Consider the following 57,053-nt stretch of genomic DNA (forward strand, 5'->3'; position numbering starts at 1 on the left):
GCCTCTGCTCCGTTCTCATCAAATTCCGCGTCTTCATTTAAATCATGAACTTTCAGCGTATTCTGACTCATAAGGTGGCTCCTACCCGTGATCCCTGAACGAGACACCCTGGCTGGCATGCCCCGTCAATTTATCGCTGCGGCAAGTACTGCAGCGGGTTTACGGATTTCCCCTTGTAACGAATTTCAAAATGCAAGCGTGTAGAACTGGTTCCGGTGCTACCCATGGTAGCGATTTTTTGCCCCGCCTTAACTTCTTGTTGTTCCCGGACCAGCATTGTGTCGTTATGGGCGTAGGCACTCAGGTAATCATCGTTATGTTTGATGATAATCAGATTACCGTAACCGCGCAGCGCGTTACCGGCATACACAACGCGTCCGTCTGCGGTCGCGATGATAGCCTGTCCTTTACTGCCTGCGATATCGATCCCTTTGTTCCCACCCTCAGAGGTTGCGAAGTTCTCGATAATCTTGCCGTCGGTTGGCCAGCGCCATGCGGTGATGGACGAACTGGCATTCTGACTGCTTGCAGTCGGTTCAGTAGAGCTAACCACAGGTGCCGTGGTCGGTGCTGTGACAACAGTCGCAGTCCCTTTATTATTCGGCAACATTTTGTTAGCAGTCTGATCACCTGAATCCTCAGAATACGTAATTACAGGTTGTGAAGCAACCACCGTGGTGGATTTTTGTGCAGGCTTAACGCTGTTATTTTGAGCCGTCACATCGGCCGCTGAAACCGTATTGCCAGGCGTCAGTGGCGTACCCGTTGCGTTGCCCACCTGGAGCGTTTGGCCAACTTCCAGAGCATACGGGGCCTGGACGTTATTGCGCTGCGCGAGGTCACGGAAATCGTTCCCGGTGATCCAGGCAATGTAGAACAGCGTATCGCCGCGCTTCACGGTATAGGTGCTGCCGCCGGTATAGCTGCCTTTCGGAATGTTCCCATACTGGCGGTTATAGACTATGCGGCCATTTTGGGTCTGAACAGGCTGTTCAACTGGCTGAATCTGCGTTGGCTGTGTAACAGGATGTTGCACAGGCTGAATTTGTGGTGTTTGCTGCGGCGCAGCAGTACCCATTTTAGGCGGAGGCGTGATCAACATTCCGCTGGACGTGTTACCGGAGCCGCTGTTTCCCCCGACGGAACTGACGGGCGCAGGCGCGTTGTTGGAACTTGTACAGCCTGCCAGCCAGAGCGAAACCAGTGATAATGCCGCAACACGGCTGATGGTGAATTTAGGGCTTCCCGCGCTCATTTATCCCCCAGGAATGTGTTAACTACCAGTGACTTAAAATTTATGATGACACGAATCTTTCGCGCCACACCATACGCTGAATTTGCCTTAATAACCCTGGATAAATCCGAGTCTCAGGCCAACTCCCCCTTTACCAGAGGCACAAAGCGCACGGCTTCCACGGTGTCGATAATATACTCGCCGCCGCGCCGTCGAACGCGCTTTAATAGCTGCTGCTCGTCCCCGACGGGCAGAACAAGAATGCCCCCCTCATCCAGCTGCGACAAGAGCGCAGCGGGAATTTCAGGCGGAGCCGCCGTCACGATGATAGCGTCAAACGGGGCGCGAGCCTGCCAACCCTGCCATCCATCACCGTGTCGTGTCGAAACATTATGTAAATCAAGTTGTTTCAGGCGACGACGCGCCTGCCATTGCAAACCTTTGATCCGCTCTACGGAACAGACATGGTGTACCAGATGCGCCAGGATGGCGGTCTGATACCCCGACCCGGTGCCAATCTCCAGCACGCGTGAGTCGGGCGTGAGCTCCAGCAGCTCCGTCATCCGCGCCACCATATAAGGCTGCGAAATCGTCTGGCCTTGCCCGATGGGCAGCGCTACGTTTTCCCACGCTTTGTGTTCAAACGCCTCGTCTACAAATTTCTCACGCGGGACCTGAGCGAGCGCTTCAAGCACGTGCTCGTCGCGGATCCCCTGTGCGCGAAGTTGTTCCAGAAGAGTTTGTACACGTTTGCTTACCATTGCGCGTTTACTCCTGCGCGATCCAGCCAGCCCGACACCACATCATGCGCGCTATACGCGGTTAAATCTACGTGCAGCGGAGTGACCGAGACATAGCCATCATCCACGGCGGCAAAGTCGGTGTCCGGACCCGCATCGCACTTATCGCCAGGAGGCCCGATCCAGTAAAGCGTGTTGCCGCGAGGATCCTGCTGCGGGATCACCTGATCGGCCGGATGCCGGCTTCCGCAGCGCGTAACGCGAATGCCCTTAATTTCATTGAGAGGAAGATCCGGCACGTTGATGTTGAGAATGCGCCCGGTACGCAGCGGCTCGCGGCCTAGCGCCCGCAGGATCGAGCAGGTCACCGCGGCGGCGGTATCGTAGTGCGTGTGGCCGTTTAACGAGACCGCCAGCGCCGGGAACCCCAGATGGCGCCCTTCCATTGCCGCCGCTACCGTTCCGGAGTAAATCACGTCATCGCCGAGGTTCGGCCCGGCGTTAATGCCGGAGACGACGATATCCGGACGCGGGCGCATCAGCGCGTTCACGCCCAGAAACACGCAGTCCGTCGGCGTGCCCATCTGCACGGCAATATCGCCATTTTCAAAGGTAAAGGTGCGAAGCGACGACTCCAGCGTCAGTGAGTTAGACGCTCCACTGCGGTTACGATCGGGGGCCACGACCTGCACATCCGCAAATTCACGGAGGTGCTTCGCCAGGGTCTGAATGCCCGGCGCGTGGATCCCGTCATCGTTACTCAGCAATATTCGCATAATCACCCGAGGTGTTGATTAGTTCCCTGACAACACTGGTGGCAAAGCTACCTGCCGGCAGCCAGAAGCGTAACTCGACGGTCACGTCATCCCACCAGTTCCAGCTTAACTGCTGCGGATAGAGCAGCATCGCGCGGCGCGCTGCTTCGACTTTTTCCCGCACCAGCAAGGATTGTAATTCCGGCGCATCCGCCACGGCGGACTGCTCAGCGCTCAACGCGTCTCCCTGGGTGCCCCAGTCGCCTGAGCCCGGCAAAGCTGCGGTAATCATCAGCGCTTTGGCATCCACGCGCGACTGCACATCGGCCATTTCTTCGGCCGTTGCCACAAACCAGCTTCCGCGTCCCGCTAATTGTAGCGCATCGCCAACAACAACTTGATTCGCGTCCGGTTTTTTCAGCCTTTCGCTCACAATCTGATTAAACAACGCGCTGCGGGCCGCCGACAACCAAAAACTGCGTTTATTCCTGTCGCGCACCGGCGCATCGCTTTGCGCCCAGCGCAGCGCTCCCTGGAGGTTGCTGCCGCCAATGCCAAAGCGCTGCGCGCCAAAGTAGTTCGGAACACCGCGTTCATTAATGGCGTTGAGACGTTTTTCAACGTCTTCTCGATCGGTCACTTCGCGCAACACCAGCGTAAACGCGTTGCCTTTCAACGCCCCCAGGCGCAGCTTGCGCTTGTGGCGGGCGTACTCCAGCACCTTACAGCCTTCAAGCTCAAATTTGCTTAAATCAGGCATCGCATTGCCGGGCACGCGGGCGCAGAGCCACTGCTCGGTGACGGCGTGTTTATCTTTCTGCCCGGCAAAGCTCACTTCCCGGGCGTGAATTTTGAGGAATTTTGCCAGCGCGTCGGCCACAAAGCGGGTGTTGCAGCCGTTTTTCAGAATACGCACCAGGATATGTTCGCCTTCGCCATCGGGTTCAAAGCCCAGATCCTCAACCACGAGGAAATCTTCCGGGCTGGCTTTCAGCACCCCGTTCCCCTGCGGCTTACCGTGCAGGTATGTCAGGTTATCGAAGTCCGTCATTTTGCCGCCTTCACCAGCAGCGCCACGGCTTCACAGGCAATCCCTTCGCCACGACCTGTAAAGCCCAGCTTCTCCGTGGTGGTGGCTTTGACGTTGACGTCGTCCATATGGCAGCCCAGATCTTCAGCGATAAATACGCGCATCTGCGGAATGTGCGGCAGCATTTTCGGGGCCTGGGCAATAATCGTCACGTCGACGTTGCCGAGGGTGTAACCTTTCGCCTGAATACGGCGCCACGCTTCGCGCAGCAATTCGCGGCTGTCCGCCCCTTTAAAGGCCGGGTCGGTGTCCGGGAACAGCTTGCCGATATCACCCAGCGCGGCAGCGCCGAGTAGCGCGTCGGTCAGCGCATGCAGCGCCACGTCGCCATCAGAATGCGCCAGCAGCCCTTTTTCGTAAGGAATACGTACGCCGCCAATGATAATTGGGCCTTCTCCGCCAAAGGCGTGTACATCAAAACCGTGTCCAATTCGCATTATGCCTTCTCCTGATGGGTCGAACGGGTAAGATAAAATTCCGCGAGCTGTAAATCTTCCGGGCGCGTCACTTTTATATTATCAGCGCGCCCTTCAACAAGCGTGGGGTGAAAACCGCAATACTCCAGCGCGGAGGCTTCGTCCGTGATGGTCGCGCCTTCATTAAGGGCACGCGTTAAGCAGTCGTGGAGCAGTTCGCGGGGGAAAAATTGCGGCGTCAGCGCGTGCCATAAGTCGACGCGCTCAACGGTGTGGGCGATGGCACGCTTGCCCGGCTCGGCACGCTTCATGGTGTCGCGCACCGGCGCGGCCAGAATGCCGCCCACTTTACTGGTTTCGCTCAGCGCCAGCAGGCGTGCCAGGTCGTCCTGATGCAGGCACGGACGTGCCGCGTCATGGACCAGCACCCACTGGGCGCTTCCGGCAGCCTGAATGCCCGCCAGAACGGAATCGGCGCGCTCGGCGCCGCCATCAACTACGGTAATCTGTGGGTGGTTTGCCAGCGGCAGCTGCGCAAAGCGGGCATCGCCGGGACTGATGGCGATGACCACGTGCGTCACCCGCGGGTGCGCCAGCAGCGCCGCCACGGCGTGCTCAAGGATCGTTTTATCGCCAATTGAGAGGTACTGCTTGGGACATTCTGTCTGCATGCGCCGGCCAAAACCTGCGGCCGGCACCACGGCACATACGTCCGAAAAAGTTGCTGCCATGTCGTAATCCTGGGCCTGATTATCGATTGTTTTGTGCTGAGCCCTGATTGCGTTTAGACGCATCCGGAACCAGACGATAAAAGGTTTCGCCCGGCTTAGTCATACTGAGTTCATTGCGTGCGCGCTCCTCAATCGCCTCCTGGCCGCCATTGAGGTCATCAATTTCAGCAAAGAGTTGATCGTTACGCGCCTTAAGTTTGGCATTTGTTGCCTGCTGAGCCGCGACGTCATCGCTCACCCGGCTGTAGTCGTGCAGCCCGTTCTTACCGAACCACAACGAATATTGCAGCCAGACCAGCAAAGCCAGCAACAGCAGCGTTAGTTTACCCATCCTGCCCCCTGAAAAAACGGCATCATCATCCCATAACTTTCCGTTCGACTCTACTGCGGGGTTTTAATTATGTCGCAAGTTAGCCCATCAGCCATAAAAACAGCAGGCCAAAGATGACGACAACGGTGGCAATCGTGATAACCGTACTGTACAGGAGCTTGCCGTTGAAAAGGGAGTGCAGCGCAACCCCGACAACGACCGCAACGGGCATCAGCGCCAGGAAGAAGGGCCAGGTGTAGAGAAAGAAGAAAAGGGTGTTACCACCGTAGATCAAAAACGGGATACCCAGCGCCAGTAACCACGACGCAAAGCCGACTATCGCCCCAGGGAAGGACCAGGTCGTCTCATTGTCGGTGGTTAACGGTTCCGACCCGGTGGTGATAATGTAGTTTTCACTGTTGCGCATAGCTAATCCTGTGACCGTGACTCATCGTTCGGGAAGACAGCTCCCGAACGATACCGCCTCAGGATCTGATAATATCGTCCCGTCTGAGCAGGTCTAATAATTGGCTTACTAAATTTGTTACCAATTGTTGACCTTCAAGGTGAATCTCAGGCGATTCAGGCGCTTCGTAAACCGAGTCAATTCCGGTGAAGTTTCGCAGCTCGCCGGCACGCGCTTTTTTGTACAGCCCTTTCGGATCGCGCGCTTCGCAGATCTCCAGCGGCGTATCGACAAACACTTCGATAAAGCGATCCTGACCCACGCGCTCGCGCACCATCTGGCGCTCGGCGCGGTGCGGCGAGATAAACGCCGTCAGCACCACCAGCCCGGCGTCAGCCATCAGGCTGGCGACTTCACCTACCCGGCGAATGTTCTCTTTGCGGTCGTCGTCGCTGAACCCCAAATCGCTGCACAGGCCGTGACGCACGTTGTCGCCATCCAGCAGGTAGGTACTTACTCCCTGCTGATGCAGCGCCTCTTCCAGCGCGCCCGCCACCGTGGATTTACCGGAGCCAGACAGCCCGGTAAACCACAGCACCACCCCACGGTGGCCATGAAGCTGTTCGCGCTGGGCGACGGTGACCGGATGAGGATGCCAGACGACGTTCTCATCATGGGCGGCCATTACTTGCCTCCCAGCAGATCGCGGGCGCCCCAGTGCGGGAAGTGCTTACGCACCAGCGCGTTCAGCTCCAGCTCGAAGGCGCTGAACTCAGAGGTCACGCTCGCCTGCGCGTTAGGCTCGCGCACCATGCCCGCGCCGACGGTAACGTTGGTCAGGCGGTCAATAAAGATCAGCCCGCCCGTCACCGGGTTCTGCTGATACGGATCCAGCACCAGCGGCTCGTCGAAGGTCAGATCCACCAGGCCAATACCATTCAGCGGCAGTTCGCTCACATCACGGTGGGTCAGGTTGTTGATGTCCACCTGGAACTGAATGCCGTCCACGCGGGCGCGGGTTTTCTTGCCCGCAATTTTGATGTCGTAGCTCTGGCCTGCGGTCAGCGGCTGTTCGGCCATCCACACCACGTCCACGGACGCGCCCTGCACCGCCGCCAGCGTCTCCTGCGCGTCGACCAGCAGGTCACCGCGGCTGATATCAATTTCGTCTTTCAGCACCAGCGTGACCGCTTCCCCTGCCCCGGCTTCCTGCAGGTCGCCGTCGAACGTCACGATGCGAGCGATTGCTGACTCCACGCCGGATGGCAGCACCTTCACGCGCTGCCCCACCTTCACGGAACCGGAAGCAATAGTGCCGGAGAAGCCGCGGAAATCGAGGTTTGGACGGTTCACGTACTGCACCGGGAAGCGCATTGGCTGAGTGTCGACCACGCGCTGAATTTCAACGGTTTCGAGCACTTCCAGCAGCGTCGGGCCGCTGTACCACGGCATGTTCGCGCTCTGGGAGGCGACGTTATCCCCTTCCAGCGCCGAGAGCGGCACAAAGCGAATATCCAGGTTGCCCGGCAGCTGTTCGGCAAAGGTCAGGTAGCTCTGGCGGATCTCCTCGAATTTTTCTTCGCTGAAGTTCACCAGATCCATCTTGTTGACCGCCACCACCAGGTGTTTGATCCCCAGCAGCGTCGAGATAAAGCTGTGACGACGGGTCTGATCCAGCACGCCTTTACGCGCGTCCATCAGCAGGATCGCCAGGTCGCAGGTAGACGCCCCGGTCGCCATGTTACGGGTGTACTGCTCGTGCCCCGGGGTGTCTGCAATAATAAATTTGCGCTTCTCGGTAGAGAAGTAACGGTAGGCCACATCGATGGTAATGCCCTGCTCGCGCTCCGCCTGCAGGCCGTCCACCAGCAGGGCCAGGTCGAGTTTTTCGCCCTGGGTGCCGTGACGCTTGCTGTCGTTATGCAGGGAAGAGAGCTGATCTTCATAAATCTGGCGCGTGTCGTGCAGCAGGCGGCCAATCAGGGTACTTTTCCCGTCATCCACGCTGCCGCAGGTCAGAAAGCGCAGCAGGCTTTTGTGTTGTTGGGCGTGCAGATACGCTTCCACGCCGCCTTCGTTGGCAATTTGTTGAGCAATAGTGGTGTTCATGGCGGCTCCTTAGAAATAACCCTGACGTTTCTTCAGCTCCATGGAGCCTGCCTGGTCGCGGTCAATCACGCGCCCCTGTCGCTCGCTGGTGGTGGACACCAGCATCTCTTCGATGATCTCCGGCAGCGTCTGCGCGTTCGATTCCACCGCGCCGGTCAGCGGCCAGCAGCCGAGGGTACGGAAACGGACCATCTGTTTTTTGATCACTTCACCCGGCTGCAGGTCGATACGATCGTCGTCGATCATCATCAGCATGCCGTCGCGCTCCAGCACCGGGCGCTCGGCGGCCAGGTACAGCGGAACGATTTCGATGTTTTCCAGGTAGATGTACTGCCAGATATCCAGCTCGGTCCAGTTGGAGAGCGGGAAAACGCGAATGCTTTCGCCTTTGTTGATCTGACCGTTGTAGTTGTGCCACAGCTCAGGGCGCTGGTTTTTTGGGTCCCAGCGATGGAAGCGGTCGCGGAAGGAGTAGATTCGCTCTTTGGCGCGGGATTTTTCTTCGTCACGCCGCGCGCCGCCGAAGGCCGCGTCAAAACCGTACTTGTTCAGCGCCTGCTTCAGCCCTTCGGTTTTCATGATGTCGGTATGCTTGGCGCTGCCGTGGACGAACGGGTTAATGCCCATCGCCACCCCTTCCGGATTTTTGTGCACCAGCAGCTCGCAGCCGTAGGCTTTGGCGGTACGGTCGCGGAATTCGTACATTTCGCGGAATTTCCAGCCGGTATCCACGTGCAGCAGCGGGAACGGCAGCGTGCCCGGATAAAACGCTTTACGCGCCAGGTGCAGCATGACGCTGGAATCTTTACCGATGGAGTACATCATCACCGGGTTAGAGAACTCGGCGGCCACTTCGCGGATAATATGGATACTTTCCGCTTCGAGCTGCCGCAGGTGAGTAAGTCGTTTTTGGTCCATAACCGTTCCTTAAGCCAAATTTACAACAGAAGAACCAAAGCCTTCTGTATCGGTTGTGTGTTGGAACCAGGCGAGGGTGCTGTGCAGCTGCACCACCTCTCCCACCACGATCAGGGCAGGCATCGGGGCGTCTTTCGCCAGGGTTGCAAGGTCTTGTAATGTGCCGATAGCAACATGCTGATCGACGCGCGTACCGCGAGAAATGACGGCAACGGGCGTCGTCGCCTCGCGACCGTGCTGAATAAGCTGTTCGCTGATGTCCGCAGCCTTCATCGTGCCCATGTATATCGCCAGCGTTTGTCGGCTCTGGGCGAGGTGCGACCAGTCGAACGGCGTGCTGTCGGCCTTGTAGTGCCCGGTCACAAAGGTGACGCTCTGGGCATAATCGCGATGGGTGAGCGGGATCCCGGCGTAGGCCGTCACCGCAGAGGCCGCCGTGATGCCGGGCACCACCTGGAACGGTACGCCCGCTTCGGCTGCCGCCTGCAGTTCTTCACCGCCGCGACCGAAAATGAACGGGTCGCCCCCTTTCAGGCGCACCACGGTTTTGCCCGCTTTCGCGGCGTCAATCAGCATTTGGTTGGTATCGTGCTGCGGCACGGAGTGTTCCCCCGCCCGTTTGCCGACGCAGATTTGCTCCGCATCGCGACGGATCAGCTCGCGCACGCCGTCGGTGACCAGGTGGTCGTAGAACACTACGTCCGCATCCTGCAGAACCTGCAGGCCGCGCAGCGTCAGCAAACCGGCATCCCCCGGCCCGGCTCCCACCAGAATAATTTCCCCGCCCGTACTGCCGGGGTTATCCAGTTCGTCTTCGAGAATTTTCTGCGCCGCCGTCTCATTGCCCGCCTGCATCAGGCTGGCAAAGCGGCCGCGAAATACGCGCTCCCAGAAGCGACGGCGTTCCGTCACGCTGGTCAGGCGGTTTTTTAAATGGTTGCGCCAGTAGCTGGCTTTCTCCGCCATGCGCCCGAGGCTGGTCGGCAGCAGCGCTTCGATCTTTTCCCGCAGCACGCGCGCCAGCACCGGCGCGGTGCCGCCGGAGGAGATCGCCACCAGCAGCGGCGAGCGGTCAACGATCGACGGGAAGATAAACGAGCATAAAGGCTGGTCGTCCACCACGTTCACCAGACGGTAACGGGCCTGGGCCGCGTCGGAGACCCGCCGGTTAAGTTCCCGATTTTCAGTCGCCGCAATCACCAGCACCACGCTGTCGATCTGTGACTCGTCGAAATCCGCCTCTTCAACAACCCGCACCTGTGCCCCTGCGCGCTGCAAAAACGCGATTTTGCGATCGGCAATTTCTCCCGTGCCGACAACCAGTACCGGTCGGTCTTTTAAGGCGGCAAAAAGGGGCAGATAGTCCACAGGCAACAACTCACTAACAACGAGGAATAGAGGGACTATAGGGGGCGGCTTAGATCGAATGAAATTACGAATTGGAATGAGTAGTTACTCAATGGAATAACGCCGTGAAAAAGCAAATACCAAAAAATGCTTAACACGCGAAATTTCGGGCATTTAAGAGCAATTCAAATTGTGTATGGACGATCACAGTTTCATACTATGCACGTTATTATTTTGCTCTGTTTTTAAGGACTCACTATGTTTTCCGCAACGCGCCACCGTATTGCTGCCCTGGCGCTCGGCGTTTGCTTTATCCTTCCGGCTCAGGCAAAAAATCAACCTTATGGTGAAATCGCGACTCAGCAGGCGCGACATATTGCGACGGTTTTCCCTGGCCGCATGACCGGTTCACCCGCGGAGATGCTCTCCGCCGACTATATTCGCCAGCAGTTTGCACAGATGGGCTACCAGAGTGACATACGCTCGTTTCACAGCCGCTACATCTATACCTCACGCAATAAAACGCAAAACTGGCATAACGTGACCGGCAGCACGGTGATTGCGGCGCATGAGGGGAAAGCGGCTGAGCAGATTATTATCATGGCGCACCTGGATACCTATGCGCCAATGAGCGACGCCGATATTGATAATAACCTCGGGGGACTGACGCTGCAGGGCATGGACGATAACGCAGCGGGTCTCGGTGTGATGCTTGAACTGGCTGAACGCCTTAAAAATATTCCGACGAAATACGGTATTCGCTTTGTGGCGACCAGCGGCGAAGAAGAAGGAAAACTCGGCGCTGAGAATCTCCTTAAACGGATGAGCGCTGAGGAGAAGAAAAATACGCTGCTGGTGATTAACCTCGATAACCTGATCGTGGGCGATAAGCTCTATTTTAATAGTGGACAGAGCACGCCGAGCAGCGTGCGTAAACTCACCCGCGACCGTGCGCTGGCGCTTGCCCGTACGCATGGCGTCTATGCCGCAACAAACCCAGGCGGTAACCCGGATTATCCAAAAGGCACTGGCTGTTGTAACGACGGGGAAGTGTTTGATAAAGCAGGCATTCCGGTGCTGTACGTCGAGGCGACGAACTGGGCGCTGGGCAAAAAGGATGGCTATCAGCAGCGCGCTAAATCGAAAGCGTTCCCGGACGGGACCAGCTGGCATGACGTGCGGCTGGATAATCAGCAGCACATTGATAAAACGCTGCCGCAGCGGATTGAGCACCGCAGCCGGGACGTGGTGAAAGTGATGCTGCCGCTGGTGAAGGAGCTGGCGAAAGCGGGCAAAGCCTGATGTTTTTAAGTATAGCGGGGCCTGATGCCCTCACCCCAACCCTCTCCCACAGGGAGAGGGAGGATAAAGGATCACCCTTCGTGCAGCCCGCACTCGCGCTTCAGCCCGAAGAATCGCGTCTCTTCTTCCGCCATTCCCGGCTCCCATTTGCGCGTGGTGTGGGTGTCGCCCACGGACAGGTAGCCCTGGTCCCATAGCGGATGGTACTTGAGCCCGTGTTTTTGCAGATACTGATACACCGTGCGGTTATCCCAGTCGATAATCGGCAGCACTTTGAACACGCCGCGCTGTACTGCCAGTACCGGTAAGGTTGCGCGGCTCCCGGACTGCTCGCGGCGCAGGCCGGCAAACCACGTTTGGGCATTCAGCTCTTTCAGCGCCCGGTTCATCGGCTCAACTTTGTTGATCTCATTGTATTTTTCAATGCCCTCAACGCCCTGCTCCCACAGCTTGCCGTAGCGCGCCTCCTGCCAGGCCGCGCTTTCCGTTGCGCGGTAGACTTTAAGGTTCAGCCTGAGCTTGTCCGTCAGCTCGTCGATAAACTGGTAGGTTTCCGGGAACAGGTAGCCGGTATCGGTGAGGATCACCGGTATGTCCGGACGGATCTGATTCACCAGATGCAGGCTCACAGCCGCCTGAATACCAAAGCTCGACGAGAGCACATACTCTCCCGGCAGGTTTTCCAGCGCCCACGCCACGCGCCCTTCGGCGTCCAGCTTTTCAAGGTGAGCGTTAGTTTCTGCCAGGGCCAGAATGCGTTCGACTTTTGGCAGGTCATTAAGGGCGTTTAGATCGAGTACGGACATAATTACCTCTCGTGGTTACTCCCAGAAATCCCTGGCGGGATCGAGCACCGGGCGAATGATGCCTGCACGAACCGTAAAGTCGCCGAAGCCTTCACCCGCTTCGCGCTCTTTCGCCCAGCGCCCGACAAGCTCGTCGATGGAATCAAGAATTTCCGGCTCGGTGATGTTCTCGCGGAACATGCGTGGAATACGCGTGCCGATACGGTTACCGCCCAGGTGCAGGTTATAACGGCCCGGCGCTTTCCCCACCAGCCCCAGCTCGGCCAGCATCGCACGACCGCAGCCGTTCGGGCAGCCCGTCACGCGCATAACAATATGCTCGTCCGGAATACCGTGTTTTTCCAGAATCGCTTCCACTTTGTCAGTAAATGACGGCAGGAAACGCTCGGCTTCGGCCATCGCCAGCGGACAGGTCGGGAACGACACGCAGGCCATCGAGTTTTCACGCTGTGGCTTCACCGCATTCATCAACCCGTGCTCGCGCGCCAGCTCCTCAATTTTCGCCTTTTCGCTTTCCGGCACGCTGGCGACGATCAGGTTCTGGTTAGCGGTGATACGGAACTCGCCTTTGTGGATCTTCGCGATTTCCAGCAGACCGGTTTTCAGCGGGCGGCCCGGATAATCCAGAATACGGCCATTTTCAATGAACAGCGTCAGGTGCCAGTTATTGTCGATACCTTTCACCCAGCCGATGCGATCGCCGCGACCGGTGAATTCGTAAGGGCGGATCGGCTCAAATTTGATCCCCGCACGACGCTCCACTTCCTCTTTGAACGTTTCAACGCCCACGCGCTCCAGAGTGTACTTGGTTTTCGCGTTTTTACGGTCGGTACGGTTGCCCCAGTCGCGCTGGGTGGTCACTACCGCTTCCGCCACGGCCAGCGTGTGCTCCAGCGGCAGGAAGCCGAACTCGCTCGCGGTACGGGCGTAGGTTTTCTTGTTACCGTGCTCAATAGACAGGCCGCCGCCCACCAGCAGGTTAAAGCCCACCAGCTTGCCGTTTTCGGCAATCGCCACGAAGTTCATGTCGTTGGCGTGCAGATCGATGTCGTTCTGCGGCGGGATCACCACCGTGGTTTTGAACTTACGCGGCAGGTAGGTCTGACCGAGGATCGGTTCTTCGTCGGTGGTCGCGACTTTTTCCTGATCGAGCCAGATCTCCGCATAGGCGCGGGTACGCGGCAGCAGGTGCTCGGAAATTTTCTTCGCCCACTCATACGCTTCGGCGTGCAGCTCGGACTCGTACGGGTTCGAGGTGCAGAGCACGTTACGGTTCATGTCGTTGGCGGTCGCCAGCGCGTCCAGACCCACGGAGTGGAGCATCTGGTGCACCGGCTTCACGTTCTTCTTCAGAATCCCGTGGAACTGGAAGGTCTGACGGTTGGTCAGGCGGATGCTGCCATAAATCGTGTTTTCACCCGCAAATTTGTCGATCGCCTGCCACTGTTTGGTGGTGATCACTCCACCCGGCAGGCGGCAGCGCAGCAGCATCGCGTGGCGCGGCTCCAGCTTCTGTTCTGCGCGCTCGGCGCGGATATCGCGGTCGTCCTGCTGATACATGCCGTGGAAACGGATCAGCAGGAAGTTGTCGCCTTTGAAACCGCCGGTCAGGCCGTCATTCAGATCTTCAGCAATGGTGCCGCGCAGATAGTTGCTTTCCAGCTTCATGCGCTCGGCGTCTGTCAGTTTACCTTCGACCACCAGTGGCCCTGGATGTTTTTCGCTCATTAGTAGACATCTCGCTGATAACGGCGCTCAACGCGCAGCTCACTTAAAAATTCATCCGCCGCTTCGGCATCCATACCGCCGAATTCGGCAATCACTTCCAGCAGTGCCTGCTCAACGTCTTTCGCCATGCGATTGGCGTCGCCGCAGACATAAATGTGGGCACCGTCATTGATCCAGCGCCACAGCTCTGCGCCCTGTTCGCGCAGTTTGTCTTGTACGTATACTTTTTCTTTCTGATCGCGGGACCAGGCCAGATCGATGCGGGTCAGTACGCCCTCTTTGACGTAGCGCTGCCACTCAACCTGGTAGAGGAAATCTTCGGTAAAGTGCGGGTTGCCGAAGAACAGCCAGTTTTTACCCGGCGCGTCGTCCGCGGCACGCTGCTGCATAAAGGCGCGGAACGGCGCGATGCCGGTGCCCGGGCCAATCATGATCACCGGAGTTTCCGGGTTCGCCGGCAGGCGGAAGTTGTCGTTGTGCTCGATAAAGACGCGCACCTCGCCCTCTTCTTCCACGCGGTCCGCCAGGAAGCTTGATGCCCCACCCGCGCGGGCGCGGCCTTCGATGTCGTAGCGCACCACGCCGACGGTAACGTGAACTTCGCTTTCCACTTCCGCCTGGGAAGAGGCGATAGAGTACAGGCGTGGGGTCAGCGGACGCAGCAGACCGATCAGCGCATCGGCATCCAGCTGTGCCGGAGAGAAACGCACCATATCGACAATCGGCGTCGTCGCGGCGTAATGCTGCAGCTTCGCTTTGTCGCCCACCAGCGGCAGCAGGGATTCGCTGCGCGTTAGGGTGGCATAATTCTCGACGATATTCGGGGTGTTCACCGTCAGCTCGAAATGCCACTGCAGCGCCTCTGAAAGTGGCTGGGTTTTGCCGTCAACGGTGACGGGCTCGTCACCCTTCAGCCACAGCAGTTCCACCAGCTCTTTCACCAGCGCCGGATCGTTCTGATACCAGACGCCCAGCGCATCGCCAGGCTGATAGCGCAGGCCGGAGTCGCCAAGATCGATTTCAATATGGCGCACGTCTTTTTCCGAGTCGCGGCCCGTAATTTTCTGGTTCACCGACAGGCTCGCCGTCAGCGGCGACTCTTTGGTGTACGGGCTGGTGTGGATCTCATTGACGGTGCCCGCAGCGGTCACCGCGGCCTGTGCTGGCGTCTCTTTCGGGACGCGGGCTTTCAACACCTCAACGATGCGCGCACGCCATTCAGCGGCGGCAGTCTGGTATTCCACATCCGCGTCCACGCGGTCCAGCAGGCGCTCCGCGCCCAGCTCCGCCAGCTTGCTGTCGAAATCTTTACCGGACTGGCAGAAGAATTCATAGGAGGTATCGCCCAGGCCAAATACGGCAAACGCCGTGCCATTCAGCTTAGGGGCTTTTTTTGAGAACAGGAACTTGTGCAGCGCCACCGCTTCTTCAGCGGGTTCACCTTCCCCCTGGGTCGAGGCGACCATCACCAGCAGTTTTTCTGACGCGATTTGTTTGAATTTATAATCCCCGGCGTTGACCAGGTTCACGTTCAGTTTGGCGGCCAGCAGATCATCACGCAGCGCTTCGGCCACGCGGCGGGCGTTGCCCGTCTGCGAGGCGCTAATCAGCGTAATAGCAGGAATTTCCACGGCCGTTGCCGGTGCGCCAGCCACCGCGCCAGGCTGCTGGTTGAGCATTCCCCAGAAATAACCGGAGACCCAGGCAAGCTGAGTGGGAGAAAAATCAGAGGTGGCAGCCTGAAGGCGCGCCAGTTGCTCCGGGTTAAGGGGAAGCAAATTTGAAGGTGGGGCCTGTGTTGTCATGCGTCGTTATGTTCCAGTAGCCAAGCGGACTTTAAGCGAATAAATCCAAACTGAAGATAAGGTTAACGGCGTGGATAATAACAATTAAAGAAGGGATGGAAATAATAAATAACCAAATGGACTAACCTGTTTTAGTTATCGTTCTTAGCGGTAAAAACGATTGAATAACCATTTGAAATAAAACAATAAAAACCAACAATCACCCTGAATACCCGGCGTTCAACGTTCAGAGCCGTTTTAGTTAATGCTAAAAATTGTGCTTTCCGGTACTATGCGGCGGTTTTTTCCGCATTACTGAGAGCGATCATGTCCACCACACTGTTTAAAGATTTCACCTTCGAAGCCGCCCACCACCTTCCGCACGTTCCTGCAGGACATAAATGCGGCCGCCTGCACGGGCATTCGTTTATGGTGCGTCTTGAGATCACCGGTGAAGTTGATCCGCATACCGGTTGGATCATGGACTTTGCCGAGCTGAAGGCCGCGTTTAAGCCGACCTACGATCGTCTGGATCACTACTATCTCAACGATATTCCGGGTCTGGAAAACCCGACCAGCGAAGTGCTGGCAAAATGGATCTGGGATCAGATGAAGCCGCTGGTACCGCTGCTGAGCGCGGTGATGATCAAAGAAACCTGCACGGCAGGCTGCGTGTATCGCGGAGAGTAAAAAAAGCCCGGCAAAACCGGGCTTTTTTCTAGGCAATATTCAGATACTTATGCGTCTGCATCGACAGGCGCCAGTTGCGCGCAATGCAGGTTTCAATGCACAGGCGCGTCGCATCCTCTTTCTGGCTGATCGGCTGCAGGGCGATTACCCGCTGCTTCTCATCCGTCAGCGTCGCCAGCAGTTCATCCAGCGCTTCGATATCACGCACGCGTCCTACCGGATGCTTAATTTCATCCGCGCGCTCCAGCGCCTGAGACAGCACGTCATACCCGCCACGCATATTCACTTTTGGCGATACCGTCACCCAGGTGGTGTGTGAACAGCGCACTTCATGGGTGCCGCTGGTCTCAATCTGGCAGCTGTAGCCGTTCTTTTCGAGCAGCTCGGTCAGCGGCGTCAGATCGTGAATGCAGGGTTCGCCGCCGGTGATGACGACGTGGCGAGCCGTCCAGCCCTGGCGACCAATAATGGCCAGCAGGTCTTCTGCACTGCCAGCGCCCCACTTATCGCTCTCTTTGGTTTTCGCCAGAATGCTAAACAGCGACACTTCCCGATCTGCGAGCTTATCCCACGTATGTTTGGTATCACACCAGGCACAGCCAACCGGGCATCCCTGTAAACGAATAAAGATAGCGGGAACGCCGGTAAAGTAACCCTCGCCTTGCAGGGTCTGGAACATCTCGTTAATCGGGTACTGCATAGTCATCTCAGTAAAGGGGATAAACGATAAGTATCGCAGATCCCCGTCGGATGGTCATGCTCCATCGGTGCTTTGCGCGCTAATCGCCGCCATAAAGCGCGCGGTAATTTGCTGTGGGCGGGTGATCGCCCCGCCGACAACGACCGTATGCGCGCCCAGAGCCAGACACCGGGCCGCGCGCTCGGGCGTATCCACGTTGCCTTCGGCAACCACGGGGACCGTCACGGCCGCCAGAACCGCTTTCAGGAACGCACAGTCATTCTCCGGAAGCGTATGGCCTATCGTTTCCGCCGTATAGCCGTACAGCGTGGTACCGACGCAGTCAAAGCCAAGCGTCTGCGCCGTCACGGCTTCGTCTACGGTGGAAATATCTGCCATCAGCAGTACCGAGGGGTAACGTGAGCGGATGGCCGTGACCAGTGTTTCCAGGGATTCACCGCCAGGACGTTCCCGCGCCGTCGCATCAAGGGCAATGATTTCCGGAGAGACGGCCATGAGCTCATCCACCTCTTTCATCGTAGCGGTGATAAATACTTCGCTCCCTGGATAGTCCCGTTTGATGATGCCGATAACCGGTAAAGACACCTGCTGTTTAATGGCCTCGATATCCACCACGCTGTTGGCGCGAATGGCGAAGGCTCCGCCCTGTGCCGCCGCCAGCGCCATTCGCGACATGATAAACGGGCTGTGCAGCGGTTCGTTTTCCAGCGCCTGACAGGAGACGACCAGTTTTCCCTTCAGGTTATCCAGTACATTTTTCATTACGATAAGATCTCTTCCACTTCGTTTTTGATAATCGTGACGTGCGGGCCATAAATGACCTGTACACCGTTACCGCGCACGATAACGCCGCGCGCGCCGGTGGCTTTCAGCGCCGCGTCATTCACTTTGCTGCCGTCTTTGACCGTCACGCGAAGCCGCGTGGCGCAGCAGTCCACCTCTTCCAGATTGTCTTTTCCGCCCAACCCGGCGATCACCGCCGCAGCGCGCTCGCTTTGCGGCAGGCTGACGTCATCAACCATCGCCTCCTTTTCACGGCCCGGCGTGGCGAAATCAAAGCGGTTAATCAGGTAGCGGAAGGTGAAGTAATAGAGGAAGAACCACGGCACGCCGACCAGCGGAACGAACATCCAGTTGGTTTTGGCCTCCCCCTGCAATATGCCGAACAGCACGAAGTCAATAAAACCGCCGGAGAAGGTCTGCCCGATTGTGATGTGCAGCATGTGCGCGAGCATAAACGCCAGCCCGTCAAACAGCGCGTGAATGACGTAGAGCACCGGGGCAATGAACAGGAAGGAGAACTCGATGGGCTCGGTAATTCCCGTCAGGAATGAAGTTAACGCCGCGGAGAGCAGCAGCCCGGCAACGCGCTTTTTGTTCTCCGGTTTCGCCGTGTGGTACATCGCCAGACACGCGCCGAGCAGGCCAAACATCATCGTGATAAAGCGCCCGGACATGAAGCGTGACGTGCCTTCATAGAAATGCTGCGTGTTCGGGTCGGCGAGCTGAGCGAAGAAGATCCGCTGCGTGCCCTCAACCAGGTGGCCGTTGACGATCTCGCTGCCGCCGAGCGCGGTGGTCCAGAACGGCAGATAGAAGATGTGGTGCAGACCAAACGGGCCAAGCATGCGCAAAATAAAGCCGTACAGCAGCGTGCCAAGATAACCGGTGGCATCCACCAGCCCGCCCAGACCAAAAATAAGCTTCTGGAAATGCGGCCAGACCACGGTCATGATCGCGCCAACGAGTATTGCCGCCAGCGAGCTGATAATCGGGACAAAGCGCGAGCCGCCAAAAAAGCCCAGGAACTGCGGAAGCGCTATCTTGTTAAACCGATGATGCAGCGCGCAGGTCACGAGACCAATCACCACGCCGCCAAACACCCCGGTTTCCAGCGTCTGAATACCCAGCGTCATGCCCTGCCCTACAGCGCCCGGGTTCTCGTGCGCCAGTTTGCCGGTGAGGATCAGCAGCGCGTTGATGGTGGCGTTCATCACCAGAAACGCGAGTAGCGCTGCCAGCCCCGCCGTGCCCTTATCGTTTTTTGCCAGCCCGACGGCCACCCCAACCGCAAACAGCACCGAGAGGTTCGCAAACACAATCGAACCCGCACTGCTCATGATGGTGAAAATGGCCTGCAGCCAGCTCACATCTAAAAACGGATAGGCCGCCAGCGTATTGGGGTTCGATAACGCCCCGCCGATACCGAGCAGCAGACCCGCCGCGGGCAAAACGGCGATAGGCAACATAAAGGATTTGCCAAAGCGCTGCGCTTTTTCAAACCATCCACCCGACGAAGCGCCACTGAATATTTGCATCATTTTTTCATCCCCCCATTAAAAGATGAAAATTTTTACCATATAAATATTTTATAGTGAAAATTATCATCACAAACCAGGAGGCCGATCATACTTTTTTAAAATGACTGGCATCTTTCCCCCGCTTTCCGCCACACTAGTCGCAGTGAAACACATTAAGGACGTGGCATGTCGGACCATGAAAACCTGCTGCTGAAGCTCCGCCAGGAGGCTTCCGGGTACAGCCCAACGCAACAAAAACTCGGTGAGTTTGTCCTCAGCGACCCTGCCCGGGTGCTCTACCTGACCATCACCGAACTGGCGCGAGAGAGCCACACCAGCGAGGCCAGCGTGACGCGTCTTTGCCGGACGCTGGGATGTAAGGGGTATAACGAATTCAAAATGGCGCTGGCGCTGGACATTCAGCAGGGCCAGCCCGCACGTCAGGCGGGGGATGAGATTGACAGCGTGGTGGATGAATCGGTGCAGGCTCTGCAGGATACCGCGAGACTCCTCGACCGCGCGCTGCTTGAAAAAGCCGCACTGGCGCTGCATCAGGCGCAGTCCGTGCAGATTTATGGCGTCGCGGCCAGCGCGATCCTCGGGGAGTATCTGCATTACAAGTTATTAAGGCTGGGTAAATCCGCACAGCTGTTTAGCGATATGCACCGCGCAGCCATGAATGCGACCACGCTTTCGGCAGAGACGCTGGTGGTGGCGATCTCCAGCTCCGGTTCAACGCGAGATTTACTTCACGTGGTGAAACTTGCCCGCAAGCGCGGGGTGAAGGTTCTGGCGCTCAGCAACACTCCCCGCAGCCCGCTGGCGTCTCTTAGCGATATGCTGCTGGTGGCCGCCAAGCCAGAAGGCCCTCTTAGCGCGGGCGCGCTCAATGCCAAAGTTGGGGTGATGCTGCTGGTCGAATTACTTACGACATCCATGATTGCGCTGGATGGTCATTACGCTGACGTCAGCCAGCAAACGGCCAGCGCCACGCTTCCTCTTCTGCTCTGAAAACCCTTCGCAGGCTAAATAAAATAGCCTGCATTTTATTTTGCTCAATTTAACTTAAGCAGAGTTCAATTCATTTATATGATAAATGCTTGGTGTAACAAATTATTTTGTTTATTACAGTTTGAATTATTTCCCTCGCGCCACCCCAGAGACAAAAACAGATTAAAATCATTAAGTTAAAATAAAAACATGAATAAATTGAATTTTTCCGCTTTCTGCAATGTCCAATATTTTCACCTGATTTCCTTTCCTTAAAATAAGCTTAAGACGCTGTCGGTCCCGACGTTTTATTATTTAAACGCCGTTTACTTTTGCGCGCCTACAATCCGCCCCATCAATCATAATGAGACGGTAATAATGAAGATGTTATTAATTACAGGCGTGACCGGGTTTCTGGGCGGTGCAGTACTTGAAAAAATCCTGACCAGCGATCAATCCGTAAAACTCCTTTTGCTTGCCCGTGCCGGCGATCCGCAAAGCGGGCTGGCGCGCGTGCAGGAGAACATGCGTAAGTTCAACATTTCTGAGGAGAAACTGGCCTCCCTGAGCGTGGATAATATCCTCATCGGCGACCTCAGCCAGCCGGAAGCCTTTCTGAACGATCCCCGTCTGGACCAAGTTACGCATGTCGTTAACTGCGCGGCAGTTGCGTCTTTTGGCAATAACCCGCTGATCTGGAAGGTGAACGTAGAGGGTACGCTAGCGCTGGCGCGCCGCATGGAGCAGGTCGCAGGGCTGCAGCGTTTCCTGCATGTAGGCACCGCAATGTCATGCACGCCGGAGCAGGATTCGCTGGTCGCCGAAAGTGCGGAATTCAGAGAAAACGCTGAGCACCTGGTGGAATATACGTATTCGAAGTCAACCATCGAACAGCTGATGCGCCAGGAATGTCCTAACCTGCCGCTGCTCATCGCCCGTCCGTCCATCGTCGTCGGCCATACCCGCCACGGCTGCACGCCGTCGAGCAGTATCTTTTGGGTCTTCAGCATGGGCCTGATGCTGCAGAAGTTTATGTGCTCGATGGAAGACCGGATCGACGTTGTCCCGGTAGATTATTGCGCCGACGCAATGTTAATGCTGCTGAGCAGCAACGCGCGTCCGGGGGAAGTGGTACACATTTCAGCCGGGGAAGAGAACAGCGTTCGCTTTGCGGATATCGATCGGGCAATGGCGCAGGCGCTGGAGAAAGCGCCCGTTGGCGATAAGTACGCGCAGGTCAGCTACGAAACGCTGGTCAAAATGCGCCGTGAACTGAAAACCATTTTTGGTCCGTGCAACGAACGTCTGATGCTGAGAGCGATGCGCTTATACGGTGCCTTTGCCACGCTGAACGTGCGCTTCAGCAACGATAAGCTGCTCAGCATGGGGATGCCGAAGCCACCTCGTTTTACGGATTATATCGCCCGCTGCGTGCAAACCACCCGGGGACTGACCATTCCCGAGCAGATGGCGGTCGATTTTAAATAACCAAAAAAAATGCCAGTCATTCGACTGGCATTTTCATGTTAAGGCTTAAGCAATTATGCCTGGCCTTTGATCTCTTTACGACCGTTGTAAGGTGCTTTTTCACCCAGCGCTTCTTCGATACGAATCAGCTGGTTGTATTTAGCAACACGGTCAGAACGGCTCATAGAACCGGTTTTGATCTGGCCAGCAGCGGTACCAACAGCCAGGTCAGCAATGGTCGCGTCTTCAGTTTCGCCAGAACGGTGAGAGATAACAGCGGTGTAGCCAGCGTCTTTCGCCATTTTGATCGCAGCCAGCGTTTCGGTCAGAGAACCGATCTGGTTGAATTTGATCAGGATGGAGTTAACGATGCCTTTCTCGATGCCTTCTTTCAGGATCTTAGTGTTGGTTACGAACAGATCGTCACCAACCAGCTGGATTTTGTCGCCCAGTACTTTGGTCTGGTATGCGAAACCATCCCAGTCAGACTCGTCCAGACCGTCTTCGATAGAAACGATTGGGTACTGTTTGGTCAGGTCTTCCAGGAAGTGAGTGAACTCTTCGGAGGTGAACGCTTTGTTGCCTTCGCCAGCCAGAACGTATTTACCGTCTTTGTAGAATTCAGATGCTGCACAGTCCATCGCCAGGGTGATGTCTTTGCCCAGCTCGTAGCCTGCTGCTTTAACCGCTTCAGCGATAACAGCCAGTGCTTCTGCGTTAGAACCCAGGTTTGGCGCGTAGCCACCTTCGTCACCAACAGCAGTGTTCATACCTTTAGCTTTCAGAACTTTAGCCAGGTTGTGGAACACTTCAGAACCCATACGAACCGCTTCTTTCAGGGTTTTCGCGCCAACTGGCTGAATCATGAATTCCTGAATATCAACGTTGTTGTCTGCGTGCTCACCACCGTTGATGATGTTCATCATTGGTACAGGCATAGAGTATTTGCCTGGGGTGCCGTTCAGTTCAGCGATGTGCTCGAACAGTGGCATACCTTTAGCAGCGGCTGCTGCTTTGGCGTTCGCCAGGGAAACGGCGAGGATTGCGTTCGCACCGAAGTTAGATTTGTTTTCAGTACCGTCCAGATCGATCATGATCTTGTCGATGCCAGCCTGATCTTTGGCATCTTTGCCAACGATAGCCTGAGCAATAGGACCGTTAACAGCGCCAACCGCTTTCAGTACGCCTTTGCCCATGAAACGGGATTTGTCGCCATCACGCAGTTCCAGCGCTTCACGGGAACCCGTAGAAGCACCTGATGGAGCAGCTGCCATACCGACGAAACCACCTTCCAGATGAACTTCGGCTTCAACGGTCGGGTTACCACGGGAGTCGATGATTTCACGACCGATGACTTTAACGATTTTGGACATTAGATTTTCCTCAGTACAAGTTAAACTAAAACTCCAGACAAACAACGCGTACCGTTGGTACGCGTTGCCGTTCTAACTTTTTTACTTCGCCTGACGCTTCTGGTACTCGCTGGCGGCTTTCACGAAGCCTGCAAACAGCGGATGTCCATCACGCGGCGTTGAAGTAAATTCCGGGTGGAACTGGCAGGCAACAAACCACGGATGGTTTGGCACCTCGATGATCTCGACTAACTGATCGTCCCCGGAGCGACCCGCAACACGCAGGCCCGCGGCTTCAATTTGTTTCAACAACATATTGTTGACTTCATAGCGGTGACGATGGCGCTCGGTGATGACCGGCTCGCCGTACAGCTTGCGAACCACGCTATCGTCGGACAGCTGGCAGGCCTGTGCGCCAAGACGCATAGTGCCACCCAGATCGCTCTTCTCGGTACGGACTTCGACGTTACCGTCTTCGTCGCGCCATTCCGTAATCAGCGCCACGACAGGGTACTTACAGTCTGGCACAAATTCCGTAGAGTTCGCGTTTTCCATTCCCGCTACGTTGCGCGCAAATTCGATCAGCGCAACCTGCATACCCAGGCAGATGCCGAGGTATGGAATATTGTTTTCACGCGCATAGCGTGCAGTGGCGATCTTGCCTTCAACACCACGGTAGCCGAAGCCGCCAGGGATGAGGATAGCATCCAGATCTTTCAGAATTTCAACGCCACGTGTTTCAACATCCTGCGAATCAATCAGCTTGATGTTCACGGAGACGCGGTTCTTCAGACCACCGTGCTTCAGCGCTTCGATAACTGACTTATAGGCGTCCGGCAGTTCGATGTACTTGCCGACCATACCGATAGTCACTTCGCCTGCCGGGTTCGCTTCTTCATAAATAACCTGTTCCCATTCAGACAGGTTAGCTTCCGGACAGTTCAAGCTGAATCGTTTACAAATATAATCGTCCAGACCCTGTGATTTCAACAGGCCCGGGATTTTATAAATGGAATCGACATCTTTCATTGAAATAACGGCTTTTTCAGGCACGTTACAGAACAATGCAATTTTCGCACGTTCGTTCGCTGGAATGGCACGATCGGAACGGCAAACCAGGATGTCAGGCTGAATACCGATAGAGAGCAGTTCTTTAACGGAGTGCTGAGTCGGTTTGGTTTTCACTTCACCTGCCGCCGCCATGTAAGGCACCAGCGTCAGGTGCATGAACAGCGCGTGTTCACGACCAATGTCTACCGCCAGCTGACGAATCGCTTCGAGGAACGGCAGGGATTCGATATCACCCACGGTACCGCCGATTTCAACCAGCACAACGTCATGCCCTTCGCCACCGGCAAGGACACGCTCTTTGATGGCGTTAGTGATGTGTGGGATAACCTGCACGGTCGCGCCCAGGTAGTCACCGCGGCGCTCTTTACGCAGAACGTCAGAGTAGATGCGGCCAGTCGTAAAGTTGTTACGACGGGTCATTTTGGTACGAATGAAACGCTCGTAGTGGCCAAGATCCAGATCGGTTTCAGCGCCGTCTTCAGTAACGAACACTTCCCCGTGTTGGGTTGGGCTCATGGTGCCAGGATCGACGTTGATATACGGATCCAGTTTCATCATGGTCACATTGAGGCCACGGGCTTCAAGAATGGCTGCGAGGGAGGCTGCGGCAATGCCTTTACCCAGAGAGGATACGACCCCGCCGGTCACAAAAATATAGTTCGTTGTCATGCTGAACCTGAGAAGTTAGGGTGAAACGATGGAATAACCAGGACGGGAAAGTAGTATACCCGAACACGGCGAGCGCCACAAACTTTCATTCTCCGTCTCCATTCCAGGCCATGACAAACATAAGGAGTGAGAAAATAGCCCCTTTTGGGTAAATGTTTTTGACGCAAATCAAGCGCTTGTCATTTAAAAAATCACACAAATTGCGCTTGATCGCAAAATTCCGTTAGAGATCAGATTCCTGGCGTTTTACTTCCTGCCAGACTTCTTCCATCGCGTCGAGGTCAATTCCGGTCATTTCCAGGCCCCGCGAGGCCACAATCCGCTCGACTTCGCGAAAGCGTCGTTCGAATTTCAGGTTGGCTTTTTGCAGCGCGGTTTCCGCTTTTACCCCTAAATGGCGAGAAAGGTTGACGGTGGCGAACAGCAGGTCGCCCATCTCTTCCTCCAGCTTTGCTTCATCGACCACCGCCTGCTGCGCTTCGTGCATCACTTCGTCGATCTCTTCATGCACTTTATCCAGCACGGGTCCCAGGGAATCCCAGTCAAATCCTACCGCCGAGCAGCGCTTTTGAATTTTGTGGGCGCGCATCAGCGCGGGCAGGCTCAGCGGGATGTCGTCCAGCGCAGAGTGCTGGGACTTTTCTGCGCGCTCGGCGCTTTTAATCTGCTCCCAGCGGGCCAGCACCTCTGCGCTGTTTCCTGCAGTGGCATCGCCAAAGATATGCGGATGGCGGCGCTCCAGCTTGTCGCTGATAGCGGCACAGATATCGTCAAAGTTAAAGCGCCCTTCCTCCTGCGCCATCTGGGCGTAGAACACTACCTGGAACAGCAGGTCGCCGAGTTCACCGCGCAGGTCATCGAAATCCTCGCGTGAAATGGCGTCCAGCACCTCATAGGTCTCTTCGAGGGTATAAGGTGCGATGGTCGCGAAAGTCTGCTCCTTGTCCCACGGGCAGCCGTTTTCCGGGTCGCGCAGGCGTTTCATGATGCCGAGCAGGCGGTCGATTTGAGTCATAGTTCTGTCCTGATGAAAAAATGCCGGGTGGCGGCGTTGCCTTACCCGGCCTACGGAAGAGGATGTTTAGCCGCCGTGCAGACGACGCGCGTCAATCACATCCGGCACCTGGTTCAGTTTGCCCAGCACGCGGCCGAGCACCTGCAGGTTGTAGATTTCGATGGTCATATCGATGGTGGCAAGCTGCTCGCGGGTATCGCTGCGGCTGGCAACGCCCAGCACGTTGACCTTCTCGTTGGCGAGAATGGTGGTGATGTCGCGCAGCAGCCCGCTGCGATCGTTGGCGGTGACGCGCACCACCAGCGAGTAACCGGCGGAGTAGCTCTCACCCCAGACCGCTTCCACGATACGCTCCGGCGCGTGGGACTGCAGCTCCGCAAGCTGGTCGCAGTCGGAGCGGTGGATCGAGATCCCGCGCCCCTGGGTGATAAAGCCGACGATATCGTCCCCCGGAATCGGCTGGCAGCAGCGGGCAATGTGGTGCATCAGGTTGCCCACGCCCTCGACCACCACGCGGCCGTTGTCTTTGCTGCGCTGCTGCGGGGCATAGGTTTTCTGCTGCAGCTGCTTCAGCGCCGCCGCGTCCTGCTCTTCCGCGCTAGGCTTGTTGAACTGCGCCTGCAGGAAGTTGACCATCTGATTCAGACGGATATCACCGCCGCCAATCGCCGCCAGCAGCTCGTCCAGCTCGTTGAAGTTGTAGCGCGGCAGCAGGAATTTCTCTGCTTCTTTCAGGCTGATCCCGATATGCTCCAGCTCGTCGTCAAGGATCTGGCGACCGGCAAGAATGTTTTTGTCACGATCCTGCTTGCGGAACCAGGCGTGAATTTTGGAGCGCCCGCGGCTGGTGGTGACGTAACCGAGGTTCGGGTTAAGCCAGTCGCGGCTCGGGTTTGGCTGCTTCTGGGTAATGATTTCAATCTGGTCGCCCATCTGCAGCTGATAGGTAAACGGCACGATACGTCCGCCGATCTTCGCCCCGATGCAGCGGTGCCCCACGTCGCTGTGAATGTGGTAGGCAAAATCGAGCGGCGTGGAGCCAGCCGGCAGGTCGACAACGTCCCCTTTCGGGGTAAAGACGTAGACGCGGTCATCAAAGACCTGGCTGCGCACCTCGTCGAGCATTTCGCCGGAGTCGGCCATCTCCTCCTGCCACGCAATCAGCTTGCGCAGCCAGGCGATGCGGTCTTCGTGGCCGGAGCGTGCCCCGCCAGAAGTGCCCTCTTTGTACTTCCAGTGCGCGGCAACGCCCAGCTCGGCGTCTTCATGCATCTGTTTGGTGCGGATTTGAATCTCGACCGTTTTGCCGCCGGGGCCAAGCACCACGGTATGAATGGACTGGTAGCCGTTCGGTTTTGGGTTCGCGACATAGTCGTCAAATTCATCCGGCAGGTGGCGGAAGTGAGTATGTACTATCCCCAGCGCGGCGTAGCAGTCCTGCAGACGCTCCGCCACGATACGCACGGCGCGCACGTCAAACAGCTCGTCAAAGGCGAGGTGTTTCTTCTGCATTTTGCGCCAGATGCTGTAGATGTGCTTAGGCCGACCGTAAACTTCGGCACGGACGTTCTCTTCTTTCATGGCCTGACGCAGGCCGCTGACAAACTCGTCGATGTAGTGCTCACGATCGATACGGCGCTCATGCAGGAGTTTGGCAATGCGCTTGTATTCTGCCGGATGCAGATAGCGGAAGCAGTAATCTTCCAGCTCCCATTTCAGCTGACCAATACCTAAGCGGTTCGCCAGCGGCGCATAGATGTTCGTACACTCTTTGGCGGCCAGCACGCGCTCGTCTTCCGGCGCATCTTTCACTTCACGCAGGTGGGCAATACGCTCGGCCAGCTTGATGACCACGCAGCGAAAATCATCCACCATGGCCAGCAGCATCCGGCGGACGTTATCAACCTGCTCAGAGGAGACGGAATCGGTATGCGCGGCTTTTAGCTGGCGAATGGCCGCCATATCGCGCACGCCGTGGATCAGCGCAACGACGGATTTGCCGACGCTGTCGCGCAGCACATCTTCGCTGACCACATCCGCATCCGCGAGGGGGAACAGCAGCGCGGCCTGCAGCGTTTCGATGTCCATGTTCAGCATGGACAAGATTTCAACCATCTCCACGCCGCGCCATAAGAGCAGATCGGCATCCGGGTGTCCCTGCGTGGTGCGCAGACAGTAGGCCCAGGTTTCGGTTAAGCGTTCACACGACTGCTGGCTGGAAATTCCCAGACTTGCGATCCATTTTTGTGGGTCAAACTCCCCAGCTTTATTGAGATGTGCACTTCTTACCGCAACCATTGTCCTCTCCTTTAGGGACCAGGGCCTGTCGAAGTCGACAAGCCAAACAAATTAGATGTGCTCGAACAACGCCATCGATTCCAGATGTCCAGTGTGCGGGAACATGTCCAGCATTGCCAGACGCCGAATCTGGTAACCCGCGCTGATTAACGCCTCACTGTCACGGGCAAGCGTTGCCGGGTTACAGGAAACATAGACCACGCGCCTGGGCGCGAGTTTAATAATATGCGCCATGACGCCTGGGGCACCTGCACGCGCCGGGTCGAGCAGGATTTTGTCGAAACCCTGCTTTGCCCACGGCTGTTGAGTGACATCTTCCTCGAGATTTTGATGAAAGAATGTCACATTTTGCAAGCCGTTCTGCTCTGCGTTTTCCTGGCCTTTGACCACCAGCGCCTCAACGCCTTCCACCCCGACCACGCTTGCCGCTCTACGCGCCAGCGGCAGGGTAAAGTTACCCATGCCGCAGAACAGATCGAGCACACGGTCAGTGGGCTGTACGTCAAGCCATTCCAGGGTCTTCGCCACCATCTGCTGGTTTATGCCGTCGTTGACCTGGATAAAATCACGCGGACTGAACGTTAAGCGTAGCCCGTCTGACGCATACCAGGGAGCTTCGCCCGATACCTGTTCAAGTATCTCGCTTTGAGGCGCGAGGAAAAGCGCAAGCTCATGAGAATGCGAAAAGCGTTCCAGTTTTTCGCGATCTTTTTTCGACAGCGGCACGGTGTGGCGCAGCACCATCAGCGGGCCGTTGTTCGCCAGCACCAGTTCAACGTGGCCCAATGAACGCACCCCGTCCAGCGATGCAAGACAGCGGTGCACGTCCGGAAGTAACGCCTCAAGATGGGGCACCAAAATGGGGCACCGCTTCACGTCAACAATATCGCTGGAGGCGGCTTTGCGAAAACCCATCTCCAGCCGCTCCGTTTTGGGCTGATAGCTCAGGCTCAGGCGCGCGCGGCGGCGATAGCCCCAGGGCTCATCGGCGATAATCTCGTCAACTTCGTGTTTAAGGAGGCGCGCCAGCGCGCGGCTTTTACTTTTTTGCTGTAATTCTGTGCTCGCATGCTGTTGCTGGCAGCCTCCGCACACGCCAAAATGTGGACAGCGGGGCTCCACGCGCTCCGGGCTCGCGTTGAGGCGACGCTTCACCTGTCCACGCGAGTACTGACGCTTGTCTTCCGTCAGCGTAATTTCTGCTCGTTCTCCTGGCAGCAAACCTGTTATAAACAGAGTCTTACCGTTGTGACGAGCCACTCCCTGACCAAACGGATCAAGGTCCGTGGCTTCAACAGTAATGATTTGACGCGTCGTCACGCGTCGCTTTGCAGAGTAGAATTGCGCCATCGCCGAGATTTTTCTCACATAAACATAATTATCTTAATTGTCCCATAACGGAACGCCATGACCAACTACAGCCTGCGCGCGCGCATGATGATTTTGATCCTCGCCCCCACCGTTCTCATCGGTTTGCTGCTGAGTATCTTCTTTGTGGTGCACCGCTATAACGATTTGCAGCGACAGCTGGAGGACGCGGGCGCCAGCATTATCGAACCGCTCGCCGTCTCAAGCGAGTATGGGATGAACCTGCAAAACCGTGAATCCATTGGGCAGTTAATCAGCGTGCTCCACCGCCGCCACTCGGATATCGTCCGCGCCATTTCCGTCTACGACGAACATAACCGCCTGTTTGTCACCTCAAACTTTCATCTCGATCCGACCACGCTGAAGATCCCTGACGGTACGCCCTTCCCGCGCCATCTCACCGTGTTGCGGCGCGGCGACATCATGATCCTGCGCACGCCGATCGTGTCGGAAAGCTATTCACCCGATGAGTCTGCGCAATCCGATGCCAAATCCAGCAATAACATGCTGGGATATGTAGCGCTTGAGCTCGATCTCAAGTCGGTACGGCTGCAGCAGTACAAAGAAATTTTTATCTCCGGCGTGATGATGCTGTTCTGCATTGGTATTGCGCTGATCTTCGGCTGGCGTCTGATGCGTGACGTCACGGGCCCCATCCGCAACATGGTTAATACCGTTGACCGCATCCGCCGGGGACAGCTCGACAGCCGCGTGGAAGGGTTTATGTTGGGCGAGCTGGATATGCTGAAAAACGGCATTAACTCGATGGCGATGTCGCTGGCGGCCTATCACGAAGAGATGCAGCATAACGTTGACCAGGCCACCTCTGACCTGCGCGAAACGCTGGAGCAGATGGAGATCCAGAACGTTGAGCTGGATCTGGCGAAAAAGCGAGCTCAGGAAGCGGCGCGTATTAAGTCTGAGTTTCTGGCCAATATGTCGCACGAGCTGCGTACGCCGCTCAATGGCGTGATCGGCTTTACCCGCCTGACTCTGAAAAGCGAGCTGAATCCTACTCAGCGGGATCACCTGCACACCATTGAACGTTCGGCCAATAACCTGCTGGCGATCATTAACGACGTGCTGGACTTCTCCAAGCTGGAGGCGGGCAAACTGATTCTGGAAAGTATTCCCTTCCCGCTGCGCAGTACGCTCGATGAAGTGGTGACGCTGCTCGCGCACTCGTCGCACGACAAGGGCCTTGAGCTAACGCTCAATATTAAAAACGACGTGCCGGACAACGTTATTGGCGATCCGCTGCGCCTGCAGCAGGTCATTACCAATCTTGTCGGGAATGCGATTAAATTCACCGAAAGCGGCAACATCGACATCCTGGTAGAAAAACGCGCCATCAGTAATAACAAGGTGCAGATTGAGGTTCAAATCCGCGATACCGGTATCGGCATTCCGGAGCGGGATCAGTCGCGTCTGTTCCAGGCCTTCCGCCAGGCAGACGCCAGCATTTCCCGCCGCCATGGCGGTACCGGACTGGGGCTGGTGATCACGCAGAGGCTGGTAAACGAGATGGGCGGCGATATCTCTTTCCACAGCCAGCCAAACCGCGGCTCAACCTTCTGGTTCCATATTAACCTCGACCTCAATCCGAACGTGCTGACCGACGGCCCGGTGACGGACTGTCTGAAAGGTAAGCGCCTGGCCTACGTCGAGCCTAACGCGGCAGCGGCGCAGTGCGCGCTGGATATTTTAAGCACCACGCCGCTGGAGGTGGTTTACAGTCCAACCTTCTCAGCCCTGGCCGTTGATCATTACGACATTTTGCTGATGGGGATCCCGGTGACCTTCACCGGCGAGCTGACCATGCAGCAGGAGCGGCTGGCGAAAGCCGCGTCGATGACCGACTATCTGCTGCTGGCGCTGCCCTGCCACGCCCAGCTTAATGCGGAAGAGTTGAAAAACGACGGTGCGGCCGCGTGCCTGCTTAAACCACTCACCGCGACCCGCCTGCTGCCCGCCCTCACGGAGTATTGCCGTCTTAGCCAGCACGCACTGCCGTTGATTAACGACGAGCAAAAACTGCCCATGAGCGTGATGGCGGTGGATGATAATCCGGCCAACCTGAAGCTCATTGGGGCATTGCTGGAAGACCAGGTTCAGCATGTTGAGCTGTGCACCAGCGGCGCGCAGGCGGTTGAACAGGCTAAGCAGATGCAGTTCGACTTAATTCTGATGGATATTCAGATGCCGGGCATGGATGGCATTCGTGCCTGCGAGCTGATCCACCAGCTCCCGCATCAGCAGCAAACGCCAGTTATTGCTGTCACCGCGCACGCGATGGCGGGCCAGAAGGAGAAGCTGCTGAGCGCCGGGATGAATGACTATCTGGCAAAGCCCATCGATGAAGAGAAACTTCATAGCCTGCTGTTGCGCTACAAGCCGGGTCATATTGGCGGAACATATACGGTTTTCAGCGAGCCGGTTGAGGTAAGCGTTAATCAAAATGCGACCTTTGACTGGCAGCTGGCGCTGCGCCAGGCGGCAGGGAAACCCGATTTAGCACGAGAGATGCTGCAAATGCTGGTCGCGTTTCTGCCGGAGATCCGTAATAAGGTTGAAGAACAGCTGGTGGGCGAGAACCCGGAAGAGCTGCTGGAAGCGATCCACAAGCTGCACGGCAGCTGCGGCTACAGCGGCGTTCCGCGGCTGAAAAACCTCTGCCAGCTGCTGGAGCAGCAGCTGCGCGCGGGTACGCCGGAATCGGAGCTTGAACCGGAGTTCCTGGAACTGCTGGATGAAATGGATAACGTGACGCGGGAAGCGATGAAGGTGTTGGGTAGCTGAGGTAAAAGCCCGGTGGCGGCTTCGCCTTACCGGGCCTACGATTGCGGGTGCGGCCTGATGCCCTCACCCCGCCCCTCTCCCACGGGGAGAGGGAGAACTACATCCCCTGCCCCACTTTCAGCACCGCCGCGATATTCCTTGCGGCCATCTGTACATTCTCGCTGGCATTTTCCAGCGCGTCCTCCAGCGAGCAGATGGTGTAGATCACGCTAAACACCGCGTCTAAGCCGTGATCGTGTACAACGCCAACATCCGCCGTCAGGCTACCTGCAATACCGATAACGGGCTTATTAAAGCGTTTCGCCACTTTCGCCACTCCTACCGGCACTTTGCCATGGATCGTCTGGCTGTCGATGCGGCCTTCCCCGGTGATCACCAGATCCGCATCGGCCACCTGGTCGGCCAAGTGTAGCGCATCGGTCACAATCTCAATGCCCTGGCGCAACTGCGCGCCACAAAAAGCGTACAGCGCCGCGCCCATGCCACCCGCTGCACCGCCGCCAGCAAGGTTGAGCACATCAATGTCCAGATCCCGGGCAATGACTCTCGCATAGTGCGCAAGCGCGTTGTCCAGGGTGACGATCATCTCGGGTGTAGCGCCCTTTTGCGGGCCAAATACCGCTGACGCGCCATCCTTACCGGTGAGCGGATTCGTCACATCGCAGGCGACTTCTATCCGGCACTCCGCCAGACGCTGGTCGAGGCCGCTCAGGTCGATCCGCGCAAGCTTATCCAGCTCGCCCCCGCCCTGCCCCAGCGGCTGTTCATTGTCGTCCAGCAGCTTAGCCCCCAGCGCCTGCACCATCCCGGCGCCGCCGTCATTGGTGGCGCTGCCACCGATACCGATGATGATATGCTTAACGCCCGCATCCAGCGCGTGGCGGATAAGTTCCCCCGTGCCCCAGGAGGTCGTTTTCAGAGGGTCACGCAGTGAAGGGGCTACCAGTTCCAGACCGCTTGCCGCCGCCATTTCAATAAAGGCGCTCTGCTCGTCACCGGATATTCCATAAAATCCGTCCACGCGCTCGCCCAGCGGACCGGTCACCGGAACGTGCACAATGCGTCCCCGGGTTGCCGCGATCATCGCCTCAACCGTGCCTTCACCGCCATCAGCGACCGGCAGTTTGACGTACTCCGCCTCAGGGAAAATCTCGCGAAAACCGCGCTCGATCGCTGTCGCAACCTCAAGCGCACTCAAACTTTCCTTATACGAGTCCGGTGCGATAACAATTTTCATAAGCCATCCTTACGCATAGTCGTTACGTTAAGCATACACCACGTAGGAAACCGCTCATGGGAGCGGTCCCAGTGCGTTTATCGTACCATGCACGGACGTTTATTGTCGAATGTCCAGTCAGGGATCAGGTACTGCATCGCCATCGCGTCGTCGCGCGCGCCCAGACCGTGTTTCTGATTCAGCTCGTGTGCTTTCATTACCTGATCCATATCCAGCTCAACGCCCAACCCCGGCGTGGACGGCACCTGCACCATGCCATCTTTGATCTCAAACGGCTCTTTGGTGAGGCGCTGATTACCCTCCTGCCAGATCCAGTGCGTGTCGATAGCGGTAATGGTGCCCGGCGCGGCGGCGGCAACGTGGGTAAACATCGCCAGCGACACGTCAAAATGGTTGTTGGAGTGCGAACCCCAGGTCAGGCCAAACTCGTGGCACATCTGCGCCACGCGAACCGAGCCCTGCATTGTCCAGAAGTGCGGGTCCGCCAGCGGGATATCCACCGATTGCAGAGAGAGCGTGTGACCCATCTGACGCCAGTCGGTGGCGATCATATTGGTCGCGGTCGGTAGCCCCGTAGCGCGACGGAATTCCGCCATGACTTCGCGGCCCGAGAAGCCTTGCTCAGCCCCGCATGGATCTTCGGCGTAGGCCAGTACGCCCTTGAGCTGCTTACCAATTTTGATCGCTTCATCAAGCGACCACGCGCCGTTCGGATCCAGCGTCACGCGCGCCTGCGGGAAACGTTTTGCCAGCGCGGTAATGGCTTCCGCCTCCTCTTCCCCCGCCAGCACGCCGCCTTTCAGTTTGAAATCATTGAAGCCATATTTTTCATACGCGGCTTCTGCCAGCCGCACCACCGCATCCGGGGTCATCGCTTCTTCGTGACGAACGCGGTACCAGTCGCATTGGTCATCCGGCTGGCTCTGATACGGCAGCGGCGTCAGCTTGCGGTCGCCGACAAAGAACAGATAGCCGAGCATCTCCACTTCACTGCGCTGCTGGCCCTCGCCCAGCAGCGACGCGACGTTAACGCCCAGGTGCTGGCCCAGCAGATCCAGCATCGCGGCTTCAATGCCGGTCACCACGTGGATAGTGGTGCGCAAATCGAAGGTTTGCAGGCCGCGGCCGCCGGCATCGCGATCGGCAAAGGTATTGCGCACGGTGTTGAGGACATTTTTGTACTCACCCAGCGTTTTGCCCACCACCAGCGGAATGGCATCCTCCAGCGTTTTGCGGATCTTCTCCCCGCCTGGAATTTCACCCACGCCGGTATGGCCGGCATTGTCTTTGATAATGACAATATTGCGCGTGAAGAACGGCGCATGCGCCCCGCTCAGGTTCATCAGCATGCTGTCATGACCTGCGACCGGAATGATTTGCATGGAGGTGACGACAGGGGTCGTAAAAGTACTCATCGTGTAATCCTTTTATCAGTGACGTCCAAAAACAGGGCGCTTACGGTCAAATGTCCAGCCGGGGATAAGGTACTGCATCGGGCCCGCGTCGTTACGTGCGCCGCCCGGTAGCTTTTTATACGCCTCATGGGCTTGATGAACCTGATCCCAGTCAAGCTCCACGCCCAGCCCCGGCGCATCGGGTACGGCAATTTTACCGTTTTTGATCTCCAGCGGATTTTTCGTCAGGCGAGCTTCGCCTTCCTGCCAAATCCAGTGGGTGTCGATGGCGGTCGGGTTACCCGGCGCCGCCGCGCCAACGTGGGTAAACATTGCCAGCGAGATATCGAAATGGTTGTTGGAGTGGCAGCCCCAGGTCAGGCCCCAGTCATCGCACAGCTGCGCCACGCGAACCGCGCCGGAGAGCGTCCAGAAGTGCGGGTCTGCCAGCGGAATGTCGACGGCGTTCAGCATCACCGCGTGGCCCATTTCGCGCCAGTTGGTGGCGATCATATTGGTCGCAACCGGCAGCCCGGTTGCGCGGCGGAATTCGGCCATCACCTCGCGGCCTGAGAAGCCCTGCTCGGCGCCGCACGGGTCTTCCGCGTAGGTCAGCACGTCACCGAGACCTTTACACAGGCTAATCGCCTCATCCAGCAGCCAGGCGCCGTTCGGGTCGACGGTGATGCGCGCCTCCGGGAAACGTTTTTTCAGCGCCCGGGCCGTTTCAATCTCCTGCTCGCCGGGCAGCACGCCGCCTTTCAGCTTGAAATCCTTAAAGCCGTAGCGATCCTGAGCAGCTTCAGCCTGCCGGACCACCGCCTCGCTGGAGAGCGCTTCCTGATGGCGCAGCTGATACCAGTCGTGGTCACCCGGTGAACGAGCCAGATAAGGGAGATCGGTTTTATTGCGATCGCCAACGTAGAACAGATAGCCCAGCACGGTGACCGCATCGCGCTGTTTGCCCGGCCCCAGCAGTTCGCAGACCGGAACGTTAAGGGCTTTACCGAGTAAATCCAGCAGTGCCGCTTCCAGGGCGGCGACCGCATTGACGCGCAGTTCAAACGTCCACGCGCCCTTGCCGAAGGTATCAAAGTCCGCCGACTGATTGCCCTTATGCACCCGCTGAACCACCTTGTTCAGACGAGCCACTTCCTGGCCTACGACCTGTGGAATAGCCTCTACCAGGGTCTGGTAGATCACTTCCCCGCCGGGGGCTTCACCTACCCCGGTGTTGCCTGCACTATCGATCAGCACCACGATATTGCGGGTAAACCATGCGTTATGCGCGCCGCCAATATTGAGCAGCATGCTGTCCTGACCGGCCACCGGGATAACTTTCATTTCCGTGACGACAGGGCTTGATTGTGTTGTCATCATCCGCGCTCCACGACAGGTTTAAGTTCAACGCGTTTAATATCGCCCACCAGCACCAGGTAACTCAGCACCGCCACCAGGGCATGCACACCAACGTAGATCAGCGCGCCGTTGAAAGACCCCGTGGTGCCGACGATGTAGCCGATAGCGATAGGTGTAACAATCCCGGAAACGTTGCCGAACATATTGAACAGACCGCCGCTCAGGCCGCTGATCTCTTTCGGTGCCGTATCCGCCATCACCGCCCAGCCCAGCGCGCCAATCCCTTTGCCGAAGAAGGCCATCGCCATAAAGCCGATAATCATCCACTCGGCACTGACGTAGTTACAGAACACCATGGTCATGGAGAGCAGCATGCCGAGCACAATCGGCGTTTTACGCGCGATGTTCAGCGAACCCGTGCGGCGCATCAGCCAGTCGGAAATGACCCCGCCAAGCACGCCGCCGATGAAGCCGCAGATTGCCGGGACCGAGGCAACAAACCCCGCTTTGAGGATCGACATGCCGCGCGCCTGCACCAGATAAACCGGGAACCAGGTGATAAAGAAGTAAGTTAAGGCGTTGATACAGTACTGACCGAGATAGATACCGATCATCATGCGCGAGCCGACGAGCTGCTTGATCTGCGCCCATTTCTGGCTGAAGGGGACTTTTGCTTTGTCAGATTTCTGATCCATATTGATCAGCGCCCCGCCCTCAGCAATGTATTCCAGCTCCTTCTTGTTCACGCCAGGGTGCTGATTCGGTTCGTGGATCACTTTCAGCCAGATAAAGCTGATGACGATCCCAAGCCCGCCCATAAAGAAGAAGACGTGCGACCAGCCCACCTCATGCGTCAGCCAGCCCATAATGGGCGCAAAGATCACCGTCGCGAAATACTGGGCAGAGTTAAAAATTGCCACCGCTGTTCCCCTCTCCTGCGCAGGAAACCAGGCCGCGACAATGCGGCTGTTGCCCGGGAAGGAAGGGGCTTCCGCCAGGCCTACCAGAAAGCGCAGCGTAAAGAGCGCCACGATAATGCCAAAGCCGCTGAAGATATCGACGAAACCCTGCAAAAGGGTAAAAGCAGACCAGATAAAGATGGACCAGAAATAGACGCGTTTAGAGCCAAAACGGTCCAGCAGCCAGCCGCCAGGAATTTGGCCGATGACGTAGGCCCACGAGAATGCAGAGAAAACGTAACCCATGCCCACCGGATCAAGGCCGATGTCTTTTGCCATCTCCGAGCCGGCAATCGACAGCGTGGCGCGGTCACCATAGTTAAAGGACGTGACGATAAACAGCATCACCACTATCCAGTAGCGGGCGTTAGTGCGCTTTTCAGCGCTGCTCGCTGCGTGGCTTAATGTACTCATTGTTGCACTCCTGAAACATAGCTTTCGCCTGTTCATTCTGTACAGCACCGGTAGGGTAATCAGAATGAGATAAGTTTTGTCGTTTTAGTACGGCGTGAAGCCGTTTTATTGTGACCGGAAAAGTATATGAAGGAGTGACAGGTTCGCTCACCGTGCAGAAACACAACATTGAGGAGTGTGGGGAACGTGGTTTAAGGCATAAGCCCAAAGCAGTGGAAGATACTTCACGGAATTGAGGATTTGATGCGGCTTTGTTGCCGGGTGGCGGCTACGCCTTACCCGGCCTACGAAACTATTTAAGAAGCGTTGCCCAGTGTTCAACCCACGGGTTCGACTCGCTTTCGGGTTCAGGATGCTCACCGGCATCAATCAGCAGCATCTCGCCGACGCGCTGGGCGCTCTGTTCCTGAAGAAGCGCATCGAACTGCTTGCCGCCGCCGCAGAAGTTGGCGTAAGAGCTATCGCCAAGGGCAATAATGCCGTAGTGAACGTCCGGCTGGTAGCCAAGCCGATCTTTAATGCCCTGGAAAAGCGGCACGATGCTGTCCGGGAGATCGCCCTGACCGGTGGTGGAGGTCACTACCAGAATGTATTTATCTTTATACTTTTCCCAGTCCGCCAGCTCCGGGTCTTCATAGACCGTGGCTTTATGGCCCTGGCTTGTCAAAATCGCCTCAGCCTCTTCCGCTACCAGCAGCGAGTTGCCGTACATTGTGCCGACAAAAATGCCTACTTCAGCCATGCTTTGCTCCCGTAATTATTGCGCTTACCGTTCATCCTGAACGTTGCCCGATGCAAACTCAACCCTTTCATTTTCGGGGAGTTGTCCCCGCCAGCCAAACTGTGACAGCGCCTGCATCCAGACGTCGTCCAGCCCGGCACGAATAATCAGTGTTTCACCGGTAAACGGGTGAGTCAGGCTAAGCTCGCTGGCGTGCAGCATCAGTCTGTTACAGCCAAAATGCTCTGCCGCGCTGCGGTTCTGGCGCAGATCGCCGTGCTTGCTGTCGCCAATAATCGGGTGGCGCAGGTGCGCAAGATGGCGGCGAAGCTGGTGCTTGCGTCCGGTTTTGGGCAAAAGCTCAACCAGGCTGTAGCGCGTGGTGGGGAATTTGCTGGTTGCTACCGGCATTTCCGTTGTCGCCATGCCGCGATAATCCGTCACCGCGGGCTGCGGGCCTTTGTCATCGCGGGCAAATTTATCGGCGATTTTGTCCAGCTCCTCCACCAGCGGATAGTCCAGCGTGGCGGATTCGGTCAGCCAGCCACGCACGATCGCGTGGTAGCGCTTCTGGATCTGGTGCTGTTCGAACTGCTGAGCCAGCAGGCGGCCCGCCTCGCTGGAAAGCCCCATCAGCAGCACGCCGGAAGTCGGTCTGTCGAGGCGGTGCGCGGTAAACACATGCTGACCAATCTGGTCGCGCACGGTTTGCATCACCACCACTTTCTCATCGCGATCCAGCCAGCTGCGGTGCACCAGCCAGCCAGACGGTTTATTCACCGCCACCAGCCACTCGTCCTGATAGAGGATTTCCAGCGTCATGCCTCTTCACCGGCAAACAGGGCGTCCAGTTTTTCCAGTTCAACCAGCATCACATCGCGAGCAGGGTGCGTCGCTTCGAGCGCCATTTCATAGTAGGGAGAAACGGCGAACGCCTGCGGCAAAGGGTGGCCGCCTTCCAGCAGCGCGTGCATGCGCGGGATTAATACCCACTGAAGCCACTCGAACGGTGCCAGCGTATCCAGGCAGAATGGCTGGGTACTGGCAAACGCTTCCGGATTCGGCGCGGTCTCCTGCCACAGCTGATGCTGGCGCAAAAGGGCTTCGATGGCGTGCAACTGAGCACGAACGCTATCGTGTTGCGTCATAGTAACCTCAACTGAAAAAGTGAACGGCGCGCAGCATAGCATTGCGGAAGACAGAAATAAAAAAGGGAGCACTGTAAAAACAGTGCTCCCGGTTCGTTTCGCAGCATTCCAGCTACAATTCGTGCTCCCTGCTCTTCCGTGACAACTTTTCCTGATGCCCGAAGGCCTGATCATCCTTATACCTTTTGCATCCTGCACACATCTTCCTGACGTGTTTGTTTCATCCTGAAACGTCCTGGCCTTCCTGACCCACCGACCATCCTGTTCGGTTCTCGTTCTCCTTCCTGGAGGTGTCCCTTACGCGTCCTGCGTTATCCTTTTGCTTCATCCTGAAGCCTTCCTGCAGCGCCATCCTGACGTGTCCTGAGTAAGAAACGCCATCATCCTGATGTTCGTTTCTCGTGTCGGCGTCCTGTCGACGGAGATAGAATCCGCTATTCCGCTTCGTCTTACAACCCACCCTTGCAGCACTGTAAGCCGTAAGAAATCCCTAAAAAAGATGCGATGAACAACTAATTCTTTGAAAAACAGAGTGATATTAATCTGAATTAAATAAGGCAATACTGAATGATCCAGCGATCTCTCACAAACCTTGTAAGAGATCTCTCACACGCGTCGTAGCATCATGGATTACAGAAGTGGCTCAAGCCGGGTAAGGAAATCCGCAAGAGAGGGGGCGAGAGTTTCGCGATTGCGGGTACCGATGGTCTCTTTAATCACTTCCCCGGACAGGTTGCAGACGGATATCACATCCAGTTCGCTGTCCAGCGTGGCAATAAAGAGCGTCGGAGAAAGCTTAAGGCGTTTTTGCGTGACCAGATGACCAATCAGGTTTTCCTGAACACGCTGCAGATCGTCTTCGCTCCAGGTCTGCAACAGCGTCAGCGTCAAATCACCCAAGCGCGCGGGCATATCCCCTGCAAACTGCGTGGCATAAAACGCGTGAACCGCTGGTTGTACCACAAGGTCTATAGCCCGTTCAACCGCATTTACATTTTGCTCAGCGGTATTGGGCTTCGGCTGCCAGATAACATAGTCATCCTGCGAAGAGATAATGCACGGCGACGGCACGCCATATAAATCAGCGCTTTGCGGCCATGTTCCGTGCTTTTCATGCCACGCGTCGCAATAGCGGGTTGTGAAGGTAGTAAGGGCATTTGCAGTTTCGATGTCCACCGATTTCTCTCTTCTTGTAAGACAGGATAAACTCTGCCCATAAGTGTACCTGTAAAGTGGCTATGAAACATGTCTTACGAAAATCATCAGGCGTTAACCGGCCTAACGCTGGGTAAATCGACCGATTACCGCGATACCTACGATGCAAGCCTGCTGCAGGGCGTGCCGCGCAGCCTGAACCGCGATCCTCTTGGACTGCATGCGGACGCGTTGCCGTTTGTCGGCGGCGATATCTGGACGCTGTACGAACTCTCCTGGCTTAACGCGCGCGGTCTGCCGCAGGTGGCCGTGGGCCACGTTGAGCTGGACTATGCCAGCGTGAACCTGGTGGAATCCAAAAGCTTTAAGCTCTATCTTAACAGCTTCAACCAGACCCGATTCAACAGCTGGGACGAGGTTCAGCAAACGCTGGAGCGGGATTTAGCCGCCTGCGCGCAGGGGAACGTGTCCGTCTCGTTATACCGCCTGCATGAGCTGGAAGGACAGCCCATTGCCCACTTCCACGGGACCTGCATCGACGAGCAGGACATCGAGGTGGAGAATTATGAATTCAGCGCCGATTACCTCGAAAACGCGGCGGGCGGAAAAGTGGTTGAAGAGACGCTGGTCAGCCATTTGCTGAAGTCCAACTGCCTGATTACCCACCAGCCGGACTGGGGTTCGGTGCAGATCCAGTACCGCGGCCCGAAAATTGACCGGGAAAAACTGCTGCGCTATCTGGTGTCGTTCCGCCATCACAACGAATTTCACGAGCAGTGCGTGGAGCGTATTTTTAACGATATTCAGCGTTTCTGCCAGCCGGAGAAACTGAGCGTTTACGCGCGCTATACCCGCCGTGGCGGGCTGGACATTAACCCGTGGCGCACCAACACCGATTTTGTGCCAGCAACGGGCCGGCTGGTGCGTCAATAATATAAATATTTTCACAATATGCGTGCGGTATTCCGCCGAAGTGTTGTGAAACGTCACGTGCCAGGGCTATTGTAATCAAAGGGAATGACGATAATCGTCCCATAAGGAGCTCACTTGATTACACATATTAGCCCGCTTGGCTCAATGGATATGTTGTCGCAGCTGGAAGTGGACATGCTTAAACGCACGGCCAGCAGCGATCTTTATCAACTGTTTCGTAACTGTTCACTTGCCGTACTGAACTCCGGAAGCCTGACAGATAACAGTAAAGAACTGCTGTCCCGCTTCGAAAGCTTTGATATTAACGTGCTGCGCCGCGAGCGTGGCGTGAAACTGGAAGTGATCAACCCGCCGGAAGAGGCCTTTGTCGACGGGCGTATCATTCGTTCCCTTCAGGCCAACCTGTTTGCCGTCCTGCGCGACATCCTGTTTGTTAACGGGCAGATTCACAACGCGGGCCGCTTCCAGCATCTCGACCTGGAAAGCTCCGTTCATATCACCAACCTGGTGTTCTCTATTCTGCGCAACGCCCGCGCCCTGCACGTTGGCGAAGCACCAAACATGGTCGTCTGCTGGGGCGGCCACTCGATTAACGAAACCGAATATCTCTATGCCCGTCGGGTCGGAACGCAGCTTGGCCTGCGCGAGCTGAATATCTGTACCGGCTGTGGTCCGGGTGCAATGGAAGCACCAATGAAAGGTGCAGCCGTGGGTCATGCGCAGCAGCGTTACAAAGAGGGGCGGTTTATCGGCATGACCGAGCCGTCAATCATCGCCGCTGAGCCGCCTAACCCGCTGGTCAATGAGCTGATTATCATGCCGGATATCGAGAAGCGTCTTGAGGCGTTTGTTCGTATCGCTCACGGGATTATCATCTTCCCGGGCGGCGTGGGAACGGCGGAAGAGCTGCTCTATCTGCTGGGGATTCTGATGAACCCGGCCAACAAAGATCAGGTTCTGCCACTGATCCTGACCGGCCCGAAAGAGAGCGCCGACTACTTCCGCGTGCTGGACGAGTTTATCGTGCATACGCTGGGAGAAGCCGCGCGTCGTCACTATCGCATCATCATTGATGATGCGGCGGAAGTGGCGCGCCAGATGAAAAAAGCGATGCCGCTGGTGAAAGAGAATCGTCGTGATACCGGTGATGCGTACAGCTTTAACTGGTCAATCCGTATTGCGCCTGACCTGCAGATCCCGTTCGAGCCGACCCATGAAAATATGGCGAACCTGAAACTCTACCCGGACCAGCCGGTGGAAGTGCTGGCCGCCGACCTGCGTCGCGCCTTCTCCGGGATTGTGGCGGGCAACGTGAAGGAGATGGGCATCCGCGCGATTGAGCAGTATGGTCCGTACAAGATCCACGGCGACCCGGAGATGATGCGCCGTATGGACGACATGCTTCAGGGCTTTGTGGCTCAACACCGCATGAAGTTGCCGGGTTCAGCCTACATTCCGTGCTACGAAATCTGCACGTAACGCTCAGTTTCTTCTTCTCAAAGCCGGGGCACCCTGTAGCGGGTCCCGGCTTTTTTATTAGCGAATCAATTCATAGGCCTCACTTATAACTTTAACAAACTTACGGCGAACGCAATCGATTACCTCCATTTAACAACCGTAATTTATCAGCCTTAAACTAAATTACCCGCAAGAAAATCCTAAAAAGCCATATCTTTACAGCGGAAGACACCTATATTGCGGGCCGCTCTTTTAGCCCACATGTCGTTGGTGGTAGCCTTCGCGCCCGTAAATTCTATTTGATGTTTTTTTAACAGATAAATGGTCTAAAGATGCCCACATCATAAGTGGATTATTGCATTTGGGATCGCGATCACTGATAGATTCATAACGAGAATGTATCTTTCCGCCCGCCAATAGTTACGGGCGAAAATTATTAAAAAACCGTCACTGAACGAATTTCATATTACCGTCAGGCACTTTTTCATCGGATTTGACTAAAAACCTGACAATTTGCTTCCTCCAGGAGATACAGATGGAAACCACTCAAACCAGCACCGTTGCTTCGATTGAATCCCGAAGTGGTTGGCGCAAAACGGATACCATGTGGATGCTGGGCCTTTACGGCACGGCAATCGGCGCTGGTGTACTGTTCCTTCCTATCAACGCAGGCGTCGGCGGTCTGATTCCGCTGATCATCATGGCCATCATCGCCTTCCCGATGACCTACTTCGCACACCGCGGTCTGACCCGCTTCGTGCTGTCCGGTAAAAACCCGGGCGAAGACATCACCGAAGTGGTTGAAGAACATTTCGGCGTTGGCGCAGGTAAACTGATTACCCTGCTCTACTTCTTCGCGATTTACCCAATCCTGCTCGTCTACAGCGTGGCGATCACCAACACCGTTGAAAGCTTCATGACGCACCAGCTGCACATGACGCCGCCACCGCGTGCCATTCTGTCTCTGATCCTGATCGTCGGCATGATGACCATCGTGCGCTTCGGCGAGCAGATGATTGTTAAGGCCATGAGCGTGCTGGTCTTCCCGTTTGTGGCTGCGCTGATGCTGCTGGCCTGCTACCTGATTCCACAGTGGAACGGTGCAGCGCTGGAAACCCTGTCCCTGAGCAGCGCGTCTGCGACCGGTAACGGCCTGCTGATGACCCTGTGGCTGGCGATCCCGGTAATGGTCTTCTCCTTCAACCACTCCCCAATCATCTCCTCTTTCGCCGTGGCGAAACGCGAAGAGTACGGTAATGGTGCAGAGAAGAAGTGCTCCAGCATCCTGGCCCGCGCTCACGTGATGATGGTGCTGACCGTGATGTTCTTCGTCTTCAGCTGCGTACTGAGCCTCTCCCCGGCGGATCTGGCGGCAGCGAAAGAACAGAACATCTCTATTCTGTCTTACCTGGCGAACCACTTTAACGCACCGCTGATTGCGTGGATGGCACCGATCATCGCGATGATCGCCATCACCAAATCCTTCCTGGGCCACTACCTGGGCGCGCGTGAAGGCTTCAACGGTATGGTGATTAAATCTCTGCGCGGTAAAGGCAAGAGCATTGAAATCAACAAGCTGAACAAAATCACTGCACTGTTCATGCTGCTCACCACCTGGGCGGTAGCGACCCTGAACCCAAGCATCCTGGGCATGATTGAAACCCTGGGTGGCCCGGTTATCGCGATGATTCTGTTCCTGATGCCGATGTACGCAATTCAGAAAGTGCCTGCCATGCGCAAGTACAGCGGCCAGGTCAGCAACGTGTTTGTGGTTATCATGGGCCTTATCGCTATCTCTGCGATCTTCTACTCCCTGTACACCATGTTCTGATGAACGCCCGCGCCGCCTTCGGGCGGCGCACTCCTCCCCCTCTGACTGAAAGCAATGGACGCATCATGATTAGCGTATTCGATATTTTCAAAATCGGTATTGGTCCTTCCAGCTCTCACACCGTCGGACCAATGAAAGCCGGTAAGCAGTTCACGGATGACTTGATTGCACGCGGCATTCTGCACGACATCACCCGCGTGGTTGTCGATGTGTACGGCTCGCTTTCCCTGACCGGGAAAGGCCACCATACCGATATCGCCATTATCATGGGCCTGGCGGGAAATCTGCCGGATACCGTTGATATTGACGCGATCCCTGGCTTCATCCAGGACGTGAACACCCACGGTCGTTTGCTGCTGGCAAACGGTGAGCATGAGGTTGAATTCCCGGTTGACCACTGCATGAATTTCCATGCGGACAACCTGTCGCTGCACGAAAACGGCATGCGCATTACCGCGCTGGCCGGCGACAAAGCGGTTTACAGCCAGACGTATTACTCCATCGGCGGCGGCTTTATCGTCGACGAAGACCACTTTGGTCAAACCACCACCTCTTCTGTTGAGGTGCCGTATCCGTACAAAACCGCGGCAGATCTCCAGCGCCACTGCCAGGAGACGGGGCTTTCCCTCTCCGGCCTGATGATGAAAAACGAGCTGGCCCTTCACAGCAAAGAGGAGCTGGAACAGCACTTCGCTAGCGTCTGGGAAGTGATGCGCGGCGGCATTGAGCGCGGGATCACCACCGAAGGCGTTCTGCCGGGCAAGCTTCGCGTACCGCGTCGTGCGGCGGCGCTGCGTCGTATGCTGGTGAGCACCGACAAAACGACAACGGACCCGATGGCCGTCGTCGACTGGATCAACATGTTCGCCCTGGCGGTGAACGAAGAGAACGCCGCAGGGGGCCGCGTCGTCACGGCACCAACCAACGGTGCCTGCGGTATCGTTCCGGCCGTGCTGGCGTACTACGACAAGTTTATCCGTGAAGTGAACGCTAACTCCCTGGCGCGCTACCTGCTGGTCGCCAGCGCGATTGGTTCTCTGTACAAGATGAACGCCTCCATTTCCGGTGCGGAAGTAGGCTGTCAGGGCGAAGTCGGCGTGGCATGTTCCATGGCGGCGGCGGGCCTGGCGGAACTGTTGGGCGCAAGCCCGGCGCAGGTCTGCATCGCTGCGGAAATCGGCATGGAACATAACCTGGGGCTAACCTGCGATCCGGTTGCCGGACAGGTACAGGTGCCGTGCATCGAGCGTAACGCCATCGCCTCCGTCAAGGCGGTGAACGCGGCGCGTATGGCGCTGCGCCGCACCAGTGAGCCGCGCGTCTGTCTCGATAAAGTTATCGAAACCATGTACGAAACCGGTAAAGATATGAACGCCAAATACCGCGAAACCTCTCGCGGCGGCCTGGCGATGAAGATCGTAACCTGCGATTAAGCCTCTCAGGAAGCCTCGTTTTGCGAGGCTTCTTCCTGTTTTCCCTCACGCTATTCGTTTCATCCTGCCGACAGTGATACCCTTTACCCATTAGATTTAAGGGAGAATATCTGTGGCTGTTCATTTGCTTATCGTCGACGCGCTCAATCTGATTCGCCGAATCCATGCGGTACAAGGCACGCCCTGCAAGGACACCTGCCTGCACGCGCTGGAGCAGCTTATTCGCCACAGCGAGCCGACGCACGTCGTGGCCGTGTTTGATGACGAAGCGCGCAACAGCGGCTGGCGACATCAGCGCCTGCCCGACTACAAAGCCGGACGCGCACCGATGCCGGACGATCTGCATGCCGAAATGCCCGCCCTGCGTGCCGCCTTTGAGCAGCGTGGCGTCCCCTGCTGGGGTGCACAGGGCAATGAAGCCGACGATCTCGCGGCCACCCTGGCCGTAAAAGTGGCAAGTGCCGGGCATCAGGCCACTATCGTTTCAACTGACAAAGGCTACTGCCAGCTGCTCTCCCCAACTATCCGCATTCGCGACTATTTTCAAAAACGCTGGCTGGACGCGCCGTTTATTGCCAGCGAGTTCGGCGTCTTGCCTGAGCAACTGCCGGATTATTGGGGTCTGGCAGGCATCAGCAGCTCTAAGGTTCCAGGTGTCGCCGGTATTGGACCAAAGAGCGCCGCCCAGTTGCTGACCGATTTTCAGAGTCTGGAAGGGATTTACGCCCGTCTGGATGAGGTGCCAGAAAAGTGGCGCAAGAAGCTGGAGGCGCATAAAGAGATGGCGTTTATCTGCCGCGAGGTGGCGACGCTACAGACAGATTTACAGCTGGACGGGAATTTACAGCAGTTGCGGTTAGAACGTTAAAACGTCAACACCGTTTTGTAGGCCCGGTAAGCGCAGCGCCACCGGGCAAAACAAAGCACGCACTATCGCTCGTCGCGACGTCCGCCTACAGCCGCCCACCAGCGACGGATGTGTACCGTCACCTCTTCGCGGTCGTGGTACAACTGACGCGCCTGGATCTCCACGTTAATACCGTGCTCATCCAGCTGTGCCTGAATATAGGCCAGGTTCTGGGATACCTCCTCGTAGCGCTTTTTCATCGGCAGCTTGAGGTTGAAAATGGTCTCACGGCACCAGCCGTTCACCAGCCAGGAGGCCATCAGCGCGGCCACTTTCGCCGGCTTCTCCACCATGTCGCACACCATCCACGAGATGTTGTTGCGGGTTGGGTGATAGCGGAAACCGTCTTCTCGCAGCCAGGTGACCTGTCCGGTGTCCATCAGGCTTTGCGCCATTGGGCCGTTATCCACAGACGACACCCACATGTTGCGTTTCACCAGCTGATAGGTCCAGCCACCCGGGCACGCGCCAAGGTCGACGGCATACATGCCGTTAGCCAGACGCTCGTCCCACTCATCTGCCGGGATAAAGACGTGAAACGCCTCTTCCAGCTTCAGGGTTGAACGGCTCGGCGCATCTGCCGGGAACTTCAGGCGCGGGATGCCCATAAAGAATGGCGAATTGTTATTGGTGTACGAATAGCCCGCATAGCAGCAGCCCGGAGCGATAAAGAAGATATGCACCACCGGACGCTTCGGCGTTTCGTAGTTTGTCAGTATGCCCGCGTCACGCAGCGCTGCGCGCAGCGGCACGGTGAACTTACGGCAAAACTTCATCAGCTCTTTGCTTTCGTTGGTATCGGCAACCTCAACGCGCAGGTCGCCGCCCTTCTCCACCACGCCCTGCAGCATGCCCACAATCGGCGTGATGCGATCTTCCGGCGGAAGATCTTTCAGCAACTCACCCGCGACGAACATCTGGCGGGCGAAAATCAGCGAGCTGAACGGCAGCTCGCGCGCCAGCTTGTCGGCGTCTTCAGGCTGATAACACTCGAATACCACATAGCCCGCATTTTCTTTTACGCGAGCAAAGCCGAAGACTTCGCGCTTCGCCGCTTTATCGGTAATTTCCGCGGCGCACTCTTTCTCAAACCCCGGGCGACAATATAAAACAACCTTATTCATGAACAACGCCCTTGCGTTTCAGACGGATAGCTCCGATAAACATTAATACCCAACCCGCCAGGAAGCTCACGCCGCCGACAGGTGTAACAAACGCCCACAGGCGCAAATGCGAGAGGGCCAGACAGTAAAGGCTGCCGCTAAACAGCACGGTACCCAGCGCCATAAATACGCTACTCCAGTAAAACCAGATGCTTATCCGGCGCTGCATCGCTACCGCCAGCCCAAAAATAGCCAGCGTATGAAACGCCTGGTATTCAAGGCCGGTCTGGATCCAGCCCATCTCGACGGCGCCCAAAGACTTGCTCAATACGTGCGCGCCAAAGGCGCCCAGTGCAACAAAAATAAAGCCACTCACCGCGGCAAAAATCAGCATGAATCGGCTGGTCATGTTTAAGTCCTGAATTAATGCGTGCCCGGCACACAAACGTTATTGTTCATACCTGAAGCGGAATTTTTCTTGCTCGCTTGCCGCTTTCGCCAGTATCCACTGCCGGAAGGCGGCTATTTTACCCAGTTCTGCCTGACTGTCATGACAAACCAGATAAAATGCATTCTTGCTGACCAGTACATCATTAAAAGGGCAAACCAGACGGCCTGCCTCAATTTCGGACTGCGCCATCACGTTGTTCGCCAATGCCACGCCCTGTCCGTGAATGGCAGCCTGTAGCACCATCGCACTATGGCTAAAAATGGGGCCCTGCTGCACGTTTATATGACTAAGACCTAATTGACGGGTATAAGTTTGCCAGTCGCGGCGAGAGGCATCATGTAAAAGCGTATGCTGCGCCAGGTCAGCGGGTGTTTTCAGCGCCTTGTCGCCTGTTAAAAGCAGAGGCGAACAGACCGGCAGCAGATATTCTGCGTATAATTTCTCGACACGCAAGCCCGGCCAGTTGCCGCGACCATAAAAAATGGCGACATCCACATCATCGGCCAGCTTGTCTTCCTGACGATCCACCGCCTGGATTCGAACGTCGATCCCCGGATAAGCTGAGTTAAAGCTTGAGAGTCTAGGCACCAGCCACTGAATGGCAAAACTGGGCAATAAACTAACAGTCAGGGCACCTTTTGCACTGCGTGCCTGCAGCTTACGCGTGGCTTCCGTGAGCTGGGAAAAAATCTCTTTAATATCCTGAAAATAGCTCTGCCCCTCTTCGGTCAGCAGCAAGGAACGATTGCGTCGGCGGAACAGCTTAAGGCCCAGGAAATCCTCCAGGGACTTGATTTGGTGACTTACTGCGGCCTGTGTCACAAAAAGCTCATCTGCCGCACGGGTGAAGCTCAGGTGACGTGCTGCTGCATCAAAAACGCGTAATGCATTAAGGGGTGGCAATCGCTTTGACATGGTTATCTGGCTTAGATGTTAACGGAATTTAACAAACAGGAAACAACGTTTAACCTATTAGTTTTTTTTATCTGAGCCATTATAATTTGTCCGTTGAGGAACTACCAGCAAATACCTATAGTGGCGGCACTTCCTGAGCCGGAACGAAGAGCTTTTTTCGGAATGCGTGTTCTGAAGGGCTTTTGGCTTACGGTTGTGATGTTGTGTTGTTGTGTTTGCAATTGGTCTGCGATTCAGACCACGGTAGCAACGCTACCAATTTTTCACTTCCTGTACATTTACCCTGTCTGTCCATAGTGATTAATGTAGCACCGCCAATTTGCGGTGCTTTTTTTTCGCCTGCGATCGGTTAATGCTCGATCTCTTTCATCTCTTTCACGTCCGTGCGGTTGATCTGCTGCTTGTTCCCGTTAGCATCTTTGTACGAAATCATCCCGGTATCGTTATCGGTAGTCGGTTTCCCTTCCGAAACGATAGAACGACCATCGTTTGTGTGCATCACGTAGTTGTTACCAGAACAGGCGCTCAGGGCAAAAGTAAACGCACAGGCAGAAATGATTGCAGCTGTCTTATTCATGATTATTCTCCTTTAGCAATTAATGCTATTCAAACCTCGATTTATAACAGGCTAAAACATCCGCCTAACACTATTTAGCATAACCTGCTTTTTCGAGGTCGCCAGGATAAGCAGACAAATCTGATAGATATCAACCTCCTTGCCCTGCCGCAGAAATTGCGCGACGATCTCTCTATCGACACGAGGAATTCCATGAACGCTTTCAGTCCTGCGCAGTTTCGCGCACAGTTTCCGGCGCTGGCCGATGCCGGTATTTATCTTGATAGCGCCGCCACGGCCCTGAAGCCCCAGGCGGTGATCGAGGCCACGCAGCAGTTCTACAGCCTGAGCGCCGGCAACGTACATCGCAGCCAGTTTGCCGAAGCGCAGCGCCTGACCGCGCGCTATGAAGCCGCACGCGATCAGGTTGCACGCTTGATCAATGCCGAAAGCGGGAAAAATATCGTCTGGACGCGCGGCACGACCGAAGCCATCAATATGGTGGCCCAGAGTTATGCCCGCCCGCTGCTGCAGCCAGGGGACGAGATCATTGTCAGCGAAGCAGAGCACCACGCTAACCTGGTGCCGTGGCTGATGGTGGCTGAGCAAACGGGCGCGCGCGTTATTAAGCTCCCGTTGAGTGCAGACTTTCTGCCTGACGTGGCCCGTCTCCCTGAGCTGATTACCCCCCGCAGCCGTATTCTGGCGCTGGGGCAGATGTCCAACGTCACCGGCGGCTGTCCGGATCTGGCTCGCGCCATTGAGATTGCCCATGCCAGCGGCGTGGTGGTGATGGTCGACGGTGCTCAGGGCGTGGTTCATTTCCCCGCTGATGTGCAGGCGCTGGATATCGACTTCTACGCCTTCTCCGGACACAAACTCTACGGGCCAACCGGGATTGGCGCGCTGTACGGTAAGCCAGAACTGCTGGCAAAAATGACGCCGTGGCTCGGCGGCGGCAAAATGATTACCGAAGTGACCTTCGACGGTTTTAAAACGCAGGAGGTGCCTTACCGTCTGGAAGCGGGCACGCCGAACGTGGCCGGGGTCATCGGCCTCAGCGCCGCACTTGAATGGCTGGCGGAAACGGACGCGGTTCAGGCGGAAAGCTGGAGCCGAGGACTGGCGACGCTGGCTGAGGAAGAACTGAAAAAACGCCCGGGTTTCCGCTCGTTCCGCGTTCAGGATTCCAGCCTGCTCGCCTTTGATTTTGCTGGCGTGCATCATAGCGATATGGTGACGCTGCTGGCCGGGTACGGCATTGCCCTGCGCGCAGGACAGCACTGCGCCCAGCCGCTGCTGGCGGCGCTCGGCGTCAGCGGTACGCTGCGCGCCTCGTTTGCGCCCTATAATACCCAAAGCGATGTCGACGCGCTGGTTAGCGCCGTTGACCGCGCCCTTGAAATACTGGTGGATTAATGACTAGCGCTGCTTTAGCCGGACATCCGTTTGGCACGGTCATCACTGAAGAGACCTTAAAACAGACCTTCGCCCCGCTCCAGCAGTGGGAAGATAAATATCGTCAGCTGATCCTGCTGGGTAAACAGCTCCCAGCTCTTTCCGACGATCTTAAAGCGCAGGCGAAAGAAATTGTGGGCTGTGAAAACCGCGTCTGGCTGGGCGTGAGCGTCTCCGGCGAGAAGCTGCATTTCTTCGGCGACAGCGAAGGGCGCATCGTCCGGGGCCTGCTGGCGGTCCTGTTAACCGCCATTGAAGGGAAAAGCGCGGCGGAATTGTTAACGCACTCGCCGCTGGCGCTGTTCGACGAACTGGGGCTGCGCGCGCAGCTTAGCGCCTCGCGCGGTCAGGGCCTGATCGCGCTCAGCGACGCGGTGCTGGACGCCGCACGTCAGGCTCAGGCCTGACGTTCCGCCTTCGCCATCATCTTCTTCAGGGCGTGAGAGACCGCCACAAAGCCAAAAGAGGCGGTTACCATGGTGGCCGCCCCAAAGCCTGACGCGCAGTCCATGCGTTTTGGCCCTTCCGCTGTGCTTTTCATCGCACAAACTGAACCATCCGCCTGCGGGTAGACCAGCGCTTCGGTGGAGAACACGCAGTCGACGCCCAGCTTGCCCTTGCTGTTCTTCACCACATTGAAGTCGCTCTTCAGGCGTTCACGCAGCTTGGCAGCCAGCGGATCCTGAATTGTTTTCGCCAGATCGGCAACCTGGATCTGCGTGGGATCGATTTGCCCGCCCGCGCCACCAGTCGTGACCAGCGGCACCTTGTAACGACGGCAGTATGCGATCAGCGCCGCTTTAGGCCGCACGCTGTCGATGGCGTCAATCACATAGCTGTAGCCTTTGCTCATGTACTCCGCGACGTTATCTGCCGTCACAAAGTCGTCGATCACCGTCACCCGACACTCCGGATTAATGAGGCGAATGCGCTCCGCCATCACCTCGGACTTCGCCAGGCCGACGTTATCACGCAGGGCGTGGATCTGACGGTTAGTGTTGGTCACACAAACGTCATCCATATCAATCAGCGTGATTGCGCCAATCCCGGTTCTCGCCAGCGCTTCCGCCGCCCAGGAGCCGACACCGCCAATGCCCACGACGCAGACGTGCGCATCCGCAAACAGCTGCAGGGCTTTTTCACCATAGAGACGTGCCGTGCCGCCAAAACGCTGGCGCCAGGCATCGCTGATTACCACAGACATAAAACCTCAGATGTAAAAAGGGTGAGGTTTTCCTCACCCTGAACAGTAATCCGTATTGCGCTCAGAATACCACAATCAGCCGCTGAATACGTTTCCGGTGCCCGGCGCGGCCTTCAGCACCCATACGCGTCCGTAGTGGTTATACCAGCCTGCACGGTGACCAGCATCCGGGCCAATGCCCTGATAGATATCAAAGTGCTGGCCCTTAATCGCTCCGCCCACATCCAGGGCTACCATCAGACGCAGCTCATATTTGCCGTTGAACTTGCCGTTGTTGTCGAGCAGAGGGACTTCCGCCAGCAGCGTGGTACCCGCAGGAATGATAGAACGATCCGATGCCACCGACGCGCGGCCAATCAGCGGCACGGCGCTGGCCCCTTTCACCGGGGCGAAGTTTTGCGGCTTGAAGAAGACGAACGATGGGTTCTGCTCCAGCAGCTCGCGCACCTCGGCTTCACTGTGCTTTTCGCCCCACTCGCGGATCGCCTGCATCGACATATCTTCTTTTTTCACTTCGCCGCGGTCAATCAGCACCTTACCGATGCTGCGGTAGGCATGGCCGTTTTTCCCGGCATAGCTGAAGAAGTTAAGCGGTGAACCGTCGCCAAAATCAATGTAGCCGCTGCCCTGCACGTCCATGATGAAATTATCCATCAGGGAGTTGCTGTAGGCCAGGACGTAGTTTTCGCTCAGCGCACCGGCGTAGATTTCGGCGCGGGACGGCAGACGGCCGCGTTTTGGCGGCATACGGTAGATAGGGTACTGGAACTCGCCCTGGCGCGTGTGTCGCGCCTGAACCACGGGCGTGTAATAGCCGGTGAACTGGACGTTGCCGTAGTTATCCGCCCCTTCCATTTGCCAGGCATCAATACCAAACTGGCGCATGTTGCGCGTATCGCCGCCCGCCTTCAGCCAGTCCTGTACCGCGCTATAAACATTGTTCTGTGAGCTATACAGACGCGGCGACGCATTGCGGATCTGGTAGACCTGCTCGGAGAAATCACCGGCGTTGATCGGCGCGCCAACGGCGTCAGGCTGATTAACTAAAGAGAAAGGCTGGGATAACTTCCCGTCTTTATACTGCTGACCGCGATCGGTCGGTTTGGAAGAACAGGCCGCAAGAATCGCTACCATTGCGCCCGCCATCAGATACTTCGCCCAACGTCCTTTCATTATATCTCGTCTTTAAGTTGCCCATTTCCGCGTGATGAAGATAACAAACCGACAAAGCGAATGAAATGCGATCGCATGCCCTTTGGCAAATTCAGAGCAAAAAATAGTCTAAATGTCGCAATGCCGTTCACTTTACATACAAAGTTAATGATTTATGTGAAAAAGGGGTTGCATCACAAACCTATCCGAGTATAGTGCGCTTCCACGGACGCGGGGTGGAGCAGCCTGGTAGCTCGTCGGGCTCATAACCCGAAGGTCGTCGGTTCAAATCCGGCCCCCGCAACCAATTAAAATTTGATGAAGTATAAGCAGTACGGTGACGCGGGGTGGAGCAGCCTGGTAGCTCGTCGGGCTCATAACCCGAAGGTCGTCGGTTCAAATCCGGCCCCCGCAACCAATCAAATTTTAGAAAAGATAAGAAGTACGGTGCCGCGGGGTGGAGCAGCCTGGTAGCTCGTCGGGCTCATAACCCGAAGGTCGTCGGTTCAAATCCGGCCCCCGCAACCAACACTTCTAAAAACAATAAACACCCTTAAGGGTGTTTTTTTGTATCTGTCGTTTGTGAATTTGCCGGGCATTTCACCCGGCTAAAAACCTACCCGCGCCGCGCCAGCGTCGCCCCGTCTGAGAAATACGCCCGTATCCCCGCCAGAATCGACTCCGCCACCTCCTGCTGGAACTTTGCCGTCTTGAGCTTACGCTCTTCTTCAACGTTACTGATAAACGCGGTTTCTACCAGAATGGACGGGATATCCGGTGCCTTCAGCACCGCAAACCCGGCCTGCTCAACGCTGTTTTTGTGCAGCTTATTGATGTTCCCCAGCTTGCCCAGCACCGCTTTACCAAACTTCAGGCTGTCGTTAATGGTCAGGGACTGCACCATGTCGAACATGGTGTGGTCGACGTAGCGGTCGCCGCTTTTGCTCACGCCACCGATCAGGTCCGAGGCGTTCTGGGTGTCCGCAAGGTATCGCGCCGCGGTACTGGTCGCACCCTTGGTTGAGAGCGCAAACACCGACGAGCCGCTCGGCTGGCGGCTGGTAAAGGCATCCGCATGGATCGAGACGAACAGATCGGCACGCTGCTTCTGCGCTTTCGCCACCCTCACCTTCAGCGGGATAAAGACATCCTCATTGCGCGTCATGTAGGCGCGCATATTGCCCTCTTTATCAATTAACGCCTTCAGACGACGGGCAATTTGCAGCACCACGTCTTTTTCACGCGTATGGTATTTCCCCACCGCACCGGAGTCTTCGCCGCCGTGGCCGGGATCGAGCATGATCACAATCGGACGATCGCGCCCTGCTTTCCCGGGCTGCGGGCCGCTTTGCGCAGGCGGCACCTGACGCTGAAGATCGCCTTTGTTGTAATCCTCCAGCAGGGCGAGAAGCGGATCCTGAATATCCGTCGCATTCGCCGGGTAAAGATCCATCACCAGACGCTCTTTAAACGTCGCGACGGGCGCCAGGGCGAACAGCTGCGGCTTAACGTTCTGCTTAAGCTCAAACACCATGCGCACGGTTTGCGGATCAAACTGACCGACGCGCGCCGATTTAATAAACGGATCGTCACCGCGGATCTGCGCCGCCATGCCTTTCAGCACGGAGTTGAGGTTCACCCCTTCGAGATCCACCACCACGCGTTCAGGGTTGCTGAGGGCAAATTGCTTATATTTCAGCACGCGATTGGATTCAACCGTCACGCGCGTATAGGTCGACGACGGCCAGACGCGCACCGCCACCACCTGACTCGTGGCGGCAAGACCGACCTGGCTGACGCTAAGCAACCACATTGCCCCGGCCCCTTTTAACAAACGGCGGCGGCTTATTGCTGAATTGGATCCCGACATGCTTCTCCCGAGCAAGAAAACAAACTGATATACAAAAGTGCAGATTGACCGAAAACTTTAACGAATGACGCATAAACTGTCATCTATAAAAGGGTAAACAATCATACGTTAACGCACGGATTACTTATTAATTTCTGTAGGTCGCAGAAAATTTGCACTTGCACACGCGCCCACAATCGAATAAAAATACATAAATTACGAATAAACATTCATTAAGGGTTGTGCCATGGTGAAGGAACGTAGAACCGAACTGGTCCAGGGATTCCGCCATTCTGTTCCCTATATCAACGCCCACCGGGGAAAAACGTTTGTCATCATGCTGGGCGGCGAAGCCATTGAGCATGAAAATTTTTCCAGCATCGTCAATGACATTGGCCTGCTGCACAGCCTCGGGATCCGCCTGGTGGTGGTCTATGGCGCGCGCCCACAGATCGACGCCAACCTGGCCGCTCACCACCACGAGCCGATTTACCACAAACATACCCGCGTCACGGATGCCAAAACCCTGGAGCTGGTGAAGCAGGCGGCGGGTCTGCTGCAGTTGGATATCACCGCTCGCCTGTCGATGAGCCTGAACAACACGCCGCTACAGGGCGCGCATATCAACGTCGTGAGCGGCAACTTTATCATTGCCCAGCCGCTCGGCGTGGACGATGGCGTAGATTACTGCCACAGCGGCCGCATTCGTCGTATTGATGAAGAGGCCATTCACCGTCAGCTCGACAGCGGTGCCATTGTCCTGATGGGGCCGGTGGCGGTTTCCGTAACCGGTGAAAGCTTTAACCTGACGTCCGAAGAGATTGCCACCCAGTTGGCGATCAAGCTGAAGGCGGAAAAAATGATTGGGTTTTGCTCCTCCCAGGGCGTCGTAAACGATGAAGGGGTGATTGTGCCGGAACTCTTCCCGAATGAAGCGCAGGCCCGCGTTGAAGCGCTGGAAGCCGAAGGGGATTACCACTCCGGCACCGTCCGCTTCCTGCGTGGCGCCGTGAAGGCCTGC

52 protein-coding genes and 3 tRNA genes (2 of these 55 running past the window's edge) are annotated in these 57,053 nt (G+C 56.5%); 16 read left to right on the forward strand and 39 right to left on the reverse strand.

The window, feature by feature from the left end; translation table 11 throughout:
• The 13 genes from rpoS to cysG form a co-directional block, all read right to left on the reverse strand.
• Positions 1–71: the start of an RNA polymerase sigma factor RpoS gene (rpoS, locus tag AC2FAJ_RS17275; RefSeq protein ID WP_013098493.1), read on the reverse strand. 922 nt of this gene lie to the left of the window's left edge; only the first 71 of its 993 coding nucleotides appear in the window; its start codon is at positions 69–71; its stop codon lies off the left edge, out of view.
• Between the two features lie 59 nt (positions 72–130).
• Positions 131–1,255, reverse strand: a complete 1,125-nt coding sequence (gene nlpD / locus AC2FAJ_RS17280; RefSeq protein ID WP_041908436.1) for a murein hydrolase activator NlpD — start codon at positions 1,253–1,255, stop codon at positions 131–133.
• A gap of 113 nt (positions 1,256–1,368) precedes the next feature.
• On the reverse strand, positions 1,369–1,995 hold the full coding sequence (locus tag AC2FAJ_RS17285; protein ID WP_028014237.1) for a protein-L-isoaspartate(D-aspartate) O-methyltransferase: 627 nt from the start codon (positions 1,993–1,995) through the stop codon (positions 1,369–1,371).
• Positions 1,989–2,750, reverse strand: a complete 762-nt coding sequence (surE, locus tag AC2FAJ_RS17290; protein ID WP_041908434.1) for a 5'/3'-nucleotidase SurE — start codon at positions 2,748–2,750, stop codon at positions 1,989–1,991. The genes AC2FAJ_RS17285 and surE overlap by 7 nt, the downstream gene beginning before the upstream one ends.
• A complete protein-coding gene (gene truD / locus AC2FAJ_RS17295) occupies positions 2,731–3,780 on the reverse strand; it encodes a tRNA pseudouridine(13) synthase TruD (RefSeq protein WP_048956588.1) in 1,050 nt (349 codons plus the stop codon). The genes surE and truD overlap by 20 nt, the downstream gene beginning before the upstream one ends.
• Positions 3,777–4,256, reverse strand: a complete 480-nt coding sequence (gene ispF, locus AC2FAJ_RS17300; protein WP_006811766.1) for a 2-C-methyl-D-erythritol 2,4-cyclodiphosphate synthase — start codon at positions 4,254–4,256, stop codon at positions 3,777–3,779. The genes truD and ispF overlap by 4 nt, the downstream gene beginning before the upstream one ends.
• Positions 4,256–4,966: a 2-C-methyl-D-erythritol 4-phosphate cytidylyltransferase gene (ispD, locus tag AC2FAJ_RS17305; protein WP_028014240.1), complete on the reverse strand. Its 711-nt coding sequence runs from the start codon at positions 4,964–4,966 to the stop codon at positions 4,256–4,258. The genes ispF and ispD overlap by 1 nt, the downstream gene beginning before the upstream one ends.
• Positions 4,967–4,985: 19 nt before the next feature.
• Positions 4,986–5,297: a cell division protein FtsB gene (gene ftsB / locus AC2FAJ_RS17310; protein WP_003862095.1), complete on the reverse strand. Its 312-nt coding sequence runs from the start codon at positions 5,295–5,297 to the stop codon at positions 4,986–4,988.
• Between the two features lie 79 nt (positions 5,298–5,376).
• Entirely contained in the window at positions 5,377–5,703 is a 327-nt protein-coding gene (locus AC2FAJ_RS17315; protein ID WP_028014241.1) for a DUF3561 family protein, read from the reverse strand.
• A gap of 58 nt (positions 5,704–5,761) precedes the next feature.
• Positions 5,762–6,367 carry an adenylyl-sulfate kinase gene (gene cysC / locus AC2FAJ_RS17320; protein ID WP_028014242.1) on the reverse strand — a complete coding sequence of 202 codons (606 nt, stop codon included), beginning with the start codon at positions 6,365–6,367 and terminating at the stop codon, positions 5,762–5,764.
• Entirely contained in the window at positions 6,367–7,791 is a 1,425-nt protein-coding gene (gene cysN, locus AC2FAJ_RS17325; protein ID WP_028014243.1) for a sulfate adenylyltransferase subunit CysN, read from the reverse strand. Before cysN ends, cysC begins: the two co-directional genes overlap by 1 nt.
• Positions 7,792–7,800: 9 nt before the next feature.
• Positions 7,801–8,709: a sulfate adenylyltransferase subunit CysD gene (cysD, locus tag AC2FAJ_RS17330; RefSeq protein ID WP_008499613.1), complete on the reverse strand. Its 909-nt coding sequence runs from the start codon at positions 8,707–8,709 to the stop codon at positions 7,801–7,803.
• Positions 8,710–8,718: 9 nt separating this feature from the next.
• Entirely contained in the window at positions 8,719–10,068 is a 1,350-nt protein-coding gene (gene cysG / locus AC2FAJ_RS17335; RefSeq protein WP_162196524.1) for a siroheme synthase CysG, read from the reverse strand.
• A 246-nt stretch (positions 10,069–10,314) separates the two neighbouring features.
• Between cysG and AC2FAJ_RS17340 the strand changes: the two genes are divergently transcribed.
• Positions 10,315–11,358 (forward strand): aminopeptidase, encoded by a 1,044-nt coding sequence (locus AC2FAJ_RS17340; RefSeq protein ID WP_041908427.1) that lies wholly within the window; start codon positions 10,315–10,317, stop codon positions 11,356–11,358.
• 71 nt (positions 11,359–11,429) lie between these two features.
• Here the strand turns inward: AC2FAJ_RS17340 and cysH are convergent, their stop codons facing one another.
• The 3 genes from cysH to cysJ are packed head-to-tail and all read right to left on the reverse strand — an operon-like array spanning position 11,430 to position 15,697.
• Positions 11,430–12,164 (reverse strand): phosphoadenosine phosphosulfate reductase, encoded by a 735-nt coding sequence (gene cysH, locus AC2FAJ_RS17345; RefSeq protein ID WP_008499616.1) that lies wholly within the window; start codon positions 12,162–12,164, stop codon positions 11,430–11,432.
• Between the two features lie 15 nt (positions 12,165–12,179).
• On the reverse strand, positions 12,180–13,892 hold the full coding sequence (gene cysI, locus AC2FAJ_RS17350) for an assimilatory sulfite reductase (NADPH) hemoprotein subunit (protein ID WP_041908423.1): 1,713 nt from the start codon (positions 13,890–13,892) through the stop codon (positions 12,180–12,182).
• Positions 13,892–15,697, reverse strand: a complete 1,806-nt coding sequence (gene cysJ, locus AC2FAJ_RS17355) for an NADPH-dependent assimilatory sulfite reductase flavoprotein subunit (protein WP_041908421.1) — start codon at positions 15,695–15,697, stop codon at positions 13,892–13,894. Before cysJ ends, cysI begins: the two co-directional genes overlap by 1 nt.
• Before the next feature lie 306 nt (positions 15,698–16,003).
• Here cysJ and queD point away from each other — a divergent pair, with 306 nt between their 5' ends.
• Positions 16,004–16,366 carry a 6-carboxytetrahydropterin synthase QueD gene (gene queD / locus AC2FAJ_RS17360; protein WP_003862700.1) on the forward strand — a complete coding sequence of 121 codons (363 nt, stop codon included), beginning with the start codon at positions 16,004–16,006 and terminating at the stop codon, positions 16,364–16,366.
• A gap of 28 nt (positions 16,367–16,394) precedes the next feature.
• Here the strand turns inward: queD and queE are convergent, their stop codons facing one another.
• Genes queE through AC2FAJ_RS17375 form a run of 3 tightly spaced genes read right to left on the reverse strand, consistent with a single transcriptional unit; the run spans position 16,395 to position 19,387 of the window.
• Entirely contained in the window at positions 16,395–17,066 is a 672-nt protein-coding gene (gene queE, locus AC2FAJ_RS17365) for a 7-carboxy-7-deazaguanine synthase QueE (RefSeq protein ID WP_028014249.1), read from the reverse strand.
• A 54-nt stretch (positions 17,067–17,120) separates the two neighbouring features.
• Complete coding sequence (locus tag AC2FAJ_RS17370; protein ID WP_041908420.1) at positions 17,121–17,828, reverse strand: N-acetylmannosamine-6-phosphate 2-epimerase; 708 nt, start codon at positions 17,826–17,828, stop codon at positions 17,121–17,123.
• A complete protein-coding gene (locus tag AC2FAJ_RS17375) occupies positions 17,828–19,387 on the reverse strand; it encodes a maltose/glucose-specific PTS transporter subunit IIC (protein WP_041908418.1) in 1,560 nt (519 codons plus the stop codon). The genes AC2FAJ_RS17370 and AC2FAJ_RS17375 overlap by 1 nt, the downstream gene beginning before the upstream one ends.
• Positions 19,388–19,552: 165 nt before the next feature.
• Here AC2FAJ_RS17375 and AC2FAJ_RS17380 point away from each other — a divergent pair, with 165 nt between their 5' ends.
• Positions 19,553–20,377, forward strand: coding sequence for a MurR/RpiR family transcriptional regulator (locus AC2FAJ_RS17380; protein ID WP_028014252.1), 825 nt, complete (start codon positions 19,553–19,555; stop codon positions 20,375–20,377).
• Positions 20,378–20,734: 357 nt separating this feature from the next.
• Entirely contained in the window at positions 20,735–21,844 is a 1,110-nt protein-coding gene (locus AC2FAJ_RS17385; protein WP_041908416.1) for an SDR family oxidoreductase, read from the forward strand.
• Between the two features lie 53 nt (positions 21,845–21,897).
• Here AC2FAJ_RS17385 and eno read toward each other — a convergent pair whose 3' ends face one another.
• The 5 genes from eno to rlmD all read right to left on the reverse strand — a co-directional run bounded on the left by eno (position 21,898) and on the right by rlmD (position 29,578).
• Entirely contained in the window at positions 21,898–23,196 is a 1,299-nt protein-coding gene (gene eno, locus AC2FAJ_RS17390; RefSeq protein WP_006811784.1) for a phosphopyruvate hydratase, read from the reverse strand.
• An 81-nt stretch (positions 23,197–23,277) separates the two neighbouring features.
• The gene (gene pyrG / locus AC2FAJ_RS17395) at positions 23,278–24,915 is read right to left on the reverse strand and encodes a glutamine hydrolyzing CTP synthase (protein ID WP_028014254.1); all 1,638 of its coding nucleotides are present in this window, start codon (positions 24,913–24,915) and stop codon (positions 23,278–23,280) included.
• 223 nt (positions 24,916–25,138) lie between these two features.
• Positions 25,139–25,930, reverse strand: a complete 792-nt coding sequence (mazG, locus tag AC2FAJ_RS17400) for a nucleoside triphosphate pyrophosphohydrolase (protein ID WP_045261274.1) — start codon at positions 25,928–25,930, stop codon at positions 25,139–25,141.
• A 66-nt stretch (positions 25,931–25,996) separates the two neighbouring features.
• Positions 25,997–28,228: a GTP diphosphokinase gene (gene relA / locus AC2FAJ_RS17405; protein ID WP_028014256.1), complete on the reverse strand. Its 2,232-nt coding sequence runs from the start codon at positions 28,226–28,228 to the stop codon at positions 25,997–25,999.
• Between the two features lie 51 nt (positions 28,229–28,279).
• Positions 28,280–29,578, reverse strand: coding sequence for a 23S rRNA (uracil(1939)-C(5))-methyltransferase RlmD (gene rlmD, locus AC2FAJ_RS17410; protein WP_041908412.1), 1,299 nt, complete (start codon positions 29,576–29,578; stop codon positions 28,280–28,282).
• A 57-nt stretch (positions 29,579–29,635) separates the two neighbouring features.
• Between rlmD and barA the strand changes: the two genes are divergently transcribed.
• Positions 29,636–32,395: a two-component sensor histidine kinase BarA gene (gene barA, locus AC2FAJ_RS17415; RefSeq protein WP_045629950.1), complete on the forward strand. Its 2,760-nt coding sequence runs from the start codon at positions 29,636–29,638 to the stop codon at positions 32,393–32,395.
• A 97-nt stretch (positions 32,396–32,492) separates the two neighbouring features.
• On the opposite strand, the gene AC2FAJ_RS17420 is transcribed toward barA, so the two are convergent.
• From AC2FAJ_RS17420 to syd, 8 genes are all read right to left on the reverse strand, one after another.
• Complete coding sequence (locus tag AC2FAJ_RS17420) at positions 32,493–33,632, reverse strand: glycerate kinase (RefSeq protein WP_059355340.1); 1,140 nt, start codon at positions 33,630–33,632, stop codon at positions 32,493–32,495.
• A gap of 77 nt (positions 33,633–33,709) precedes the next feature.
• Positions 33,710–35,047, reverse strand: a complete 1,338-nt coding sequence (gudD, locus tag AC2FAJ_RS17425; RefSeq protein ID WP_485454353.1) for a glucarate dehydratase — start codon at positions 35,045–35,047, stop codon at positions 33,710–33,712.
• A 15-nt stretch (positions 35,048–35,062) separates the two neighbouring features.
• On the reverse strand, positions 35,063–36,403 hold the full coding sequence (locus AC2FAJ_RS17430) for an enolase C-terminal domain-like protein (RefSeq protein WP_485454385.1): 1,341 nt from the start codon (positions 36,401–36,403) through the stop codon (positions 35,063–35,065).
• Positions 36,403–37,758, reverse strand: a complete 1,356-nt coding sequence (gene gudP / locus AC2FAJ_RS17435) for a galactarate/glucarate/glycerate transporter GudP (protein ID WP_041908405.1) — start codon at positions 37,756–37,758, stop codon at positions 36,403–36,405. The genes AC2FAJ_RS17430 and gudP overlap by 1 nt, the downstream gene beginning before the upstream one ends.
• A 292-nt stretch (positions 37,759–38,050) precedes the next feature.
• On the reverse strand, positions 38,051–38,500 hold the full coding sequence (locus AC2FAJ_RS17440; protein WP_028014263.1) for a flavodoxin: 450 nt from the start codon (positions 38,498–38,500) through the stop codon (positions 38,051–38,053).
• A gap of 24 nt (positions 38,501–38,524) precedes the next feature.
• Positions 38,525–39,301 carry a tRNA pseudouridine(65) synthase TruC gene (gene truC, locus AC2FAJ_RS17445; RefSeq protein WP_045629953.1) on the reverse strand — a complete coding sequence of 259 codons (777 nt, stop codon included), beginning with the start codon at positions 39,299–39,301 and terminating at the stop codon, positions 38,525–38,527.
• Positions 39,298–39,627 (reverse strand): YqcC family protein, encoded by a 330-nt coding sequence (locus AC2FAJ_RS17450; protein ID WP_028014265.1) that lies wholly within the window; start codon positions 39,625–39,627, stop codon positions 39,298–39,300. Before AC2FAJ_RS17450 ends, truC begins: the two co-directional genes overlap by 4 nt.
• A 630-nt stretch (positions 39,628–40,257) precedes the next feature.
• Positions 40,258–40,803 (reverse strand): SecY-interacting protein, encoded by a 546-nt coding sequence (syd, locus tag AC2FAJ_RS17455; protein ID WP_485454354.1) that lies wholly within the window; start codon positions 40,801–40,803, stop codon positions 40,258–40,260.
• A gap of 69 nt (positions 40,804–40,872) precedes the next feature.
• Here syd and queF point away from each other — a divergent pair, with 69 nt between their 5' ends.
• The 5 genes from queF to xni all read left to right on the forward strand — a co-directional run bounded on the left by queF (position 40,873) and on the right by xni (position 47,305).
• The gene (gene queF, locus AC2FAJ_RS17460; protein ID WP_048957216.1) at positions 40,873–41,715 is read left to right on the forward strand and encodes an NADPH-dependent 7-cyano-7-deazaguanine reductase QueF; all 843 of its coding nucleotides are present in this window, start codon (positions 40,873–40,875) and stop codon (positions 41,713–41,715) included.
• 114 nt (positions 41,716–41,829) lie between these two features.
• Positions 41,830–43,194, forward strand: a complete 1,365-nt coding sequence (gene ppnN / locus AC2FAJ_RS17465) for a nucleotide 5'-monophosphate nucleosidase PpnN (protein WP_023309027.1) — start codon at positions 41,830–41,832, stop codon at positions 43,192–43,194.
• Between the two features lie 514 nt (positions 43,195–43,708).
• The gene (locus tag AC2FAJ_RS17470; protein WP_028014268.1) at positions 43,709–45,004 is read left to right on the forward strand and encodes an HAAAP family serine/threonine permease; all 1,296 of its coding nucleotides are present in this window, start codon (positions 43,709–43,711) and stop codon (positions 45,002–45,004) included.
• 65 nt (positions 45,005–45,069) lie between these two features.
• Positions 45,070–46,437, forward strand: a complete 1,368-nt coding sequence (gene sdaB, locus AC2FAJ_RS17475; protein ID WP_028014269.1) for an L-serine ammonia-lyase II — start codon at positions 45,070–45,072, stop codon at positions 46,435–46,437.
• 112 nt (positions 46,438–46,549) lie between these two features.
• Positions 46,550–47,305 carry a flap endonuclease Xni gene (gene xni / locus AC2FAJ_RS17480; RefSeq protein ID WP_028014270.1) on the forward strand — a complete coding sequence of 252 codons (756 nt, stop codon included), beginning with the start codon at positions 46,550–46,552 and terminating at the stop codon, positions 47,303–47,305.
• Positions 47,306–47,367: 62 nt separating this feature from the next.
• On the opposite strand, the gene rlmM is transcribed toward xni, so the two are convergent.
• The 4 genes from rlmM to AC2FAJ_RS17500 all read right to left on the reverse strand — a co-directional run bounded on the left by rlmM (position 47,368) and on the right by AC2FAJ_RS17500 (position 50,390).
• Positions 47,368–48,468: a 23S rRNA (cytidine(2498)-2'-O)-methyltransferase RlmM gene (rlmM, locus tag AC2FAJ_RS17485; protein ID WP_248113155.1), complete on the reverse strand. Its 1,101-nt coding sequence runs from the start codon at positions 48,466–48,468 to the stop codon at positions 47,368–47,370.
• On the reverse strand, positions 48,461–48,856 hold the full coding sequence (locus AC2FAJ_RS17490; protein WP_028014272.1) for a DUF423 domain-containing protein: 396 nt from the start codon (positions 48,854–48,856) through the stop codon (positions 48,461–48,463). The genes rlmM and AC2FAJ_RS17490 overlap by 8 nt, the downstream gene beginning before the upstream one ends.
• A gap of 39 nt (positions 48,857–48,895) precedes the next feature.
• Positions 48,896–49,813, reverse strand: coding sequence for a glycine cleavage system transcriptional regulator GcvA (gcvA, locus tag AC2FAJ_RS17495; RefSeq protein ID WP_014885066.1), 918 nt, complete (start codon positions 49,811–49,813; stop codon positions 48,896–48,898).
• A 349-nt stretch (positions 49,814–50,162) separates the two neighbouring features.
• Positions 50,163–50,390 (reverse strand): YgdI/YgdR family lipoprotein, encoded by a 228-nt coding sequence (locus AC2FAJ_RS17500; protein ID WP_008499648.1) that lies wholly within the window; start codon positions 50,388–50,390, stop codon positions 50,163–50,165.
• Positions 50,391–50,582: 192 nt separating this feature from the next.
• Between AC2FAJ_RS17500 and csdA the strand changes: the two genes are divergently transcribed.
• Together csdA and csdE are read left to right on the forward strand one after the other, a co-directional pair.
• Entirely contained in the window at positions 50,583–51,788 is a 1,206-nt protein-coding gene (gene csdA, locus AC2FAJ_RS17505) for a cysteine desulfurase CsdA (protein WP_045629957.1), read from the forward strand.
• Positions 51,788–52,234, forward strand: a complete 447-nt coding sequence (csdE, locus tag AC2FAJ_RS17510; RefSeq protein ID WP_041908394.1) for a cysteine desulfurase sulfur acceptor subunit CsdE — start codon at positions 51,788–51,790, stop codon at positions 52,232–52,234. Before csdA ends, csdE begins: the two co-directional genes overlap by 1 nt.
• Here the strand turns inward: csdE and tcdA are convergent.
• Both tcdA and mltA read right to left on the reverse strand, forming a co-directional pair.
• Positions 52,225–53,031: a tRNA cyclic N6-threonylcarbamoyladenosine(37) synthase TcdA gene (gene tcdA, locus AC2FAJ_RS17515; protein WP_006811804.1), complete on the reverse strand. Its 807-nt coding sequence runs from the start codon at positions 53,029–53,031 to the stop codon at positions 52,225–52,227. The genes csdE and tcdA overlap by 10 nt on opposite strands.
• A 75-nt stretch (positions 53,032–53,106) precedes the next feature.
• Positions 53,107–54,204, reverse strand: coding sequence for a murein transglycosylase A (gene mltA, locus AC2FAJ_RS17520; RefSeq protein WP_028014275.1), 1,098 nt, complete (start codon positions 54,202–54,204; stop codon positions 53,107–53,109).
• Between the two features lie 209 nt (positions 54,205–54,413).
• On the opposite strand from mltA, the gene AC2FAJ_RS17525 reads away from it, so the two are divergent.
• The 3 genes from AC2FAJ_RS17525 (at position 54,414) to AC2FAJ_RS17535 (ending at position 54,711) form a co-directional block, all read left to right on the forward strand.
• A tRNA-Met gene (locus AC2FAJ_RS17525) sits at positions 54,414–54,490 on the forward strand.
• Between the two features lie 34 nt (positions 54,491–54,524).
• Positions 54,525–54,601, forward strand: a tRNA-Met gene (locus tag AC2FAJ_RS17530).
• A gap of 33 nt (positions 54,602–54,634) precedes the next feature.
• Positions 54,635–54,711 (forward strand) — tRNA-Met (locus tag AC2FAJ_RS17535).
• Between the two features lie 88 nt (positions 54,712–54,799).
• Here AC2FAJ_RS17535 and amiC read toward each other — a convergent pair.
• On the reverse strand, positions 54,800–56,053 hold the full coding sequence (amiC, locus tag AC2FAJ_RS17540) for an N-acetylmuramoyl-L-alanine amidase AmiC (protein ID WP_014885071.1): 1,254 nt from the start codon (positions 56,051–56,053) through the stop codon (positions 54,800–54,802).
• Between the two features lie 226 nt (positions 56,054–56,279).
• On the opposite strand from amiC, the gene argA reads away from it, so the two are divergent.
• Positions 56,280–57,053 carry the 5' portion of an amino-acid N-acetyltransferase gene (gene argA / locus AC2FAJ_RS17545; protein WP_014885072.1) on the forward strand. It continues 558 nt past the right edge of the window, so 774 of the gene's 1,332 nt are visible here — the first part of the coding sequence; its start codon is at positions 56,280–56,282; the stop codon falls past the right edge of the window.

The sequence above is a fragment of the Enterobacter cloacae complex sp. 385G4 genome (assembly GCF_057320665.1).

What these genes read in the sequence shown, in the direction of transcription:
- AC2FAJ_RS17450 (WP_028014265.1), bottom strand. Translation starts at nt 39,627, where the DNA reads ATGACGCAACACGATAGCGTTCGTGCTCAGTTGCACGCCATCGAAGCC.
- truD (WP_048956588.1), bottom strand. Translation starts at nt 3,780, where the DNA reads ATGACGGACTTCGATAACCTGACATACCTGCACGGTAAGCCGCAGGGG.
- AC2FAJ_RS17285 (WP_028014237.1), bottom strand. Translation starts at nt 1,995, where the DNA reads ATGGTAAGCAAACGTGTACAAACTCTTCTGGAACAACTTCGCGCACAG.
- ispD (WP_028014240.1), bottom strand. Translation starts at nt 4,966, where the DNA reads ATGGCAGCAACTTTTTCGGACGTATGTGCCGTGGTGCCGGCCGCAGGT.
- queD (WP_003862700.1), top strand. Translation starts at nt 16,004, where the DNA reads ATGTCCACCACACTGTTTAAAGATTTCACCTTCGAAGCCGCCCACCAC.
- AC2FAJ_RS17380 (WP_028014252.1), top strand. Translation starts at nt 19,553, where the DNA reads ATGTCGGACCATGAAAACCTGCTGCTGAAGCTCCGCCAGGAGGCTTCC.
- gudP (WP_041908405.1), bottom strand. Translation starts at nt 37,758, where the DNA reads ATGAGTACATTAAGCCACGCAGCGAGCAGCGCTGAAAAGCGCACTAAC.
- ftsB (WP_003862095.1), bottom strand. Translation starts at nt 5,297, where the DNA reads ATGGGTAAACTAACGCTGCTGTTGCTGGCTTTGCTGGTCTGGCTGCAA.
- AC2FAJ_RS17315 (WP_028014241.1), bottom strand. Translation starts at nt 5,703, where the DNA reads ATGCGCAACAGTGAAAACTACATTATCACCACCGGGTCGGAACCGTTA.
- sdaB (WP_028014269.1), top strand. Translation starts at nt 45,070, where the DNA reads ATGATTAGCGTATTCGATATTTTCAAAATCGGTATTGGTCCTTCCAGC.
- AC2FAJ_RS17340 (WP_041908427.1), top strand. Translation starts at nt 10,315, where the DNA reads ATGTTTTCCGCAACGCGCCACCGTATTGCTGCCCTGGCGCTCGGCGTT.
- ispF (WP_006811766.1), bottom strand. Translation starts at nt 4,256, where the DNA reads ATGCGAATTGGACACGGTTTTGATGTACACGCCTTTGGCGGAGAAGGC.
- AC2FAJ_RS17385 (WP_041908416.1), top strand. Translation starts at nt 20,735, where the DNA reads ATGAAGATGTTATTAATTACAGGCGTGACCGGGTTTCTGGGCGGTGCA.
- rlmD (WP_041908412.1), bottom strand. Translation starts at nt 29,578, where the DNA reads ATGGCGCAATTCTACTCTGCAAAGCGACGCGTGACGACGCGTCAAATC.
- cysJ (WP_041908421.1), bottom strand. Translation starts at nt 15,697, where the DNA reads ATGACAACACAGGCCCCACCTTCAAATTTGCTTCCCCTTAACCCGGAG.
- barA (WP_045629950.1), top strand. Translation starts at nt 29,636, where the DNA reads ATGACCAACTACAGCCTGCGCGCGCGCATGATGATTTTGATCCTCGCC.
- csdE (WP_041908394.1), top strand. Translation starts at nt 51,788, where the DNA reads ATGACTAGCGCTGCTTTAGCCGGACATCCGTTTGGCACGGTCATCACT.
- queE (WP_028014249.1), bottom strand. Translation starts at nt 17,066, where the DNA reads ATGCAGTACCCGATTAACGAGATGTTCCAGACCCTGCAAGGCGAGGGT.
- rlmM (WP_248113155.1), bottom strand. Translation starts at nt 48,468, where the DNA reads ATGAATAAGGTTGTTTTATATTGTCGCCCGGGGTTTGAGAAAGAGTGC.
- AC2FAJ_RS17370 (WP_041908420.1), bottom strand. Translation starts at nt 17,828, where the DNA reads ATGAAAAATGTACTGGATAACCTGAAGGGAAAACTGGTCGTCTCCTGT.
- AC2FAJ_RS17430 (WP_485454385.1), bottom strand. Translation starts at nt 36,403, where the DNA reads ATGACAACACAATCAAGCCCTGTCGTCACGGAAATGAAAGTTATCCCG.
- nlpD (WP_041908436.1), bottom strand. Translation starts at nt 1,255, where the DNA reads ATGAGCGCGGGAAGCCCTAAATTCACCATCAGCCGTGTTGCGGCATTA.
- relA (WP_028014256.1), bottom strand. Translation starts at nt 28,228, where the DNA reads ATGGTTGCGGTAAGAAGTGCACATCTCAATAAAGCTGGGGAGTTTGAC.
- truC (WP_045629953.1), bottom strand. Translation starts at nt 39,301, where the DNA reads ATGACGCTGGAAATCCTCTATCAGGACGAGTGGCTGGTGGCGGTGAAT.
- AC2FAJ_RS17440 (WP_028014263.1), bottom strand. Translation starts at nt 38,500, where the DNA reads ATGGCTGAAGTAGGCATTTTTGTCGGCACAATGTACGGCAACTCGCTG.
- cysH (WP_008499616.1), bottom strand. Translation starts at nt 12,164, where the DNA reads ATGTCCGTACTCGATCTAAACGCCCTTAATGACCTGCCAAAAGTCGAA.
- pyrG (WP_028014254.1), bottom strand. Translation starts at nt 24,915, where the DNA reads ATGACAACGAACTATATTTTTGTGACCGGCGGGGTCGTATCCTCTCTG.
- AC2FAJ_RS17420 (WP_059355340.1), bottom strand. Translation starts at nt 33,632, where the DNA reads ATGAAAATTGTTATCGCACCGGACTCGTATAAGGAAAGTTTGAGTGCG.
- AC2FAJ_RS17500 (WP_008499648.1), bottom strand. Translation starts at nt 50,390, where the DNA reads ATGAATAAGACAGCTGCAATCATTTCTGCCTGTGCGTTTACTTTTGCC.
- queF (WP_048957216.1), top strand. Translation starts at nt 40,873, where the DNA reads ATGTCTTACGAAAATCATCAGGCGTTAACCGGCCTAACGCTGGGTAAA.
- AC2FAJ_RS17375 (WP_041908418.1), bottom strand. Translation starts at nt 19,387, where the DNA reads ATGATGCAAATATTCAGTGGCGCTTCGTCGGGTGGATGGTTTGAAAAA.
- mazG (WP_045261274.1), bottom strand. Translation starts at nt 25,930, where the DNA reads ATGACTCAAATCGACCGCCTGCTCGGCATCATGAAACGCCTGCGCGAC.
- eno (WP_006811784.1), bottom strand. Translation starts at nt 23,196, where the DNA reads ATGTCCAAAATCGTTAAAGTCATCGGTCGTGAAATCATCGACTCCCGT.
- gudD (WP_485454353.1), bottom strand. Translation starts at nt 35,047, where the DNA reads ATGAGTACTTTTACGACCCCTGTCGTCACCTCCATGCAAATCATTCCG.
- cysN (WP_028014243.1), bottom strand. Translation starts at nt 7,791, where the DNA reads ATGAACACCACTATTGCTCAACAAATTGCCAACGAAGGCGGCGTGGAA.
- surE (WP_041908434.1), bottom strand. Translation starts at nt 2,750, where the DNA reads ATGCGAATATTGCTGAGTAACGATGACGGGATCCACGCGCCGGGCATT.
- tcdA (WP_006811804.1), bottom strand. Translation starts at nt 53,031, where the DNA reads ATGTCTGTGGTAATCAGCGATGCCTGGCGCCAGCGTTTTGGCGGCACG.
- AC2FAJ_RS17470 (WP_028014268.1), top strand. Translation starts at nt 43,709, where the DNA reads ATGGAAACCACTCAAACCAGCACCGTTGCTTCGATTGAATCCCGAAGT.
- cysI (WP_041908423.1), bottom strand. Translation starts at nt 13,892, where the DNA reads ATGAGCGAAAAACATCCAGGGCCACTGGTGGTCGAAGGTAAACTGACA.
- cysD (WP_008499613.1), bottom strand. Translation starts at nt 8,709, where the DNA reads ATGGACCAAAAACGACTTACTCACCTGCGGCAGCTCGAAGCGGAAAGT.
- gcvA (WP_014885066.1), bottom strand. Translation starts at nt 49,813, where the DNA reads ATGTCAAAGCGATTGCCACCCCTTAATGCATTACGCGTTTTTGATGCA.
- csdA (WP_045629957.1), top strand. Translation starts at nt 50,583, where the DNA reads ATGAACGCTTTCAGTCCTGCGCAGTTTCGCGCACAGTTTCCGGCGCTG.
- AC2FAJ_RS17490 (WP_028014272.1), bottom strand. Translation starts at nt 48,856, where the DNA reads ATGACCAGCCGATTCATGCTGATTTTTGCCGCGGTGAGTGGCTTTATT.
- cysC (WP_028014242.1), bottom strand. Translation starts at nt 6,367, where the DNA reads ATGGCCGCCCATGATGAGAACGTCGTCTGGCATCCTCATCCGGTCACC.
- mltA (WP_028014275.1), bottom strand. Translation starts at nt 54,204, where the DNA reads ATGAAAGGACGTTGGGCGAAGTATCTGATGGCGGGCGCAATGGTAGCG.
- amiC (WP_014885071.1), bottom strand. Translation starts at nt 56,053, where the DNA reads ATGTCGGGATCCAATTCAGCAATAAGCCGCCGCCGTTTGTTAAAAGGG.